This window comes from Brachybacterium halotolerans subsp. kimchii (genome assembly GCF_020792675.1).
In the GTDB taxonomy this organism is placed as follows: Bacteria; Actinomycetota; Actinomycetes; order Actinomycetales; family Dermabacteraceae; genus Brachybacterium; species Brachybacterium halotolerans.
Genome location: NZ_CP086254.1, coordinates 567,825 through 625,495 on the forward strand (window position 1 = coordinate 567,825; position 57,671 = coordinate 625,495).

Here is a 57,671-nt window from a genome sequence, read left to right on the forward strand (position 1 = left end):
TCGAGCGCGGAGAGCTCATCCGCGCCTCATCGCTTCGCGGCACTCTCCACTTCCTCGCCGCACGAGATCTGCACTGGTTGCTCGGCATCACCGCTCCACGGGAGATCGCTGCCGCCGGTCCGCGACTTCGCCAGTTCGAGCTCGACGCCTCGGCACTGCGCCGCGCGCGCTAGGTCACCGAGTCGCTTCTCGGCGACCGCACTGCGCTTCCCCGCGCCGAGTACCTCCGCGGGCTGGAGACTGCGGGGATCGCGACGGGCGGGGAGCGCGGATACCACATCATCCGGTGGCTGGCGCAGAGCGGCATCGTCTGCTGGGGGCCGGCACGCGGCACCGGGCAGGGGCTCGTCCTCGCAGAGGAGTGGATCGGCGACGCCGCCGAGCTCGCCGGCGACGATGCCCTCCGCGAGCTCGCCGGACGGTACCTCGCCGGACACGGTCCTGCCACGGACCGGGACCTCGCCTGGTGGGCGCGGATGCCGCTCTCCGAGGCACGCAGGGCCATCCGGCTGGCAGGCGCCGACCTCATCGAGCTCCAGCACCGGGGTGCGACCCACTGGGCCACCGCACGGACGATGGACGAGGCGGGAGACCGCGGCGTGGGACGACTGCGCCTGCCGAGGACCACGCACGCGCTGCCCGGGTACGACGAGTACCTGCTCGGATACGCGGACCGCTCCGCCGTGCTGCCGGACGAGTTCGCCGGCCGCGTCACCAGCGGCCCGAACGGCATCTTCCACCCCATGATGCTCGCCCGCGGCAGGGTGATCGGAACATGGCGAGGAACCGATCGCGAGGGGCGCACGACGGTCGCCTTCGAGCCGTTCCACGACCTCACCGCGTCCGACCGCCTGGCGTTCGCTCGCTCAGCAGCTGCCTTCGAGCGGTTCCGCAACGGCATCTGACGCCCGGGCCGATCCCGGTCGCGCGGAAGACCGCGTGGGCACGCAGGGGCGTCGAGGGACCGCGGGTCACGCCCCGGACTCGTCCTCGGAGTCCTCGAGGCGGCGCCCGCAGCGCCAGCACGTCATGCCCGGCTGCTCGGTGAGCGCGCCGCAGTCCGGGCACACGCGCTGGAGCCAGCAGGCGGCCTCGCCGCCCTCGATGCGCACAGGGTCGTCCTCGCTCATCGCGCCTCCCTCGCCGCCGGGACCTTCGTCGTCTCGAGACTACTGGCCGCGCGTAGGGTGCGGTCGTACCGCCTCCCCGGCGCCCCACCTCAGCGAAGGAGTCCCGCCGTGCCCTCTCCGTCGGCCGATCCACAGCCCCCGCAGTCCGCGCAGTTTGCACAGTCCGCGCAGTCCGCACCGTCAGAGGTCCTCGACGTCCGCGAGGTGCCGAAGCCCCAGCGGCACGGCCGGATCTTCGCCCGCTTCGAGGAGCTCGGGGTCGGCGAGTCGTTCGTGCTCGTCAACGACCACGATCCCCTGCACCTGCGGGACGACTTCGAGCGGGACCAGCCGGGCAGCTTCGGGTGGGAGTACGAGGGAACGGAGGACGGCGGCTGGCGCGTGCGGATCTCGCGGCTCGCCTCGACCGCGCTCCCCCGCGTGCTCGTGGACACCGCCGAGGCCGAGCTGCCCGAGGGGTCGGCCGGCGGGGCCGCCTGGTCGATCGGCGTGCATCCGCGCGACCTCGACTCGAACCTCGTGATCCTCCCCGCGGGAGGCGGCATCGGCGAGCACGTCGGGCCCGATCACGACGTGCTGGTCGTGGTCCTCGCCGGCAGCGGCACGATCACCACGGAACGCGGTCAGGTCGAGGTCGCGCCGGGTGAGCTGGTGCTGCTCCCCCGCAGCTCGCGCCGTGCCTTCACCGCGGGGCCCGAGGGACTGCGCCACCTCACCGTGCATCGCCGTCGGCCGACGCTCCAGATCACCGACGCCCCGCGCTGAGATCCGAGGCGCGCCCTGATCAGCTCTCGTCCTCCCAGGGCAGGGTGAGGTCCTCACCGTGGGACGCGAGCGGAACCACGACCACGGGCCGCTCCTGGTGGTGCGCGAGGTGCACGGCGACGGAGCCGCTGAGGAACTCGCGCAGCGAGGCGCGCAGGCCCGACTCCCGGGTGCCCACCACGATCATCGCCGCGTCCAGCTGATCGGCGAGCCGCATGAGCTCCTGCGCCGGCGGGCCCGCGAGGGCGACCGTGGACCAGTGCACGCCGCGGTCGGCCAGCGTCTCGGAGATCGCCTCGTGCAGGGCCGGGTCGAAGACCTCGACGATCTCCTCGAAGGCGTCCGGGTCGACGGGCAGGGCGGTGACAGTGCCGTCGGGCCGTCTCTCCAGGGTGTAGCTCGAGGCGTCGACGCTCGCGCACACGAGCTCGGCACCGAAGCGCTCGGCGAAGGTCGCCGCCTCGGCGACGACCCGGGAGTGCTGTCCAGGGATCACACCCACCACGACGGTGGGGGTCGCGTCCATCATCACTGACCTCCCTCCCCCGACCGCGCGGGAGCGCGGTGCACGGATACCGAGATCGTCCCCCGCCTCCCGGGAGAAGTCCAGCCCCTCGACCGGCCCATCCCGCGGTCCGACGCCCCGGGTCCGCCCCGCTCTTCCCTAGACTTCTCCCATGCCCGAGACCTTCGCCGAGAAGCCCGTCGCGCCCGTCGCGCCCGTCGGCCCTGCGCCCCGCTCCGAGAGCCCCGAGGAGCCGACCACCTCGCCGACCACCTGGGTGCTCACCCTCGCCTGCGAGGACCGGCCCGGGATCGTGCACGCGGTCAGCGGCGCCGTCGTCGCCGCCCGCGGGAACATCACCGAGTCCCAGCAGTTCGCCTCCCCCGACACGGGGCGCTTCTTCATGCGCCTGCAGATCGCCTCGGACACGGGGCGCGACGCGCTCGAGGGCGCACTCGCCCCGGTGATCGAGCGCTTCGACCTCGAGGCCTCGCTCGACGTCGCGTGCAGGCCCCGCCGCACCCTGATCCTCGCCTCGAAGGCCGCGCACTGCGTGAGCGACCTGCTGTTCCACCAGCGCTCCGGGCACCTCCCGATCGAGGTCCCTCTGGTGATGGCGAACCATGACACCCTGCGGGAGCTCGTGGAGTTCCACGGCGTCCCCTTCCGCTCCCTGCCCGTCGCGGGGCCCGAGCAGAAGGAGGCCTTCGAGAGCGCCGTGCTCGAGGCGGTCGACGCGCACGACATCGAGCTCGTGGTCCTCGCCCGGTACATGCAGATCCTCTCCCCCGAGCTCTGCGAGGCCCTCGCCGGTCGCTGCATCAACATCCACCATTCGTTCCTGCCCGGCTTCAAGGGCGCGAACCCCTATCGCCAGGCGCACGAGCGCGGCGTGAAGCTGATCGGCTCGACCGCCCACTTCGTCACCTCGGACCTCGACGAGGGCCCGATCATCGAGCAGAACGTGACCCGCGTGGAGCACTCGCACTCGGTCGCGCAGCTGCGGCAGATCGGCCAGGACCAGGAGTGCCTCGCGCTGCGCCGGGCGGTCACCTGGTTCGCGCAGTCCCGGGTGCTGCTCGACGGGATGCGCACGGTCATCTTCCGCTGACGCCGCTGCGCCGGCGCCCCTCCGCCGGCGCACAGCCCCGGCACAGGCGGGACCTGCCTCCGGCACGGGATCGCCCCGCAGGATCGTTCTCGCCCCAGAAGAACGACCGAAGGACCTGCGATGACCATGCACACCCCGCAGCCGGACGAGCCCCGCCGCCATCCCTCGCACGCCGAGGACTCCCGTGTGGAGGTGGCCGACGACGGCCGCGTGAGCTACCAGGGACGCGACCTCTCCCACCCCGAGGAGCCGCTGGCAGACCAGGGCCTGGGCTTCGACCTCGGCACGCTGCTCTCACGCCGCCGGACCCTCGCTGGCCTCGGGCTCGGGGCTGCGGCCGTGGGGCTCGCGGCCTGCACGTCCGGCGCCTCCGACGACGCCGCCTCGTCGTCGTCCGCCTCCGACGGGGGCGGCTCGGGCATGAGCGACGGGGAGATCCCCGAAGAGACCAACGGCCCCTACCCGGCCGACGGCACCAACGGCGCGAACGTGCTCACCGAGTCCGGGATCGTCCGCTCGGACATCACCTCGAGCTTCGGCGACGCGAGCGCGAAGGCCGACGGCGTCCCGATGACGCTCACGCTCACGCTCACGAACCTCGAGAAGGACAACGAGCCCTACGAGGGCGTCGCCGTCTACGTGTGGCACTGCGACGCGGCCGGGGAGTACTCGCTGTACTCCGAGGGCCTCGAGGAGGAGAACTACCTGCGGGGCGTCCAGGTGGCCGACGAGAAGGGGCAGGTGACCTTCACGAGCATCTTCCCCGCCTGCTACACCGGCCGCTGGCCGCACATCCACTTCGAGGTCTATCCCGATGCGGACTCCATCACCAGCACCGACAACCTGCTGGCCACCTCGCAGGTCGCCCTCCCCCAGGACGTCTGCGAGACCGTCTACGCGCTCGACGAGTACGACGGCTCGGCCGAGAACCTCGCGCAGGTCACCCTCGACTCCGACAACGTCTTCGGGGACGACGGCGGGGAGCTGCAGCTCGCCGACGTCGACGGCGACACCGACAGCGGGTTCACGGTGACACTGCCCGTCGCGATCGACCCGAGCACCGAGCCCGGGCAGTCCACCGATGCCTTCGGCGCGGGCGGCGGACAGGGCGGCACGCCGCCGTCCGACGGCGGGGGCGCGCCTCCCTCCGACGGCGGCGGTCAGGGCGGCATGCCTCCCGGTGGTGCGTCCGACGGCGGGTCGTCCGACGCCGGCGCGTCCGATGCCGGCGGGGCGAGCGGGACGCAGAACAGCTCCTCGACCACGTCGTCAGGCGGCTCGGGGAGCGCGGCCGCCGCGGAGGCTTCCCTCGTGGGCGGCGTCCTCGTCGCCTCGCGCTGAGGCCGTCGCACCGGGACGATGCCGGGAGCGGGGGCTCGTCGGACTTAGACGAGCCCCCGCTCCCACGCCGTCCGCACGGCCGAGGCCCTGTCGCCGACGTCGAGCTTCTCGTAGACGTGCGCGAGGTGGGTCTTGACCGTGGCCTCGCCGATGCGCAGGCGCCGAGCCACGGCCCGGTTCGTGCACCCCTCGGCAACGAGCCGCAGCACCTCGCTCTCGCGGACGCTGAGCGCGGGGCGCGTCCCGCGCTGCGCGGTGAGGGCCGCGAGCGCCGCGGGGACCAGCACGGGACGTCCGGCGGCCAGGTCGTGGACCGCCCGCGCGAGGTCCTCCCCGCGCGCGTCCTTGAGCAGGTAGCCGTCGGCCCCCGCCTCGAGCGCCCCGAGGATCTCGCGGTCCGTGTCGTAGGTGGTGAGGACGAGCAGCCGCGGCTGCTCTCCCCCGCGCCGGCGCTGCTCGCGGATGGCCTCGACGCCGCCCATCCCCGGCATGCGCAGGTCCATGAGCACGACGTCCGGGTGATCGCGGGCGATCGTCGCGAGCGCCTCGGCGCCGTCCTGCGCGGCGCCGATCACGTCGATCCCGGGGTCGGCGCCGAGCATCGCCACGAGTCCGTCGCGGACCACCGGATGGTCGTCGACCACGAGCACCCTCACCGTGCCGCTCCCCGCAGGGCTCTCCGCGGGGCTCACCGCGGGATCCTCGCGGTCAGCAGGGTGCCCGCGCCCGGCGCCGAGTCCACATCGAGGGTCCCGCCGATCTCACGGATCCGCGAGCGCATGCCCGGGATGCCGTGCCCGCATCCCTGCGCGGCGGCCCGCGCCGGGTCGAAGCCGCGGCCGTCGTCGCGGATCCGCAGCACGAGCACGTCGGGCTCTCCCACGAGCACGATCTCGATCGCGCCGGCCCGGGCGTGGCGGGCGGCGTTCGACAGCGCCTCCTGCGTCACGCGCACCACCGCATGGGGATGCGGGAGAGGACTCGGCGCCGCGTCGGCGTCGAAGGTCGCCACGATCCGGTGGGTCCGCGACCAGCGGGCGACGAGCTCCGCGAGGCTCTCGAGGGGGTCCTCCCCCTCGAGCTGCTGCGGGGCCAGCGCCTCCACCGCACGGCGCGCGTCCACGAGGCTCTCCCGCGCCGCCTCCTCCGCGGTCCGTATCCGCCGGCGCGCGGACTCGTCCAGGTCGTCCTGCGGCACGGCCTCGAGCTGGCGGATCACGCCGACCAGGCCCTGGGCCACCGTGTCGTGGATCTCCCGCGCCAGGCGCGTGCGCTCCTCGGTCACGCCGCGATCGCGCGCGCGGCGCACGAGCTCCTCGTGCAGCGCCGAGTTCTCGCGATACGCCACCGTCAGCTCGCGGGCGGCCGCCTCGCGCGCGACGACCTCCCTCTCGCGCTCCTTGTCCAGGTGCATCATGCCCAGGCTCAGCAGGACGTTGACCAGCACGAGCATCACGAACAGCGCAGGGGCGGCGGCCACGCCGGAGACTCCGCCCGTCTGACCGAAGGCGCAGATCAGCGCCGTCACCCCGACCGAGACCGGGATCGCCCGGCTCGCGAGGAAGCGGGGCGCATCGAGATAGCCCACGAAGGCGTAGATGCACGCGAGGGGATTCAGGACGACCACGAGCACGAGAAGAGCCTGATGGACGGCGAAGAGGATGACGAGCCGGGACTCCCCCGCTCCGCGAGTGCGCGCCCTGCGGTTGAGCTCCACGCGCAGCAGCAGCGTGGCGAGCGTGGGGGCGAGGGCCCAGAGGATCAGGTGCCGGAACCCGAGGGCGTCGGAGGCGAGCAGGCCCACGAGCCAGGAGACCGCGGCGAGCAGGGGCGGCAGCCAGACGATCAGCAGCCGCCCGAGCGGACCGGTCGGCGTCGCCGCCTCGCTGCCGGTCCCGCGGACGGGGATCGGCAGCGGGGCCGCGAGCCCCGTCGGGCGCGCGACCGGCGTCGGACGCGGAGTCGCCACAGGCATGCGCCCCAGTCTCCCCCGCGGCCGCACCCGGCGCCACCGTCGTGGCATCCCCCGATCGGCGGAGGGCGCGGACGCCGGTGAGGGGATCCACCGGACGTCGGGCCTGCCTAGCGTCGTGGTCATGGCCTCCTCCGCACATCCGCCCACGTCTCCGACGTCCGCAAAAGCCAAAGCCGCAGCGACCGCGACCTCCACCGCCGCCACGCGGCAGACTCCCTCCGCGCGACTGCACCACCTGGACGCCCTCCGCGCCGGCGCCCTGCTGCTGGGGGTCGTGCTGCACACCGTGCTCGGGTTCGTGCCCGGTGCGGCCTGGCTCTTCCAGGACACTCGGACCGCGTGGTGGGCGCTGCCCGTGATGGTGGTGATCCACCTGTTCCGGATGATCCTGTTCATGATGCTGGCGGGATACTTCGGCCGCATGGTGCTCATGCGCCGCGGCACGGGGGCGTACGTGCGCGACCGCCTGGTGCGCATCGGGGCGCCGCTGCTCGCCTTCTGGCCCCTCGCGGTGCTCTCGCTGCCCGTGGTGATCGTCGGGGGCAGTGCCCTGCTGGGTCGCTCGCTGCCCGGCGCCGTGCAGGGCGGGGCCGACGGCGGTGGAGCCCAGGGCGGGGCCGACGGAGGCGCGCCGGGGCTGCTCGATCTGCTCACGCCGGGCCAGCTGTGGTTCCTGCTCCTGCTGCTCGAGATCATCCTCGTGGTCGTGCTGGTCCGGGCGCTGCTGGTGAAGGTGCTGGGCGGCGAGCGCGCGGGCCGCGCCTCCCGCTTGATCGGCCGCGTGCTCTCGAGCCCTGCGGGACTGCTGCTGGCCGCGCTCCCCTACGCGGCGGGCCTCATCGTCCAGGGGACGATCATCGGCGGCATCCAGGAGCCGACCACGTTGATCCCTGTGCCGGGGGCGTCGCTCGCCTACGGCGGTGCGTTCCTCGTCGGCTGGTTCCTCCAGGCAGAGACCGGATCCCTCGAGCGGATGGCGCGGGGCTGGCCCCTGTGCCTCGCCCTCGCCGCCCTGCTCTCGGCCCTGATCCTGGTGGACGGATCGGGGACCTCCGATTCCTCGGCCCTCACCCTCGTGCTGGTTCCGGTGGCGGGATGGGCGTGGGTGCGCGGACTGCTCGGGCTCGCCGGGCGCGTGATGGACCGCGAGGTCTTCGCGATCCGCTATCTCGCCGACGCCTCCTACTGGATCTACCTGCTGCACCTGCCGATCGTCGTGGCCCTGGGCCTGGCGATGGCGGAGCTGCCGCTGCCCCCGCTCGTGAAGGTCGCGCTGAACCTGCTCCTCACCACCGGGATCCTCGTGCTCGCCTACGACCTCATGGTGCGCAGCACCTGGATCGGGCGGTGGCTGAACGGGCACCGCAGGCCGCGGGCGCTGCTGCCCGCGTCCCGGCGCGCGGCCCGTCGGCCGATCACCCCTTGACGCCGCCGGCGGCCGCGAAGCCCGTGCCCAGGCTCCGCCCCATGATCAGGTACAGGGCGACCACCGGCAGGGAGTAGAAGATCGAGAAGGCCGCGAGCTGGCCGTAGGCCACCTGTCCGTACTGCGAGGAGAACGTGTACAGGGTGACCGCCGCCGGCAGGTGATCGGGGCTCAGCAGCAGCATGAAGGGGACGAAGAAGTTGCCCCACATGCCCACGAAGGTGAAGATCGTCGCCACCGAGAGTCCCGAGCGCATGAGCGGCAGCACCACGGACCACAGGGTGCGCAGCACGCCCGCTCCCTCCGTCCATGCCGACTCCTCGATCTCCACGGGCACCGAGTCCATGAACCCCTTGGTGAGGAAGATGGCGTACGGCAGGGACGAGGCGCCCAGGAAGAGGATCGCGCCGAACATCGAGTCGATGAGGTTGACCTGCACGAACAGCGAGTAGACGGGGATCATGATCGCGGTGATCGGCAGGCCGGTCGCGAAGATGACGGTCAGCAGCAGCGGGCGCTTGGCCGCGAAGCGGTACCGCGAGAACGGGTAGGCGCAGAGGACCGCGGCGACCATGGTCACGATCGTCGCCCCGCCGCACAGCAGCAGCGAGTTCCCCAGCGGCCGGAACGTGGTCTCGGTGTTCCAGATCGCCCGGAAGTTGCCCAGGCTCCACTTCTCGGGCCAGCTGACCGAGAGCGTGGCGCTCTCGTTGAACGAGGCCAGCACGACCCACAGCAGCGGTATCAGGAACGCCACGCCGATGACGATCATCGCGAGGCTCGAGGCGAGCTCGGCGGTGCGCTCGCGCGGCCCCTTGCCGCCCTTGTGGCCGCGGCGGGTGCGCGCGGTCGACGGGCCGGGGACGGATGCGCCCGACGTGGAGGCGGGTGCGGAGGCGGCGTCGGCCGCTGCGGTGGAGGTCATCGCTTCTCCTCCTCGGGGAGCAGGCGGAGGTAGACGAGGGAGGCGGCGGCCCCGATCAGCAGCAGGAGCAGGGCGACCGCGGTGCCGTAGCCGAGCTGGCCGTAGGAGAAGGCCTGCTCGTACATGTACAGCGGCAGGGTCTGGCTCTTCCGGTCGGGACCGCCGCCGGTCATGATGAAGATCAGCCCGAAGACGGAGAGGGTCTGCAGGGTGATGAGCATGAGGTTCGTGGCGAGCGCCGGGCGCAGCAGCGGCAGGGTGATCGAGATGAAGCGGCGCATCGGCCCGGCCCCGTCCATCGCGGCGGACTCCTGGACATCGCCGGGGATCGCACCGAGCGCCGCCGAGTACACGAGCATCGAGAAGGCCGTGCCGCGCCAGACGTTCGCGAAGCTCACCGCCACGATCGGGGCGCTGAACAGCAGCGTCTGCGGCGGGATGCCCACCAGACCGAGGATGCCGTCGAGGCTGCCGCCCTCGGCGAAGAAGGTGTAGAGCAGGTAGCCGGCGACCACCTCGGGCAGGATCCAGGCGGCGATCACGATGGAGGTGATCGCGAAGCTGATCACCCGGTTCGCCCTCTCCATGAGCACCGCGAGCAGCAGCCCCAGGAGGTTCTGCCCGATCACGGCGGAGATCAGGGTGAACAGGATCGTGAGCACGACAGAGTTCCAGAAGTCGCCGTCGGTGAGGGCGTCGGTGAAGTTCGAGACGCCCACGAAGGAGGTCTTCGAGGCGCCGTCCCCGCGGATCGCCTTGTCGGTGAAGGCGAGGTAGAGCGAGTAGATGATGGGGCCGGCCATGAACAGCACCAGGAGCACGGCGGCGGGGATCATGGGCGCGGCGCGTCGCAGGGTGAGGCGGTCGCCGATGCCGGCGGGGCGCCGACGGCGGGGCCGCACGGGCCCGGTCGCGGGGCGCTCGGGGGCGAGAGTGCTCATCGGGACTCCTCCTGCACGTTCTCGGCGCCGACGATGTCCGTGACCGCGGCGTCGTAGTCCGCCGCGGCCTTCTTCGGATCCGCGGCGTCGGACATGACCGCCTCCATGGCCTCCTGGATCGCCGCCGAGACCTCGGGGTAGGCCGGCAGGGCCGGCCGGTAGTAGGCGGTCGCGAGGAGATCCGTGAAGAACTCGACGCTGGGCGCGTACTCCTGGTACTCCTTCTTCGCCGCGACGTCCTTGCGCACGGTGATGTGGTTGTCGGCGATCGCGAAGGCCAGCGAGTTCTCCGTCGAGGTCGCCGCCTCGATGAACGCCCAGGCGGCGTCCTCGTCCCGGCAGTGCTGGGGGATGGTGAGCCCCCACCCGCCGGCGAGGGTGAGGGTGCCCGGGTCCTGCCCGTCCTTCGTGGGCATCTTCGCCAGGCCGACCTTCTCGGTCCACTCCGGCCACTCCCCGGGCGACCCCTCGGCCCAGTTCCGGGTGATCCACGAGCCGTCCAGCAGGATGCCGAGCTTCCCCTCGGGGATCATCGTGAAGTAGATGCTCTCGCTGATGTTCGGGTCCAGGTGCTGGGAGACCGGAAGGGTCAGCTCCTCCTCGAACATGGTGCGCAGCAGGGCGAGGGCGTCGACGAAGCCCTGCGACCCCAGGACCCACTTCCGCGTGTCCTCGTCGTAGAGACGGGAGGTCGTGCCGTAGAGAAGCATCTCGAAGCCCTGCATCGAGGCCTTCTCGCCCTGCGCCTTCCCGCTGAAGATGAACAGCGGGGCGGCCTCGGAATCGGAGTCCTTGATCGCGCGGGCGGCCTCGAGGATGTCGTCCCAGGAGGTCGGCTCCCAGGTGCTGGGCAGCCCGGCCTCCTCGAAGACGTCTCGTTGGTAGAAGAGGGCGCGGGTGTCGGTGGTCTGCGGGGCGCCGTAGACGTGCCCGTCCTCCGCGGTGAAGGCTTCGCGGGAGGCCTTCACGACGTCGCCCCAGTGGTCCCAGGTCCTGATGTGCGCGTCGAGCGGCCGCAGGTATCCGGCGCCGACGTCGGAGAGCATGATGAAGGAGTCCTGGTAGACGACGTCGGCCGAGGTCCGCGGCGAGGACATGAGCAGCTCGTTCTTGGTGAAGTAGTCGTTCTCCGCGGCGACGATCGGCACCAGCTCGACGCTGAGGCCCGGACGGGCGGCGGTGAACGTCTTCGCGCTCGCGCTCAGCCAGTCCTTGAGGTTCGTGCCCGAGCCGAACTGCTGGTAGGCGATCCGCACGGTGTCCCCTCCCGCGTCCGAGGAGCAGGCGGCGAGCGGCAGGACGACGGCGGCGCCGGCGGTGATCCTGAGGAAGGTGCGTCTGTCGGGGCGGGTGGGTCCCGGGGTGATCATGGGGAAGGCTCCTCCACATCGAGGGGCGGCAGCCGCGGGGCGCGTGGTCCTCCCGCGGGGTGCGCGTGGCTGTGAGCCAGCCTACAGGCGCGGCGCCGCAGGCCGCGGAGGCCGAGCGCTGGCGTGTCCGGCGGTCAGTCGCGAGCGGCGACGAGCAGCCGCGCGGCCTCGACGCCCTGGCGGGCGGCGGCGTCGGCGTAGCGGGTCCCCGGCGGGATCTGCGCGATCTCGAACCACCAGGAGGCGTGCGGGACGAGTCGCACGTCGCGCCAGGGCACGTCGAAGCCGGGGTCCTGCCAGAGGGTCAGCGCGATCTCGGCGCGGCGGCCGGCCGCATGCAGGGCGAGCCGCCGCAGCTCCGGGAGCGAGTGGGGCCCGGGCCTGCACGAGGACGGGATCGCGACGGTCGCGTCCAGAGGCAGCGGCCAGCGGGTCTCGCCCCAGGCCAGGGAGGTCTGCCCGGTGCCGCCGACCACCGCCGCGGGCAGCCGCAGGTCCTCCTCGCGCACCGGCTCCCGCTCCCCCGTCGGCCGCAGGTCGAGCACGCTGCGCTCGACCCAGACGCCCGGCAGCGCGAGGCGCTCGCCGACCCTGACCTCGACCAGGACGCCGTCCCCGAAGACCGCCAGGTGCTCGGCGGCATCGGGCACGCGATCCGCGAGCGTGCGCTGGTCCAGGAGCATGCGCACGTGGGCCTCGTCCCCGGAGTGCTGGGTAAGCGCGAGGGCGAGCACGTCGCCGGGACGCGCGGCGCGGGCAGTGGCGCGGGCAGAGGCGCGGGCGGCGGCGCTCATGCCCGGAACACCGCCTCGGGTCGGTCCTCGAGGGCGAGCGCGATCTGGTCGCGGAACCCGCCGGGCATCGGCGGGAGGTCGTCGACGTCCGCCCAGCGCGCCTCGGTGTTCTCGCCATCAGCGGGCCGGGGCTCTCCATCGACGTGCTCGAGGACGAAGCAGAGATCGAGGTACTGCGCGCGGTCGCCGTTGGCGTAGGTGGTCTCCGGCAGCGTGCGCACCTCGATCAGCCGCAGCGGGCGCACCGAGAGCGCGGCCTCCTCGGCGACCTCGCGGACGGCGGCGCGAGCGGGCTGCTCGCCGGGATCGATGATGCCCGTGACCGGGGTCCAATCGCCGGTGTCGGCGCGGCGCACCACGAGGGTGCGCCGCCGCTCGGCGTCGAGCACGATCGCGGTGACGCCGGACATCCACAGCAGGTCGTGGCCGATGTGCTCGCGCAGCGCGAGGACGAAGTCGGGGGTCGCCATGTCTTCCCTCAGCTCGTCGACGCCGCGCCGACGGTGATCAGGGTGATGACCAGGGGCACCACGAGGGTCACCAGGAAGACGAGGACGATCAGCGCGGCGATGATGATCATCGAGATCCAACCCCACTTCACGAGGGCGCGCGCCGTGGTGGGCTCGTCGAGCTTCACGAGCGCGATGATGCCGAGGATCGACGGGATCATCGCCCCGCACATCGCCCCGATGACGATCTGCACGATCGCCTGCGTCTGCAGGGACTGGCGCTCCGGGTACTGCACCGGTGGCGTGGGGAGCGGAGCGCCCTGGCCCGGGGGCTGGGGCGGCGGCACCTGCTGCCAGGACTGGCTCATGGTCTGCTCCTCAGGGCGGGTCGGGCGGGTCGGGCGGGTCGGGCGTTCGGGCGGGTCGGGAGGGGACGACGGTCGACGCGGGCCGCGGTGCTCCCGTTCGGGTCAGCGGAAGCGCTTCTCGCGGATGCGCACGCCGATCTCGATCGGGGAGCCCGCGAAGCCGAAGTCCTCGCGCAGGCGGCGCTCGATGAAGCGCCGGTAGCCGTGCTCGAGGAATCCGGTCGCGAAGATGACGATCCGCGGCGGCCGGGTGCGGGCCTGCGTCGCGAAGAGGATGCGCGACTGCTTGCCGCCGCGCAGCGGGTGCGGATGCGCGGCAACGAGGGTGCCCAGGAAGGCGTTCAGGCGCGCGGTGGGGATGCGCGTGTCCCACGAGTCCAGGGCGGTGCGCAGGGCCGGCACGAGCTTCTCGGCATGGCGTCCGGTCAGTGCCGAGATGTTCACCCGCGGCGCCCAGGCGACGTGCGCGAGGTCCTTCTCGATCTCCCACTCGAGCTGGCGGCGCCGGTCCTCGTCGATGAGGTCCCACTTGTTGAAGGCGAGCACGAGGGCGCGCCCGGACTCGAGCACCATGTCGATGATCTTGAGGTCCTGCGTGGAGATCGGCTCCGAGGCCTCGAGCAGCACCACGGCGACCTCCGCCCGGTCGAGCGCCGAGCGGGTGCGCAGGGACGCGTAGAAGTCGGCGCCCTGGGACTGCAGCACGCGGCGGCGGATGCCCGCGGTGTCCACGAAGGTCCAGACCTGTCCGCCCAGCTCGATCTTCTCGTCGACGGGGTCGCGGGTGGTGCCCGCGAGATCGTCGACCACCACGCGGTTCTCCCCCGCCAGGCGGTTCAGCAGGGAGGACTTGCCGACGTTCGGGCGGCCCAGCAGGGCGACGCGCCGGGGGCCGTCGTCGGGAGCCGCCCCGCGGCCCTCCTCCGGGAGCGCTGCGAGGACGGCGTCGAGCAGATCGCCCGAGCCGCGGCCGTGGATCGCGGAGACCGGGTGCGGCTCCCCCAGGCCAAGGTTCCACAGGGCTGCGGCCTCGAGCTCGCCGCGCTCGTCGTCGACCTTGTTGGCCGCGAGGATCACGGGGCGGTCCGAGCGGCGCAGCACCTTGAGCAGCTGCTCGTCGGTGGTGGTGATGCCGACGGTCGCGTCGACCACGAAGAGGACGGCGTCGGCGAGCTCGATCGCGACCTCGGCCTGCTCGGCGACCCGGTAGGCGATGCCCTGGACCTTGTCCTCCCAGCCGCCGGTGTCGACGAGCCAGAAGTCGGTGCCCGCCCACTCGGCCGCGTAGAAGACGCGGTCGCGGGTCACGCCCGGGACGTCCTCGACCACGGCCTCGCGGCGGCCCAGGATGCGGTTCACGAGGGTCGACTTGCCGACGTTCGGGCGGCCGACCACGGCCAGGACCGGCAGGTTCTTCGCCGCGCGGCCGACGGGCGCGTCCTCGATCCCCTCGCTCAGGAGGGCGAGGTCCTCGTCGTCGAGGTCGTAGTCCTCGAGACCGGCGCGCCAGGCCTCGGCGATCTCCTCGTCGGTGGGCTCGTCCCCGAGGGAGGCGGCGGCGTCCGGGCCGCCCGTCCAGTGCACCTCGGGATCGTTCTGCGCGTCCTGAGGTTCGCCCTGGACGTCCTGCGGTCCGTCCTGGTCGTCCGCCGCCTGCTCGTGGCGCGCGCGGGCCTCGGCCACGAGGGCCAGGACGCGCTCGATGACCTGCTCGATCGTGAGGTCGGTGGTGTCGATCGGGGTGACGCCCTCGGCGGCGGTGAGGAACTCGGAGACCGTGGAGTCGTCGCGGTCGCGGCGCAGCACCTGGTCGCGCATGCGCTCGCGGCTCTCCTCGGAGTCGTCGAGGCCGAGCTCGGCGGCGCGCCGGGCCATGCGGGCCTCGTCGCTCGCGGTGAGCAGCACGCGCACGTCGGCGTCGGGAGCCACGACGGTGGTGATGTCGCGGCCCTCGGCGGCGCAGAGGCCGCGGAGATCGGCGGTCTCCCGCAGGATCTCGCGCTGGCGGCGCTGGAGGATCGGGCGCACGGCAGTGTTCGTGGCGATCGCGGAGACCTTGCCGCTGATGCCCTGGGTGCGGATCTCGGCGGTCACGTCCCGGCCGCCGACGGCGACGGTGGCCCCGGCGGGGTCGGTGCCGAGGTCGAGGTCGAGGGTCTCGGCGACGTGCGCGACGGCCTCGCGGTCCTCGAGGTCGATGTGGTCCTGGAGGCACTGCCAGGTCACGGCCCGGTACATGGCGCCGGTGTCGAGGAACCCGCCGCCGGTGACCTCGGCGACGCGACGGGCCACGGTCGACTTGCCCGAGCCGGCGGGACCGTCGATCGCGACGGTCACGCCGCGGGGCGCGCCGACGGGCGCTGCGTCCGACGGGACGGCGTGCTCGGATGCGGGCTGGGCTGCGGAGGACTCCATCGGATCAGGATACGGGCGCTCAGCCCTCGAGCACGCTCCATCCGCGCCGGGCGAGCTCCCTCGTGAGCAGATCCTCATGGCTCGGGATCACCGCGATGTGGGCGACGCCCACCCGCTGGCCGAGCGAGTGCTCGAGATGGAGGTCCTCGAGGTTGACCCCGATCTGGCCGGTCTCGGTGAGCAGACGCGCGAGCTCGCCGGGGCTGTCGGGGACCATCACCGAGACCGTCGCGAAGGCGTCGGTGCCACTGCCGTGCTTGCCGGGGATGCGGGCGACCCCGCGGTTGCCGTCGGCGATGAGGCGCGCGAGCTCGCGGCGCGAGCCGACGGACGGGTCCGGATCGCCCTGCATGGTGGACAGGGCGTCGGCGACGCCCGCGAGCCGCTCCTGCATGTCGCCGAGCACCGGGAGCAGGGCCCGGGCGTTCGCGCCCAGGATCTCGACCCACAGCCGCGGGTCAGAGGCGGCGATGCGCGTGGTGTCGCGCAGTCCCTGGCCGGAGAGCTCGAGGGCCTGCTCCTCGGCCTCCAGCAGGCCGGTCGCGAGCAGGCTCGCGAGCACCTGCGGGGCATGGGAGACACGGGCGACGGCCTCGTCGTGGCGGGCCGCCTCCATCACCACGGGCAGGGAGCCCAGCTCGGTCGCGATCTGGCGGAGCCGGGCGACCGCGCCGCGGCGCGTGCCCTCGTGCGGGCAGATCACGAAGGGGCGGCCCAGGAACAGGTCGGCGCGGGCGGCGATCACGCCGGAGACCTCGCGCCCGGCCATGGGATGGGTGCCGAGGTAGCGGGAGAGGTCGTCGGCGGTGAGCTCCCCGGCGGCGGCGCGAGCGCGCAGGTCCTCGAGGACCACGCGCTTGACGCTCGCGACGTCGACCACGAGGGCCTCGGGGTAGGCCTCGAGCGCCTGGGCGACGAGGGCTGCGGCGACGTCGGGCGGGGCGGCGACGACGACGAGCGCGGGGTCGGCGTCGTCCGCACGCCGGACGCGCCCCACGCCGAGCTCGACCGCGAGCGAGGTGGTGCCCGGGGAGACGTCCTGCACGTGGACCTCGACGCCCGCGCCGCCCAGGGCGAGGCCGAGGGACCCGCCGATCAGGCCGGTGCCGATGACGAGGACCGGGCTCGGCAGCACGGGCGCGTCGTGAGCAGCGGGCGCCTCGCTCACAGGCCGACCTCCGCCATCAGCGTGCCGAGCTCCTTCGGCTCGAGCTCTCGGGTCTGCCCGGGGGCGAGGTCCGCGAGCAGGATCGGGCCGATGCGGGTGCGCACGAGGGCCGTGAGCTCGTGGCCCTGGGAGGCGAACATGCGGCGCACGATGCGGTTGCGGCCCTCGTGGAGGGTGACCTCGACGACAGCCTCGCGCCCATCGTGGGCGACGAGCCGCGCACGATCGGCGCGGGCGGGGCCGTCCTCGAGCTCGACGCCCTCGCGCAGAGCCTTGAGCAGGCCGCGCGGGAAGGCCCCGGTGAGCGGGAAGCGGCACACGTACGTCTTCTCGACGTCGAAGCTCGGGTGGGTGAGGCGGTGGGCGAGCTCGCCGTCGTTGGTGAGCAGGAGCAGGCCCTCTGTCTCGAAGTCGAGGCGGCCCACGTGGTAGAGCCGCTCCGGGAAGCGCTCCGCGAACTCGGTGAGGTCGCGACGGCCCTCCGGGTCGGACATGGCGCTGACGACGTGGCGGGGCTTGTTCAGGGCGACGGTGCGCTTGCCCCCGTCGAGCTGGAGGCGGCGGCCGTCCACGTGCACGACCTGCCGCGCCGGGTCGATGCGCACGCCCTGCTCGAGCACGGTCTCGCCGTCGACGCTCACGCGCCCCTGCGCGATGATCGCCTCGCAGGCGCGCCGGGAGCCGAACCCCGCGCGGGCGAGGACCTTCTGCAGGCGCTCGCCGCTGGCCGGGGCGGACTCGGCGGCGGGCGCCGGCCGTCCGTCGCTGTCCCGCAGGCGGACGCTGCGCGGCGGGGTGAAGGCGCTGCGGCGGCGCTCGGCCATCAGGCGGCGCAGCCGCGCGCGACGAGCTCCCGCGCGAGCTGCCGGTAGGACTCCGCGCCCTTGGTGGAGGAGGCGAAGGAGGTGATCGGCTCCGCCGCCACGGACGCGTCGGGGAACTTCACCGTGCGATTGATGGTGGTGCGGAAGACCCGGTCCGGGAAGGCCTCGACGACCCGCTGGCTGACCTCGCGGGCGTGCAGCGTGCGCGGATCGAACATCGTGATGAGGATGCCGTCGATGTCGAGGCGGGGGTTGATGCGGTCCTGCACCTTCTCGATGGTCTCCACGAGCAGGGCGACGCCGCGCAGGGCGAAGTACTCGGCCTCGAGCGGGATGATCACCCCGTGGCTGGCCGCGAGCGCGTTCACGGTGAGCAGGCCCAGCGAGGGCTGGCAGTCGATGATGATCACGTCGTACTCGTCCATCACGGGGCGCAGCACGCGGGCGAGCGCCATCTCGCGGGCGACCTCGTTGACGAGCTGGACCTCGGCCGCGGAGAGGTCGATGTTCGCAGGGAGCACGTCGAGGTCGTCGGTGCTCGTGGACTGGATGACGTCGTGGACGTCGTGGCTGCGGTCCATGAGCAGGTTGTAGACGGTGATGTCGAGCTCGTAGGGGTTCACGCCGGTGCCGGCGGAGAGCGCGCCCTGCGGGTCGAGGTCCACGAGGAGCACCTTGCGGCCCATCTCCGCGAGGGCCGCGCCGAGGTTGATGACGCTCGTGGTCTTCCCGACGCCGCCCTTCTGGTTGACCATCGAGATCACGCGCGCGGGGCCGTGGCTCTCCAGCGCCGGGGGCTCGGGGAAATCGGGCCGCGGGAGACCCGTGGGTCCCAGGTCGATGTCCAGGGTCAACTTGGAGGAGTCGCTCACGTGGTGTTCCTGTCGTCTGCTCGTCCGGGCGTCGTACTGCTGCGCTGCTGCGCCGATCCTGCCGATCGGGACCCGCTGCTCGGGTCCCGCCGCGGTGCGCGCGGCGGACGCGGGGCGGCTCCGCCGCACGTGGCGGGGCCGCGGATCGCCCCGCAAGTCTAAGCCCCATGGGTTCCCCGGGCCCGCCGGTCCCGCCCGGCGGGGCCGCGACGCCGCTCCGGCGGGCGCTCGGCCCCGTCTCAGGTCCGGTCGCGGGAGCGCGGATGGGCGGCCGCGTGGGCCTCGCGCAGGGAGTCGACCGTCACCTGGGTGTAGAGCTGGGTGGTGGTGACCGAGGCGTGCCCCAGCAGCTCCTGGACCGCGCGGACGTCGGCGCCGCCGTGCAGGAGGTGGGTCGCGAAGGAGTGGCGCAGGGTGTGCGGGCCGATCGCGCCCTCGAGGTCCGCGTCGGCCGCGACGCGCTGCACGATCTGCCAGGCCGCCTGCCGGGTGAGACGGGTGCCGCGCGAGCCCAGGAAGATCGCCGGGGTGCCCCGTCCCCTGGAGGCGAGGGAGGGCCGGGCCCGGGTGAGATACGCCTCCAGCGCCTCGAGGGCGAAGCGCCCGACGGGCACCACGCGGTGCTTGTCCCCCTTGCCGCGCAGCACCGCCGCGCGCTCGAGCGGATCGACGTCGTCGACGTCCAGGCCGATCGCCTCGGAGATGCGTGCGCCGAGTCCGTAGAGCACCTCGAGCAGGGCACGGTCCCGCAGGGCGCGCTCGGCGGAGAGCGCACCGGTGCCGGGCCGGCCCGCGGCCTCGACGAGACGAGCGGCCTCGTCGATCGTGATCGGGTGCGGCAGCGTGCGCGGACGGCTCGGGGCGGGCAGCAGCCGCGTGGGGTCGCCGGTGCTCGAGGTGCGCTCGGCGTCGAGGAAGGCGTGCAGGCCGCGGACGGCGGCCAGCGCCCGCGCGGCGCTCGAGGCCGCGAGCGCCGATCCCCCGTCGGCCCCCGAGCGGACCGTGCGCAGCCAGGCCGAGACGTCCTCCGGGGTCATCGCGTGCAGCGCCCGGTCCTCCCGGGCGAGGTGGCGCAGGTAGCGGGTGAGGTCGCGGCGGTAGGCGGCCAGCGTGTTCTCGGACAGGCCGCGCTCGACGCGCAGATGGCTCAGGTACTGCTCGAGGTCGCGGGCGTCGCCCGAGCGCACCTCGGCGGGTTCGGCGTCGGCGGCGACCACGGGCTCGGCCCAGCTGCTCAGAAGCGGACGAACGGGTCGATCGCGAGCGCCACGAACAGCAGCGTCAGGTACGTGATCGAGCCGTGGAAGACGACCATCGGGCCGAGCTTCTTCCCGGTCAGACCCTTGTGCGTGCGCACCGCGTAGCGGATGACGAGGAAGAGGAACCAGGCGCCCGAGGCCACGGCGGCGACCGCGTAGACCCAGCCGGTGTGCCCCAGCGGGATGATCGCGAGGCTCGAGGCGACCATGAGCACGCTGTGCAGCACCATCTGGTGGGCGACGTTCGTGCGGGAGCTGACCACGGGGAGCATGGGCACGCCCGCGGTCTCGTAGTCCTTGGTGAACTTCTCGGCGAGCGGCCAGTAGTGCGGCGGCGTCCAGAAGAAGATGACCAGGAACAGCAGGAACGCGGTCCAGGAGACCGTCCCCGTGACGGCCGACCAGCCGATCAGCACGGGCATGCAGCCGGCGATCCCGCCCCAGACGATGTTCTGCGAGGTCCGGCGCTTGAGGAACATCGTGTAGAAGAGCACGTACAGCAGGATCGCGGCGATCGCGAGCGCGGCCGAGGCCCAGTTCACGAGCAGGCCCAGCCAGAGCGCGGAGGCGATCGACAGCACCACGCCGAAGACGACGGCCGCGCGCGGGGAGACCTCGCCGGTGACGATCGGACGGTTCTTCGTCCGCTTCATCTTCGCGTCGATATCGCGGTCCAGGTACATGTTCAGCGTGTTCGCGCCGCCGGCGGCGAGGTAGCCGCCGATCATCGTCGCGAGGATCAGCAGCGGGTGCGGGAAGCCCCCGGCCGCGAGGAACATGGTGGGGATCGTCGTGATCAGCAGCAGCTCGATGATCCGCGGCTTGGTGAGCGCGACGTAGGCGCGCACGGTGCGGCCGATGCCGCGGCGGTCCGCGGGCCCCGACGGGGCCGGCGCGGTCGAGGCGGCCGGGGCCGACTCCGACCCGGGGGTCTGCGACGTCTGCGGGGTGCGCCGGGCGGTCCCGGGAGCGGGGGTGCCGTGGGGAGCGGTCACCGTCCACCGTCCTTCCTGCTGCGACCGACGCGTCTGCGCCGAGGGGGCGAACGGGCCCGATACTACCCGGCGGCGGGCCCTGCGGACCGCCGCCGCGATGCTCGACGCGCCACACCGCGTGCCTCTCGTCACCTCGGGACATCTTCGCGGCCGCCCGATCCGTTGCTCGGGACGTGAGAGTCCTGACCTCGCATGACATGGCTCACCGGATGCGCGTCCCACGAGAAGTCGCGGCAACCCCTGGCCACGGGGCGGGGCGATAGGATCGAATGGTCGCTGAGCGGCGCGCCCCGGGACCCGGGCGACGCGGGCCGCTCCTGCAGCTCCTGACGGAAGGAAGAACAACTCGTGAGCGAATCGTTCAAGGGAATCGACGGCTGGACCGACGTGGACAAGCGCGCGATCGACACGGTGCGCACCCTCGCGGCGGACGCCGTCCAGAAGGTCGGGAACGGCCACCCGGGGACGGCGATCAGCCTCGCCCCGGCCGCCTACCTGCTGTACCAGGACATCATGCGCCACGACCCCTCGGACACCGGGTGGCTGGGACGCGATCGCTTCGTCCTCTCCGCGGGTCACTCGAGCCTCACCCAGTACATCCAGCTCTACCTCGGCGGCTTCGGCCTCGAGCTCGAGGACATCGAGTCCCTGCGCACCTGGGGCTCGAAGACCCCGGGTCACCCCGAGGTCGGCCACACCAAGGGCGTCGAGACCACCACCGGCCCGCTCGGCCAGGGCCTCGCGACCGCCGTCGGCATGGCCATGGCGCAGCGCCGCGAGCGCGGCCTGTTCGACCCCGAGGCCCCCGCGGGCGAGAGCCCCTTCGACCGCTTCACCTTCGCGATCGCCTCCGACGGCGACATGCAGGAGGGCGTCACCAACGAGGCCTCCTCGATCGCCGGCACCCAGGAGCTGGGCAACCTCATCGTCCTCTGGGACGACAACGACATCTCGATCGAGGGCCACACCGACATCGCCTTCACCGAGGACACGGCCGCCCGCTACGAGGCGCTGGGCTGGGACGTCCACCGCGTCGACTGGACCAACGGCGGCACGCAGTACGTCGAGGACGTCGCCGCCCTCAAGGCCGCGATCGAGGACGCCAAGAAGGTCACCGACAAGCCGTCCTTCATCGCCCTGCGCACCGTCATCGCCTGGCCCGCCCCCACCAAGCAGGGCACCGGCGCCTCCCACGGCTCCGCCCTGGGCGACGAGGAGGTCGCGGGCCTCAAGAAGGCGCTCGGGCTCGACCCCGAGAAGACCTTCGACGTCCCCGCCGAGGTCCTCGACCGCACCCGCGAGCTCGTGCAGCGCGGCAAGGAGGCGCACGCCGCCTGGGACGAGAAGCTCGCGAGCTGGCGCGAGGCCAACGCGGATCGCGCCGCGCTGCTGGACCGGCTCGTCGCCGGCGATCTCCCCGACGGCTGGGCCGACGCCCTGCCCGTCTTCGAGGCCGACGCCAAGGGCCTGGCCACCCGCGCCGCATCCGGCAAGGTGCTCAACGCCCTCGCCCCCGTGTTGCCCGAGCTCTGGGGCGGCTCGGCCGACCTCGCCGGCTCGAACAACACCACCATGGACGGCGAGCCCTCCTTCATCCCCGCCGAGCGCTCCACCAAGGAGTTCTCGGGCGACGAGTACGGTCGCACGCTGCACTTCGGCATCCGCGAGCACGCCATGGGCGCGATCCTCTCCGGGATCAACCTCGACGACCTCACCCGCGCCTACGGCGGCACGTTCCTGCAGTTCTCGGACTACATGCGCGGCGCCGTGCGCCTCTCGGCCCTGATGGGCGTGGACAACATCTACGTGTGGACCCACGATTCCATCGGCCTGGGCGAGGACGGCCCCACCCACCAGCCGGTCGAGCACCTCGCCGCACTGCGCGCCATCCCGGGCCTGGACGTCGTCCGGCCGGCCGACGCCAACGAGACGGCCGCCGCCTGGAAGGCGACGATCGAGCGCCGCGAGCGCCCGATCGGCCTGATCCTCTCCCGCCAGGCCCTGCCGACGCTGGACCGCGGCGAGTACGCGAGCGCCGACGGCGTCGCCCGGGGCGGCTACGTCCTCAAGGACGCCGGCAGCGGCGAGCCCGAGGTCATCCTCATCGCCACCGGCTCCGAGGTGCAGTACGCCGTCGAGGCGCAGAAGCAGCTCGAGGAATCCGGCACGCCGACCCGCGTGGTCTCCATGCCGTCCGTCGAGTGGTTCGAGGACCAGGACGAGGCCTACCGCGAGTCGGTCCTCCCCCGCGGCGTCCGCGCCCGGGTGAGCGTCGAGGCGGGCATCGCCCAGTCCTGGTTCAAGTACCTGGGCGACGCGGGCCGCGCCGTCAGCCTCGAGCACTACGGCGCCTCCGCGGACGCGGCCACGCTCTTCCGCGAGTACGGCTTCACGGCCGACGCGGTGGTGGCCGCCGCGAAGGAATCCATCGAGGCCGCACGCAGCTGATCCGCCGACGGGGGCGGGACCCCAGAGGTCCCGCCCCCTCTTCTCGCCGTGCCCGCGCGGGAGCCCGCCGTCGGCCCTCGGGCCCCGGACCTGCCCCGCGCATCCACGACGACCGTCCGTCTCCGACTCCCCATGATCTGATCGGCGCCGCGCGCGCCGAGGAAGGATTCCCCTCATGACCCAGAACACCCGCACCCAGGCCCTCTCCGACGCCGGCGTGTCGATCTGGCTGGACGACCTCTCCCGCGGCCGCCTGACCTCCGGCAACCTCCAGGAGCTCGTGGACACGAAGAACATCGTGGGCGTCACCACCAACCCCTCGATCTTCCAGGCCGCGATCTCCGGCGCCCAGGACTACGACGCCGACATCGCCGAGCTCGCGAAGGCCGGCAAGGACGTCGACGCGGTCGTCGAGAAGCTCACGACCGACGACGTGCGCGCCGCCTCGGACCTCTTCGCCCCGGTCGCCGAGGCCACCGAGGGCCAGGACGGCCGCGTCTCGATCGAGGTCGACCCGCGCCTGGCGCACGAGACCGAGAAGACGATCGCGCAGGCCCACCACCTCAGCGAGGTCGTGGACCGCAGCAACGTGATGATCAAGATCCCCGCCACCAAGGAGGGCCTGCCGGCCATCACCGAGGTGATCGGCGCGGGCATCAGCGTCAACGTGACGCTCATCTTCTCCGTGGACCGCTACCGCGAGGTCATCGACGCCTACCTGGCAGGCCTCGAGAAGGCCGACGCCGCCGGCATCGACCTCTCGACCATCCGCTCGGTCGGCTCCTTCTTCGTCTCGCGCTTCGACACCGAGATCGACGCGCGCCTCGAGAAGCTGGGCGGGGATGCCCTGGAGCTGCGCGGCAAGGCCGGCGTGGCGAACGCCCGCGTGGCCTTCGGCGTGTACCTCGAGAAGTTCTCCTCGGAGCGCTTCGAGAAGCTCGCCGCGAAGGGCGCCCACGTGCAGCGCGCGCTGTGGGCCTCCACCGGTGTGAAGAACTCCGAGTACGCCGACACCATGTACGTCGACCAGCTGGTCGCCTCCCCCACCGTGAACACGATGCCGGAGAAGACGCTCGACGCGGTCGCCGACCACTCCGAGCCCGGGAAGGCGCTGGACGCGGAGGCCGCGCAGGCCTCGGCCGCGGACCTCGAGAAGATCTCCGCCGCGGGCGTCGACCTCGACGACGTCTACGCCGTCCTCGAGCGCGAGGGCGTCGAGAAGTTCGAGAAGGCCTGGAACGAGCTGCTCGAGACCGTCGCGGCGCAGATCGCCTCGGCCTCGGCCTGACCCCACCCCGCCGCCTCCCCTCCCCCGTCCGCTCCTGAGCGCCGCTCGCGGCGCCGCGCGGAGAGGAGGGGCCGCGGCCCTCACTCCATCGAGCACACGGCGGAGCCGCCCCCGACGGGTCGGCTCCGCCACGTGCCGGAAGGATGATCGTGAACACGACCCCCACTCCGCGCAATCCGCTGCGCGATCCCCGTGATCGGCGTCTGCCGCTGATCGCGGGGCCGAGCTCGATGGTGATGTTCGGCGTCACCGGAGACCTCGCCCGCAAGAAGCTCCTTCCCGCGATCTACGACCTGGCCCACCGGGGTCTGCTGCCGCCGAGCTTCGGCCTTGTCGGCTACGGCCGCCGCGACTGGAGCCATGACGACTTCGCCGACTACGTGCGCACGTCCGTGACCGAGCACGCCCGCACCGAGTTCGACGAGTCGACCTTCGAGCAGCTGCGCGGCGGTCTGCGCTTCGTCACCGGCACCTTCGACGACACGGCCGCCTTCCAGAAGCTCACCGAGGTCGTCGAGGAGCTGGACCGCACTCGCGGCACGGGCGGCAACCACGCCTTCTACCTCTCGATCCCGCCGGACGCGTTCCCGCAGGTCTGCTCGCAGCTGGCGAACTCGGGACTGAACACCCCGCGCGACGGCTCCTGGCGGCGAGTGGTCATCGAGAAGCCCTTCGGCCACGACCTGGCCTCCGCGAAGGAGCTCAACGACGTCGTGGAGAAGGTCTTCCGCCCGGAGGACGTCTTCCGCATCGACCACTACCTGGGCAAGGAGACGGTCCAGAACATCCTCGCGTTCCGCTTCGCGAACCAGATGTTCGAGCCGATCTGGAACGCCAACTATGTGGACCACGTGCAGATCACGATGGCCGAGGACATCGGCATCGGCTCGCGTGCGGGCTACTACGACGGCATCGGCACCGCGCGCGACGTCATCCAAAACCACCTCCTGCAGCTGCTCGCGCTGACCGCGATGGAGGAGCCCATCTCCTTCGACGCGAAGGAGCTGCGCACGGAGAAGGAGAAGGTCCTGGAGGCCATCTCCCTGCCCGAGGACCTCTCCCTGCACACCGCCCGCGGACAGTACGTCGCGGGTCTGCAGGGCGGCGAGGAGGTGGGCGGCTACCTCGAGGAGGACGGCATCCCCGCCGACTCCACGACCGAGACGTTCGCCGCGATGCGCCTGGACGTGAACACCCGCCGCTGGGCGGGCGTCCCGTTCTACCTGCGCGCGGGCAAGCGCCTGGGCCGCCGCGTCACCGAGATCGCCGTGGTCTTCAAGTCCGCGCCGTTCCTGCCGTTCTCCTCCACGGACACCGCGGACCTCGGCCAGAACGCGATCGTGATCCGCGTCCAGCCCGACGAGGGCGTGACCATGCGGTTCGGCTCCAAGGTTCCCGGCACCCAGATGGAGGTGCGGGACGTGAACATGGACTTCCAGTACGGGTCCTCCTTCACCGAGGAATCGCCCGAGGCCTACGAGCGGCTGATCCTGGACATGCTCCTGGGAGACCCGCCGCTGTTCCCGCGCCAGCGGGAGGTCGAGCTGTCCTGGGAGATCCTCGACCCGATCACCGACTACTGGGCGAAGAACCTTCCGCCCGCTCCGTACCGCCCCGGCACCTGGGGCCCGGAGACCGCCAACGAGATGCTCACGCGCGACGGACGCGCCTGGAGGCGACCGTGATCACCACCCTGAACGACACCACCGCATCCGCCGTCGACAAGAAGATGACGCAGATGCGCGAGACCTTCGGCGCGACCACCGTGGGCAGCGTGCTCACGCTGATCATCGTCGCGACCGGGGAGGACATCGATCAGCCCCTGCAGGCCGCCGTGCAGGCCAGCCACGAGCACCCCTCGCGGGTCATCGTGGTCGATGCCGACACCGACGCCGAGACCGGACTGGACGCGGAGATCCGCGTGGGCCGCGACGCGGGAGCCGGCGAGATCGTCATCCTCCGCGCCCGCGGCGAGGTCATGTCCAGCCTGGACACGCTCATCACCCCGCTGCTGCTTCCCGACGCCCCGATCGTCACCTGGTGGCCCGAGGACGCTCCCTCGTCCCCGGTCCACGACGTCCTGGGGTCGATCTCCCAGCGCCGCATCACCGACGCAGCCTCCTCGAGCGACCCCGACGCGACGCTCAAGCGCCTGCGCCGCGGATACTCCAGCGGCGACTCCGACCTCTCCTGGGCCCGCATCACCCGCTGGCGCGGACTGGCCGCCACGGCCTACGAGACCCCGCCCATCTCCCTCCCGCGCAGCGTGAGCGTCGCCGGACCCGCGGGCGATCCCTCGGTGCGCCTGCTGGCCGCGTGGCTCGCCCTCGAGCTCGGGCTCGAGGTCGACATCGAGACCGTCGACGGCTGCCCCGCCGGCCCCCAGTCCCTCGTCTTCGAGCGCGAGGACGGGTCCGTGGCCCTGCGCCGCGGCGACGGCGACAGCGTCATCATCTCCCTGCCCGGCGACCAGGAGGACCAGCGCGTCCCCGTGCCCGCCAGCTCCCTCTACGAGCTGCTCGCCGAGGAGCTGCGCCGCCTCGACCCCGACGAGGTCTACGGCGAGGTCCTCGCCCACGCCTTCTCCAAGGTCGAGGACGCCTCCACCTTCGCGAAGGGCAAGCCGGAGCCGACGGACGCCGTCTCGGAGTCCCTCGAGGCCGCCGCCGTGCGCGCCGCCGACGACGTGGCCTCCCGCCTCGCCGAGGCGATCTCCGCACGCGGAGAGGCGCACCTCGTGGTCACCGGCGGCACCATCGGCACCGCCACCGCCGACGCCCTCCCCGTCGCCTTCGTCGAGCACGAGGTCGACCCGGCCGCCGTGCACGTGTGGTGGGGCGACGAGCGCTTCGTCGACGCCGACTCGGAGGACCGCAACGACCAGGCGGTGCGCGTCGGCTTCCTCGAGAAGATCGCCTTCGCGCCCGGCAAGGTGCATCCGGTCCCCTCGACCTCGAGCGGCATGTCGCTGGACGAGGCCGCCGCCTGGTACGGCCAGGAGCTGGACCGCGCGGGCGGCGACCGTCCGTTCCGCACCCGCGGCGAAGCGTTCTTCGACGTGCTGCTGCTGGGCGTCGGCCCCGACGGCCACGTGGCCTCGCTGTTCCCGCGCCATCCGGCGCAGCAGCTCGACGGCGCGAGCGCCGTGGCCGTGGTCGACTCCCCCAAGCCGCCGCCGCTGCGGGTGTCGCTGACCTGGCCCGTGCTGAACTCCTCCCGCCACGTGGGCCTGCTCGCGGCCGGCGAGGAGAAGGCCGAGGCGGTCGCGCGCGCCCACGAGGGCATCGACCCGTGGGAGGTCCCGGCCTCCTCGGTGCGCGGGCTCGAGTCCACCACCTGGTACCTCGACGAGTCCTCGGCGACGGGCCTGCGGAAGGGCTGACGAGCAGGCCGCACCGGGACGACCGCCCGGAGCACCGAGAGGGCCCGACCGCGCACGTGGCGCGGTCGGGCCCTCTCTCTGTGCGCTGTCCCGCTGTGCGACGCGCACTGCGATGCGCTGTCCGACGGCGCGCCTCGTCGCCTCGTCGGGCACCCTGGCCCTCCGGGAATGCGAGAGGCCGGGAAGATCGCATCCTCCCGGCCTCTCGGACGGCTGACTCACGCGCGCGCCGCGCGCCGGAGCATCACATGAAGCGCTCGAGCACTCCCAGGCCCACGGCCGCGGCGCCGAAGACGACGGCGAGGGTGACCGTGAGGCGGTCGAGGTTGCGCTCGGCGACGCCGGATGCGCTCGCGGACGAGGACACGCCGCCGCCGAACATGTCGGACAGGCCGCCGCCCTTGCCGCGGTGCAGCAGCACCAGCAGGATCACTGCGATACCGGTGATCGCCAGCACGATCTGCAGGATCAGCTTGAGCAGGTTGAGGTCCACGGACACTCCTCACGGGACGTTGGAACTGCGCCAGGATACGACACGGGGCGGATCCGTCGCCGGACCCGCCCCGCCGGATGTGAGCCGTTCGGCTCCTCGTCCGGTCGTGCCGCTCAGGCGTCCTGGTAGCGGACGATCTTCGCGAACTCGTCGGCCTTCAGCGAGGCCCCGCCCACGAGGGCGCCGTCGACATCGGGCTTCGTCATCAGCTCGGCGACGTTCGAGGACTTCACGGAGCCGCCGTAGAGGACGCGCACGGCGTCGGCCGCGGCCTCGCCGTGGGCGGTGCGCACCCAGTCGCGGATCGCTCCGCAGACCTCCTGGGCGTCGTCCGGGGTCGCGACCTCGCCGGTGCCGATCGCCCAGACCGGCTCGTAGGCGACGACGAGGGAGCCGACCTGTGCGGCGTCGACGCCCTCGAGGCCGCCCTCGAGCTGGGCGAGCGTGTACTCGACCTGCTTGCCCGCCTTCCGCTCCTCGAGCGGCTCGCCGACGCAGAGGATGGGGGTCAGACCGCCGCCGAGGGCCGCCTTCACCTTGGCGTTGGTGATCTGCTCGGTCTCACCGTGGTACTGGCGGCGCTCGGAGTGGCCGATGGTCGCGTAGGTCGCGCCGAGGGCCGTGAGCATGGAGGCCGAGACCTCTCCGGTGAAGGCGCCGGACTCGTGCTCCGACACGTCCTGGGACCCGTAGGAGATCGGGAGCTTCCCGGCGTCCACGGCCGTCTGCACGGTGCGCAGGTCCACGAACGGGGGCAGCACGGCCGCCTCGACGGCGGAGGTGTCCAGGCCCTTGAGGGCGTCGCCCAGATCCTCGACGAGGGACAGGCCCTGCTTCCAGTCGAGGTTCATCTTCCAGTTGCCCGCCATCAGCGGGGTGCGGGTGGTGCTCATGCGTGGTCCTCCTCCAGGACGGCGATGCCCGGCAGCTCCTTGCCCTCGATCAGCTCGAGGCTCGCACCGCCGCCGGTCGAGATGTGCGAGAACGCGGACTCGTCGAAGCCCAGGGTGCGGACGGCGGCCGCGGAGTCGCCGCCGCCGATCACGGTGAAGCCGTCGGCGTCGGCGAGGGCCGTCGCGACGTCCTTCGTGCCCCGTGCGAAGGTCTCGAACTCGAAGACCCCCATCGGGCCGTTCCAGAAGATCGTGCGCGCATCGGCGATCTTCTCCGCGAACAGCTCCGCGGTCCTCGGGCCGATGTCCATGCCCTCCTGGTCGGCGGGGATCTGGTCGGCGGGGACCGTCGTCGGCTCCGCGTCGGCCGAGAACTCCCGGGCGACGACCGTGTCCACGGGCAGCACGAGCTCGACGCCGTTGCGCTGCGCCGTCTCGAGGTACTCGCGCACGGTGTCGACGCGCTCGGCGTCCAGCAGGGACTTGCCGATCTCATGGCCCTGGGCCTTCAGGAAGGTGTACGCCATGCCGCCGCCGATGAGAATCCGATCGGCCTTGGTCAGCAGGTTCTCGATGACGCCGAGCTTGTCGGCGATCTTGGCGCCGCCGAGGATCACGACGAAGGGGCGCTCCGGGTCGTCGGTCACCTTGCGCAGGGCCTCGACCTCGCTGGTCACGAGCTCGCCCGCGGCCGAGGGCAGAATCTGCGCGAGCTCGTACACGGAGGCCTGCTTGCGATGGACGACGCCGAAGCCGTCGGAGACGAAGGCGTCGCCGAGCGCGGCGATCTGCTCGGCGAAGGCGCGGCGCTCGGCCTCGTCCTTCGCGGTCTCCCCCGGGTTGAAGCGGAGGTTCTCGAGGATCGCGACCTGGCCGACGCCGAGGGCATCCACGGTCTGCCGGGCGCTGTCGCCCACGGTGTCGGTCGCGAAGGCGACGTCGGCGCCGAGGAGCTCGGACAGCCGCCCGACGACGGGGCGCAGCGAGTACTTCTCCTCGGGCGCGCCCTTGGGACGGCCGAGGTGGGAGATCACGACGACGCGCGCACCTGCGCCTGTGAGCGTCGAGATCGTGGGCAGGGCGGCGCGGATGCGGCCGTCGTCGGTGATCGTGGTGCCGTCCAGCGGCACGTTGAGGTCGGCGCGGACGATGACCCGCTTGCCGCGCAGGTCGCCGAGCGACGCGATGGTCTTCAGCACGGGGTGGCTCCTAGTGTCGAGGGGTGCGTGCGACGGAGCCCGCCCGGGCCGCGCCTCGCAGGGGCGGCGCCGGACGGGCTCCGTCGGACCCGTTCTCCGTGAGGGAGAGGGTCAGAGGCTCTTGCCGACGAGCGAGGTGAGCTCGACGAGGCGGTTGGAGAAGCCCCACTCGTTGTCGTACCAGGTGAAGACCTTGACGAGGTTGCCGTTCACCTTGGTGAGCTGGCTGTCGAAGATCGAGGAGTGCGGATCGTGCTCGATGTCCTTGGAGACGATCGGGTCCTCGGTGTACCGCAGGATGCCCTTGAGCGGGCCCTCGGCGGCCTTCTTCACCGCGGCGTTGATCTCCTCGGCGGTGACCTCGCGCGAGGCCTCGAAGGTGAGGTCCGTGATCGAGCCGGTGGGGACCGGCACGCGCAGCGAGTAGCCGTCGAGCTTGCCCTTGAGCTCGGGCAGCACGAGCGCGACGGCCTTGGCGGCGCCGGTCGTGGTGGGCACGATGTTCAGGGCGGCGGCGCGGGCGCGGCGCGGATCCTTGTGGGGGCCGTCCTGCAGGACCTGGTCCGAGGTGTAGGCGTGGACCGTGGTCATGAGGCCCTTGACGATGCCGAACTCGTCGTTCAGCACCTTGGCCACCGGGGCGAGGCTGTTGGTGGTGCACGAGGCGTTCGAGACGATGTCGTGCTTCGCCGGGTCGTAGTCGCCCTCGTTCACGCCGATGACGAAGGTCGCGTCCTCGTTCTTCGCGGGAGCGGAGATGATGACCTTCTTCGCACCGCCCTCGAGGTGGGCCTTGGCCTTCTCGGCATCGGTGAAGATGCCGGTGGACTCGATGACGACGTCCGCGCCGATCTCGCCCCACGGGATGTTCTTCGGGTCGCGCTCGGCGAAGGCCTTGAAGGTGAGGTCGCCGACGGTGATGGAGTCGTCGTCGTGGCTGACCTCGTAGGGCAGCACGCCGCCGATGGAGTCGTACTTGATGAGGTTGGCGAGCGTCGCGTTGTCCGTCAGATCGTTGACGCCCACGACCTCGATGTCGGCACCCTGCTCGAGGGCGGCGCGCAGGAAGTTGCGCCCGATGCGACCGAATCCGTTGATTCCGACCTTAGTGGTCACGGTTCCTCCTTGGATCGCAGCCCAGGAGGCTGCGGGGATGTGTGTCGCGCACGCCCTCGTACGCTCGGACGACCGCGGCGCCTCCCGGGAACCCGAGACGACGATCACGACCGCGGATCAGTCTATCAATGCACTGGGTCACGTCGGAACGGGTCCGCTCCCTGGACCGCGGCGCGGCTCCCGGCTCAGGAGCGCGCGTCCTCGCCGCCCTCGTTGACCTCGTCGGTGCCGGGGACGCCGAGCTCCTCGGCGCGCTTGTCGGCCATCGCGAGCAGGCGGCGGATGCGACCGGCGACCGCGTCCTTGGTCATCGGCGGATCGGCGTGGCGGCCGAGCTCCTCGAGGCTCGCCTGACGGTGCTCGACGCGCAGGCGTCCGGCCTCGCGCAGGTGCTCGGGGACCTCGTCGCCCAGGATCTCCAGCGCCCGCTCCACGCGCTGCCCCGCGGCGACCGCGGCCCGCGCCGAGCGACGCAGGTTGGCGTCGTCGAAGTTCGCCAGGCGGTGGGCGGTCGCGCGGACCTCGCGGCGCGTGCGCCGCTCCTCCCACACCAGGACGGTCTGATGGGCTCCCATGCGCGTGAGCAGGGCGGCGATCGCGTCGCCGTCGCGCAGCACCACGCGGTCGCCGCCGCGGACCTCGCGGGCCTTCGAGGCGATGCCCAGGCGCCGGGCGGCGCCCACCATCGCGAGCGCGACCTCGGGCCCCGGGCAGCCGAGCTCGAGCGCGGAGCTGCGACCCGGCTCGGTGAGGGAGCCGCGGGCGAGGAACGCGCCGCGCCAAGCGGCCTCGGCGTCCACCGCGGCGCCGCCGACGACGGCCGGGGGCATCCCGCGCACGGGACGGCCGCGGGCGTCCAGCAGGCCCGTCTGGCGGGCGAGCACCGCGCCGTCGCCGTGCACGCGCACGATGTACGTCGTCGAGCGGCGGATCCCCGACGGTGCGAGCACCGCGATGTCGCTGCCGTGCCCGTAGACGTCGGCGATGATCGCGCGCAGCCGCCGCGCGGTCGCGGCGCTGTCCACCTCGGCCTCGATCACCACGCGCCCGCCCTGCAGATGCAGGCCGCCGGCGAAGCGCAGCATCGCCGCGGCCTCCGCCTTCCGGGCCGACGGGCGCGCCACGTCGATCCGCGACAGCTCCTCCTTGGCGTCAGCGGTCAATGCCATGCTGAGTCCCCTCTTCCTCGTCCTGCGTCCCCTCGACATCCCCGTACACGCCGTCGAACACGTCGCGGTAGGCGGCGGCGAGCCGCACGGGGTCGTGGACCGGCACCCCGCCGCCCACGCTCACCTGCCTCAGCAGGGTACGTATTCCTCGTGTGCGCGCGAACTCCGCGAGCTCCACCGCGTCCTCGAGGGCCGTCGGGTCGGCGATCACAGTGTCGAAGCTCGTCTCGGGCGCGCTGTCCAGCAGCACGCGCAGCAGGTCCGTGCTGCGCATCCCCTCGATCTCCTCGCCCCCCGAGGAGAGGTTCATGACCACGCAGCGGTGGGCGCGGGTGGTGCGCAGCGCCTCCGCGATCTCGGGGATCTGCAGGTGCGGCAGCACCGAGGTGTACCAGGAGCCGGGGCCGACGATCACCCAGTCGGCCTCCTCGATCGCGCGCAGCACCTCCTCGGGCACCCGGGGCCGCTCCGGGATCAGCCGCATCGACTCGACCCGCCCGGGGACCTTCGCGACCTGCGCCTGGCCGCGCACCGTGCCGCGGGTGCCGTCCGCGAAGGCCACCTGCGCCTCGATGTCCAGCGGGTCCAGCGCCATGGGCAGGACGCGCCCGCGGGCGCCGAGCAGCTCGCCGATCCGGTCCAGCCCCGCGATCGGGTCCTCGAGGATCTGCCACATGGCCACGATCATGAGGTTCCCGAGGGCGTGGCCGTCGAGGTCGCCGTCGGTGACGAAGCGGTGCTGGACGGCGTCGTGCCAGAAGGCGCCCCAGTCGGAGTCCTCGCACAGCGCCGCGAGCGCCATCCGCAGGTCCCCGGGGGGCAGCACGGGCAGCTCGGCGCGGATGCGCCCCGAGGAGCCGCCGTCGTCCGCGACCGTGACCACGGCCGTGATGTCGTCGACCAGCAGGCGCAGGGACCGCAGGTTCGCGGCGAGCCCGTGGCCGCCGCCGAGGGCGACCGCGCGGCGCGGCGAGGACAGGGCGCGGCGGGGGCCGCTGCGCGAACCGCGTCGCAGGTGCGGGGGCAGTCCGGCGGCGGTCACTCGCGCCCCAGATCCCGGTGGCGCACGCGCACCGCGAAGCCCGCCTGGCGCAGGTCCTCCCCGATCTTCTCCGCCATCGCGACCGAGCGGTGCTTGCCGCCCGTGCAGCCGATCGCGATCGTCGTGAAGTGCTTGTTCTCCGCCGAGTAGCCGCGCAGCACGGGACGGATCATGTCGAGGTAGCGGGCGGCGAACTCGGCGCCGTTGGGGTCGGCGAGCACGAACTCGGCGACCGCCGGATCGGTGCCGCGCTGGGAGCGCAGCTCGGGCACCCAGTACGGGTTGGGGATGAAGCGGACGTCGCTGACGTGATCGGCCTCGATCGGGATCCCGTACTTGAAGCCGAAGGACATGACGTTCACGGTGAGCGCCTGCTCGCTGTGCGAGCCGAAGGTGGTGCGCATCTTCATCGTCAGCTGGTGCACGTTCAGCGGGGACGTGTCGATCGCGACGTCGGCCAGGCGCCGGTAGGGCGCGAGCATCTCCCGCTCGCGGCGGATGCCCTCGAGCACGCCCTCCTCCCCCTGCAGCGGGTGGGGACGGCGCACGGAGTCGAAGCGGCGCACGAGCGTGTGCTCGTCGGCGGTGAGGAAGACCAGCCGCACCCGCATCTCGGAGGCGCGCATCTGCTCGATCACCTGGGACAGCTCGGAGAAGAACGGGCCGGAGCGGGGGTCGACGACCACGGCGAAGCGGGTCTCGCGGCCCTCGGCTTGCTGCTGGAGCTCGTAGAGGCGCGGGATCAGCTGCGGCGCGATGTTGTAGACGACGTACCAGCCCAGGTCCTCGAGGGCGTGGGCGGCCGTCTCGCGCCCCGCGCCCGCGAGGCCCGTGATGATCACGACGTCGCCGGGCGGCGCCGCCCGATCGGGCTCCGGCTCCGGCGCGCCCTCGGCGGGCGCGGACTCCGGGACGCTGCTGTCCTGCGACATGGATGCTGCTCCTTCGTCGAGGTCGGGGTCAGGGGTCGGGGTCGAGCTCGGGGTCGAGGGCCGTCGTCATCGTCCTCGTGCTGGTGAAGGGTACCGCCCGCGGATGGACGCCGAGGGATCCGTGGTGAGGATCGCCCCGGCGCCCCGCGGGTCACTCGAGGATCTCGCCCGTCGCCATGTCGACCGCCGGGCCGGGCTCCTCCCCGCGCAGGGTCGCGAGCACCTGCGCGGCGAGCTGCGGGCCGATGCCCTGGACCTCCTGGAGGGTCTCCGCATCGGCCTCACGGATGTTCGCGACCGTCGTGAAGCGGTCGAGCAGCGCCCGCCGACGGGCCGGCCCCAGGCCGGGCACGCCGTCCAGGGCGCTCGCCTGCATGGCGCGACCGCGCTTGGAGCGGTGGTAGGAGATCGCGAAGCGGTGGGCCTCGTCGCGCAGGCGCTGGACGAGGAACAGCGCCTCGCTGGTGCGGGGCAGGATCACCGGGTAGTCGTCCCCGGGCAGCCAGATCTCCTCGAGCCGCTTGGCGATGCCGGCCAGGGCGATGTCGGTGACGCCGAGGTCCTCGAAGGCCCGCTGCGCGGCCGCGACCTGCGGCTGCCCGCCGTCGACGAGGATCAGCGCGGGCGGGTAGGCGAAGCGGCGGGAGTCCTCGTCGTCGGCGGGGGCGGGATCGAGGTGCCGCTGGAGGCGCCGGCGGATCACGTCGTACATGGAGGCCGTGTCGTCGCGCGCGGCCTCCCCCGTCACGGAGTAGCGCCGGTACTCGCTCTTCTTGGGCAGCCCGTCCTCGAAGACCACCTGGGAGCCGACGACGTTCGTCCCCTGGGAGTGGGAGATGTCGAAGCACTCGATGCGCAGCGGGGGCTCCGCGAGGTCGAGCGCCTCCCCGAGGTCCTCGAGGGCCTTGGTGCGGGCCGTGAGGTCGCCCGTGCGGCGCAGCCGGTGCAGGCGCAGGGCCTCCTCCGCATTGGCGCCGACGGTCTCCAGCAGCTCCTTCTTCTCCCCGCGGCGGGGCACGCGCAGGTCGACGCGCCGGCCGACGAGCTCCTGCACCTGGTCCGCGTTGGTCGGCATCTCGCTCACGAGCACCTCGGCGGGGGCCTCCCCGTCGGTGTACAGGGTCGCCAGCGCCCGCTCCATGAGGTCGCCGGGGCCGGACTCGTCGAGGATCTCGGCGGTCCAGCCGCGCTGGCCGCGGATCCTCCCGCCGCGCACGTGGAAGACCTGGATGGAGGCCTCGAGCTCGTCCTGGACGAGGGCCACGAGGTCCGCGTCGGTCGCGTCGGAGAGCACCACGGAGTTCTTCTCCATGACCTTCTCGAGCGCCTGCAGGTCGTCGCGCAGCCCGGCGGCGGTCTCGTAGTCCTGGGCGGCGGCGGCCTCGCGCATGCGCTTCTCGATGCGCCGCAGATAGGCGCCGGTGTTGCCGGCCATGAAGTCGCTGAACTGCTCGGCGAGGCGGCGGTGGTCCTCCACCGAGATGTCGCCGACGCACGGCGCCGAGCACTTGCCGATGAAGCCGAGCAGGCAGGGCCGTCCGGACCGTTCGGCGCGCCGGTAGACGCCGGCGGTGCACGAGCGCACGGGGAACACGCGGAGCATCAGGTCGAGGGTCTCGCGGATCGCCCACACCTGCGTGTAGGGGCCGAAGACGCGGTCGCCCTTGGTGCGGGGCCGGCGCGTGATGTGGACGCGCGGCACCTCCTCCCCCATGGTCACGGCCAGGTAGGGGTAGGACTTGTCATCGCGGAACTTCACGTTGAACCGCGGATCGAACTCCTTGATCCACGTGTACTCGAGGGTCAGCGCCTCGACCTCGGTGCGCACCACCGTCCACTCGACGCCCGTCGCCGTGGTGACCATCCGCCGGGTGCGCTCGTGGAGGGCCGAGAGGTCCTGGAAGTAGTTCGACAGCCGCGCCCGCAGGTTCTTCGCCTTGCCGACGTAGATCACCCGGGAGTCGGCGTCGCGGAAGCGGTAGACGCCCGGGGAGGTCGGAATGGTCCCTGTCGCGGGACGGTAGGTCGACGGGTCAGCCATGGAGGACGGTCACTGCCTCCCCGCCTCGAGGATCGGCAGCAGGAACCGACCGGTGTGGGAGGCGCCCACGCGCGCGACGTCCTCGGGGGTGCCGGTGGCGACCACGCGGCCGCCGCCGTCCCCGCCCTCGGGACCGAGGTCGATGACGTGGTCGGCGCTCTTGATGACGTCGAGGTTGTGCTCGATGACGATCACGGTGTTGCCCTTGTCGACGAGGCCGCCGAGGACCTCGAGGAGCTTGCGGACGTCCTCGAAGTGGAGCCCCGTGGTGGGCTCGTCGAGCACGTAGATCGTGCGGCCGTTGGAGCGCTTGTGCAGCTCGGAGGCGAGCTTCACGCGCTGGGCCTCGCCGCCGGAGAGCGTGGTCGCGCTCTGGCCGAGGCGCACGTACCCCAGGCCCACGTCGTCGAGCGTCTGCAGCTGGCGGCGGATCGCGGGGACCGCGTCGAAGAACTCGACGGCCTCCTCGATCGGCATGTCGAGGACCTCGGCGACGTTCTTGCCCTTGAAGTGCACCTCGAGGGTCTCGCGGTTGTACCGCGCCCCGTGGCAGACCTCGCAGGTCACGTAGACGTCGGGCAGGAAGTTCATCTCGATCTTGATGGTGCCGTCGCCCGAGCAGGTCTCGCAGCGCCCGCCCTTGACGTTGAAGGAGAAGCGCCCGGCCTTGTAGCCGCGCACCTTCGCCTCGGAGGTCTGGGCGAACAGGGTGCGCACCCGGTCCCACACGCCCGTGTAGGTCGCCGGGTTCGAGCGCGGGGTGCGCCCGATGGGCGACTGGTCGACGTGCACGACCTTGTCGAGGCTCTCGAGACCCGTCACGCGCTTGTGGCGGCCGGCGACGGTGCGCGCGCCGTTGAGCTCGCGGGCGAGCACCGAGTAGAGGATGTCGTTCACGAGCGTCGACTTGCCCGAGCCGGAGACGCCGGTGACGGCGGTGAAGGTGCCCAGGGGGAAGGAGACGTCGACGTTCTTGAGGTTGTTCTCGCGGGCCCCGTGCACTGTGACCCGGCGCTCCTTGTCGATGGGCCGGCGGACGGGCGGCACCGGGATCGAGAGCTTCCCGCTGAGGTACTGGCCGGTGAGGGACTCGGGGTTGGACTTCAGACCCGCGAGATCGCCCGAGTGGATGACGTGGCCTCCCCGCTCGCCGGCGAGGGGGCCGATGTCCACGATCCAGTCGGCGGCGTTCAGGGTGTCCTCGTCGTGCTCGACGACGATCAGGGTGTTGCCGAGGTCGCGCAGGCGGGTGAGGGTCGCGATGAGGCGCTCGTTGTCCCGCTGGTGGAGCCCGATCGAGGGCTCGTCGAGCACGTAGAGAACGCCCACGAGCCCGGAGCCGATCTGGGTGGCCAGGCGGATGCGCTGGGCCTCCCCTCCCGAGAGGGTGCCGGCCGCGCGGGCCAGCGTCAGGTAGTCCAGGCCGACGTCGAGCAGGAAGCCCAGGCGGGCCTCGATCTCGCGCAGCACCTCGGAGGCGATCTGCGCCTCCTTGACGCCCAGCTCGAGGCCGCCGAGGAAGGCGTGGGCCTCGCGGATCGAGAGGTCGCAGACCTCGGCGATCGAGCGGTCGCCCACGGTCACCGCGAGCACCTCGGGCCGCAGGCGCGCGCCGCCGCACGCGGGGCAGGGCACCTCGCGCATGAACTGCTCGTAGCGGTCCTTCGCCCAGTCGGACTCGGTGTCCTCGTGGCGGCGCTCGAGGTAGTGGATGACGCCCTCGAAGCCCGTGGAGTACGTGCGCTCGCGGCCGAAGCGGTTGCGGTAGCGCACGTGGACCTTGAAGTCGTTGCCGTGCAGCAGCGCCTCCTTCGCGCGCTCGGGCAGCGCCCGCCACGGGGTGTCGAGGGAGAAGGCGAGCTCCTCGGCGAGGCCCGCCATCACTTGCTGGTGGTGGTCGGCGTGTCCCATGGTCCAGGGCGCGATCGCGCCGTCCGCGAGGCTGAGGTCCTCGTCGGGGATCACGAGCTCCGGATCGACCTCGAGGCGCATGCCCAGGCCGGTGCACTCGGGGCAGGCGCCGTAGGGAGCGTTGAACGAGAAGGAGCGCGGCTCGATGTCGTCCAGGGTGAGCGGGTGGTCGTTGGGGCACGCGCGCTTCTCGGAGAAGCGGCGGGAGCGGTCCTCGGCGTCGGCCTCGCGGTCCACGAAGTCCACGACGAGCAGGCCGTCGGCCAGGCGCAGCGCGGTCTCCACGGAGTCGGTGAGGCGGCGGCGCGCGTCGGGCTTCGCGGCCAGGCGGTCGACGACCACTTCGATCGTGTGCTTGTACTTCTTGTCGAGGGAGATCTCCTCGTCGAGGCGGCGCACCTCGCCGTCGACGCGGGCGCGCGCATAGCCCTCCGAGCGCAGGGAGCTCAGCAGGTCGGCGTGCTCCCCCTTGCGCCCGCGCACCACGGGCGCGAGCAGCTGGAAGCGGGTGCCGGACTCCTCGCCGAGCAGCACGTCCACGATCTGCTCGGCGCTCGAGCTGGTCACGCGCGCCCCGCACACGGGGCAGTGCTGCACGCCGGTGCGGGAGAACAGCAGGCGCAGGTAGTCGTAGACCTCGGTGATCGTGCCCACCGTGGAGCGCGGGTTGCGGTTGGTGGACTTCTGGTCGATCGAGACCGCCGGGGAGAGGCCCTCGATGAGGTCCACGCGGGGCTTGTCCATCTGCCCCAGGAACTGGCGGGCGTAGGCCGAGAGCGATTCGACGTAGCGCCGCTGGCCCTCGGCGAAGATCGTGTCGAAGGCCAGGGAGCTCTTGCCGGACCCCGAGAGGCCGGAGAAGACGATCAGGTGATCGCGCGGGATCTCGATGTCGACGTTCTTGAGGTTGTGCTCGCGTGCGCCGCGGACCAGGAGGGTGTCACTCACACGTCCCATCCTACGAGCGGGGACCGACGCGCGAGGGCACGGTGAGTCCGCTGCCACCCCGATTCCGCGCTCCGCGGACACGCGCATGTCCGCTGACGCCGTCGGCCGATTCTCACGTGGCGAGGCGCGCGATGGGAGCGGCGCGCGCGGCGCGCCATACTGAGGAGCATGAGCGAGCACCCCGCGCCCGAGAACCGCACCCCGACGCAGGACGAGGACGTCGTCTCCGCGACCGGGGGCCACGCCGGCACCGCCTACGACGGCCACGTCGAGGTCGACGGCCCCACGGCCACCCGCCGCATGACGACCCTCGTGATCCGCAAGGCGTCCGTGGGCACGATGGACAACAACAGCTACCTCCTGACCTGCCGGGTCTCCGGCGCGCAGCTCCTCGTGGACGCCGCGGCCGACCTCCCGCGTCTGCTGCGCCTGGTGCGCGAGGGCTCCCCCTCGAGCCGCCTCGACTCGATCGTCACCACCCACAGCCACCACGACCACGTGGGCGCGCTCGCCCAGCTCGTGGCGGCCACCGGCGCCCGCACCTTCGCGGGGGCGGCCGATGCGCCCGAGATCGCGACGCCGACGGACGAGCCCCTCGAGGACGGCGCGCTGATCCGCGTGGGCGTCAACGACCTGCACGTGATCGGTCTGCGCGGCCACACCCCCGGCTCGATCGCGCTGCTGTGGCGCGGCGGCGAGGACGGCGACCACCTGTTCACGGGCGACTCCCTGTTCCCCGGCGGCGTCGGCGCGACCCAGGGCGACGCCCAGCGCTTCACCTCTCTGCTCGACGACGTCGAGCACCGCATCTTCGACGTGCTGCCGGACAGCACCTGGGTCTACCCCGGCCACGGTGACGACACCACCCTGGGCGCGGAACGCCCGCAGCTCGGCGACTGGCGCGAGCGGGGCTGGTGAGCGCGCCGGTCCCCGAGGGAGCCCCGCCTGCGTCGATCCTCGTCGCGCGCGGGGCCGACGGCCGGATCGCGCTCGTCGCGCTCGACGCGAAGGGCGAGCAGACGGGCCTCGAGACGGTCGCCGCCGAGGACTGGCCGCGCCGCGCGCGCGGGATCGAGATCGGCGGGACCGGGGACGACCACGCCGCCCTGGGACCTCCGTCGTCCCCGCGCTGGGTCGTGCCGGATGCCGCGACCTGGTGCCCCGCGCTGCTCCGCGCCGGGGTGCGCCTGCGTCGCTGCCACGACCTGCGCCTCGCCCACACGATCCTCTCCCGCTCGGCGCTCGTGCGCGAGGCGGACGCGGCGCCGCTGACCGAGGCCCGTGCCTGGGAGACCCCCGAGGACCTCGTCGAGGCGGAGCGGGAGGGCCGCGGCTCCGGGGCGACCCTGTTCGATCTCGACGCGGCGGGCCGCACGGGCGGCGTCCCCCAGGGCGTGGACGAGGTGCTCGCCGAGCACGACCGCCAGCGCGCGGCGGTCGCGGGCAGCGCCGACCCCTCGCGGCTCCGGCTCCTCCTCGCCTCCGAGTCCGCGGGCGCGCTCGTGGCCGCGGAGATGCACGCCGCGGGCATCCCCTGGGACGTCGTCGAGCACGACCGCATCCTCGCCGAGGCCCTGGGACCGCGCCCGCGACGCGACCAGGTGCCCGTGCGGATGGCGGAGGCCGCCGCCGAGGTCCGCACCGCACTGGGCGACCCGCTGCTGAGCATCGACTCCCCGCCGCGCCTGCTGCGCGCGCTGAGACGCGCCGGCATCGACGTCTCCTCGACATCCCAGTGGGAACTCCAGGAGATCGATCATCCGGTGATCGAGCCGCTGCTGCGGTACAAGAAGATGTCGCGGCTGCTCACGGCCAACGGCTGGCACTGGCTCGAGGAGTGGGTGCACGAGGGGCGCTACCGGCCCGTGTACGTGCCCGGCGGAGTGGTCACCGGGCGCTGGGCGAGCAGCGGCGGCGGGGCCCTGCAGATCCCGCGGCGCCTGCGCCCGTCCCTCCGAGCCGACCCGGGGTGGCGGCTGGTCAGCGCCGACGTCTCCCAGCTCGAGCCGCGCGTGCTCGCCGCCATGTCCGACGACCGGGCGATGACCGCGGCCGGCGCGGGGAAGGACCTCTACTCGGGCATCGTCGACGCCGGGATCGTCGCCACCCGCCAGGAGGCGAAGATCGGCGTGCTCGGCGCCCTGTACGGCGGCACCACCGGGGACAGTGCCCGGGTGGTGCCGCGCCTGCGCGAGCGCTTCCCCCGCGCCATGCGGCTGGTCGACGACGCCGCCGCGACCGGGGAGCGCGGCGGCACCGTCACCACCTGGCTGGGACGCTCCTCTCCACCTCCCGACCCGGCCTGGTCCGAGGCCCAGCTCCGGGCGAACTCGCCCGATGCGCAGGAGGGCGAGCAGGAGCGCTCGCGCCGCGCGGCCCGCGATCGGGGACGGTTCACCCGGAACTTCGTCGTGCAGGGCACGGCGGCCGAATGGGCGCTCGCCTGGATGGCGGGGCTGCGGCTCGCCCTCGCCTCGCTCGACCCGGTGGAGCCCGAGCAGGCGGCGACGCCGTCGGGCCCGGCCTTCGCGCGCCGAGCGCACCTCGCCTACTTCCTGCACGACGAGGTCATCGTCCACGCCCCCGCCGCGCAGGCGGAGGCGGCGGCGCGGGCCGTGCAGGAGGCGGCCGACACGGCGGGCCGACTGCTCTTCCCCGCGAGCGACGTCGACTTCCTGCTGGACCTGCAGATCGTCGAGCGCTCCGCGGAGAAGTGACGCCCCACGGTCCGGCCGACGGTCCGGTCATCGCGTCCTGCTCCCCCGCGTGAACGCGCAGAGCACGAGGACGGCCCCGAGCAGCCACCACGTGCCCGCCGCGCCGCCCACGCGCGCGAGCATCCCCGCTCCGGCGCTGTGCGCCGCGATCGCGCCGCCGACGGCGACGCCGAGGCTCGTGCCCGCCTGCCGCAGCGCATTGTTGAGCCCGCCTGCGAGCCCAGGACGGGAGGGCCACGCGGCCATCGTCTCCCCCACGATCGCCGAGGTCATCAGCCCCAGGCCGACGCCGATGCCGAGCAGTGCGGGCACGAGCGAGACCACGTCCGCACCGGTGCCGAGGTGACCGAGGGTCAGCAGGCCACAGCCTCCCAGGACCAGTCCGGCGGCGGCCGTCGCCCGTCGGCCCCGCGCGGCGACGAGACGACCCGAGAGCGGACCGAGCACGACGAACGGGGCGGTCGCGAGCAGGAGCACCGCTCCGGCCGGGGCGGCCGCCAGCCGCAGCGAATGCTGGAGATGCACGGTGATCGCCTGCAGCGTGCCGTTCGCGCCGCTCGTCATCATCGCCGCGACCAGGATCGAGACCAGCAGCGGCCGGAGGGCCGGGGGTGCGCCGGAGGCGGAGGCCGGAGCGTCGGCCTCTCCTCCGACGTCCCAGCTTCCGCTCCCGGCCCCGGAGCGGAAGCCGGGGAGCAGGCGAGCGGTGCCCACGAGGGCGAGCAGCAGGAGGGGCACGTTCACCCAGAACACGGCTCGCCACCCCACCGCGCCCACGAGCAGTCCGCCCACGCCCGGTCCGATCGCCGTCGCGATCGCGCTCACGGCGGACCACAGGCCCAGCGCATGGGCGCGCGGGGCGGGCTCGGTCCAGGTGAGGGTGAGCGCGGCGAGACCGGCGGGGAGCATGACGGCCGCGGAGATTCCCTGGACGAGGCGCGCGAGCAGCACCGTCCCCCAGCTGCCCGCGATGCCGCCGAGCACGCAGGCCAGCAGGCAGACCAGCAGGCCCGCGAGCAGGGAGCGCCGGGGCCCGAGTCGGTCGACGAGCAGGCCCGCCGGCACGAGCGCGAGGGCGAGCGGGACCGTATAGGCGTCGACGACCTGCGGCCAGGAGGCGGGGCCGACGCCGAGGGCGCGGCCGAGGGACGGCATCGCGACGTTCATGGCCATCACGTCCAGCAGGACGAGGAACATCGGGGTGCACAGCGTGGGCAGCAGCAGCCGGGACGGGCCCGTGCGGTCATGGATCGGGATGTCGGGGGCGGGCGGTCGCGGCTCTCCGGTCATGGGGCGAGTCTGCGTGCGGGACGCTTCGACGGCCGGCGAAGCGTCCTCGGGGCACACTGTCTCCATGGACCCGCTGCCCGACATCGCCGCCGTCGCCGAGCTCGTCGCCGACGCGTCGCGCGCCGCCATGCTCATGGAGCTCGTGGACGGCAGCGAGAGGCCGGCGAGCCGTCTCGCCGAGGCGGCGTCCGTCTCCGCCTCGACCGCGAGCGCGCATCTCGCGCGGCTGCAGGATGCGGGCTTCGTCGAGGTGCGCCGCGAGGGGCGGCACCGCCGGTTCCGGATCGCCGATCCGCAGGTGGTCGTCCTCCTCGAGGCGCTGCTGGCGCTGTCCGAGACACCCTCCGCCGTGGGCCTGCGCTCCTCGATGCGGTGGCAGAGGCTGCGGGTCGCGCGCACCTGCTACGACCATCTCGCGGGGACCCTGGGCACCGACGTGCTCGCGGGCCTCGTCGAGGGCGGTGCGCTCGTGCGGACCGACGGCCACGAGGGCTCCGGCCGGTCCGACGGGGATCCTCTGAGCGCTCCGGTCCCCCGCGCCCCCTATGCGCTCGGACCGCGCGCCGACGATGCCTTCGGTGCCCTGGGCATCGACCTCGCGGACCTCGAGCGGCGGCGTCGCCCGCTGCTGCGGGTGTGCTCGGACTGGACCGAGCAGCGCCACCACCTCGCCGGCGGACTGGGCGCCGCGGTCGCGGAGGCCTTCGTCGATCGCGGCTGGGTGGCGCGCCGCGCCGACGCCCGGGATCTCGCGGTGCGCGAGCCCGGGCGCATCGCCGCCTGGCTGCAGGGCGTCTGAGTCTGCAGGACCGCTGAGCCCGCGGGACGTCCGAGCCCGCGGCACAGCTGCCATCACGCGGTGCCCGCCGCGCGGCCCACGTCCCGGCCCCGGCGGACGGGTCCGGGCTCAGGACGCGCTGCGCTGGACCTGCTTGAGCTCCTTCTTGAGCTCCTGGACCTCGTCGCGCAGGCGTGCCGCGACCTCGAACTGCAGGGTCTCCGCGGCCTGGTGCATCTGGGCCGTCATCTCGTCGATCATCTCGCTGAGCGCGCCCACCGGGTCGTCGCCCAGGTCCACCGTGCGCGCGGAGACCGCGTCCACGACGTTCGCCCGGGCGCGGTCGCGATTCACGCGCTCCTTGCCGGAGCGGTAGTCGGTCGCGAGCAGCGTGTCGGTGTCGATGTCCTCGCGGGCGAGCATGTCGGTGACGTCGGCGATCTTCTTGCGCAGCGGCGTCGGGTCGATGCCGTGCTCGGTGTTGTACGCGATCTGCTTCTCGCGTCGGCGGTTGGTCTCGTCGATCGCCTCGCGCATGGAGTCCGTGACGGTGTCGGCGTACATGTGCACCTGACCGGAGACGTTGCGGGCCGCGCGGCCGATGGTCTGGATGAGGGAGGTGCGCGAGCGCAGGAACCCCTCCTTGTCGGCGTCGAGGATCGAGACCAGGGAGACCTCGGGGAGGTCCAGGCCCTCGCGCAGCAGGTTGATGCCCACCAGCACGTCGTACTCGCCCTGGCGCAGGGAGCGCAGCAGCTCGACGCGTCGCAGGGTGTCGACGTCGGAGTGCAGGTACTGCACGCGCACGCCGTTCTCCAGCAGGTAGTCGGTGAGGTCCTCGGCCATGCGCTTGGTGAGCGTGGTGACGAGCACGCGCTCGTCGCGCTCGACGCGCTTCTCGATCTCGGCGCGCAGGTCGTCGATCTGGCCCTTGACGGGCTTGACGATGACCTCGGGGTCGACGAGGCCCGTCGGCCGGATGATCTGCTCGACCACCCCGTCGCTGCGGCCCAGCTCGTAGTCGGCGGGCGTCGCCGAGAGGTAGACGGTCTGGCCGGTGCGCTCTGTGAACTCGCCGAAGGTCAGGGGGCGGTTGTCGAGGGCGCTGGGAAGACGGAAGCCGAAGTCCACGAGGGTGCGCTTGCGCGAGCGGTCCCCCTCGTACATCGCCCCGATCTGCGGGACGGTCACGTGGGACTCGTCGATGACCAGCAGGAAGTCCTCGGGGAAGTAGTCCATGAGGGTGTTCGGCGGGGTGCCGGGGCCGCGGCCGTCGAGGTGGCGCGAGTAGTTCTCGACGCCGTTGGTGGTGCCCACCTGGCGCAGCATCTCGAGGTCGTGGGCGGTGCGCATGCGCAGGCGCTGCGCCTCGAGCAGCTTGTTCTGCCCCTCGAGCTCCGTGAGCCGCTCCCCCAGCTCGCTCTCGATCGAGTCGATCGCCTTCGCGAGCCTCTCGGGACCGGCGACGTAGTGGGAGGCGGGGAAGATGTGGATGTCCTCCTCCTCGCGGATCACCTCGCCGGTGACGGGGTGCAGGGTGTAGATCGCGTCGATCTCGTCGCCGAAGAACTCGATGCGGATCGCGAGCTCCTCGTACATCGGGATGATCTCGACGGTGTCCCCGCGCACCCGGAAGGTGCCGCGCACGAACTCGACGTCGTTGCGGTCGTACTGCATGTCCACGAAGCGCCGCAGCAGGTCGTCGCGATCGACCTCGTCCCCGCGCTTCAGCCGCACCATGCGGTCCACGTACTCCTGCGGCGTGCCCAGGCCGTAGATGCAGGACACGGAGGAGACCACGACCACGTCACGCCGGGTCAGCAGGGAGTTCGTGGCGCTGTGGCGCAGGCGCTCGACCTCCGCGTTGATCGAGGAGTCCTTCTCGATGTAGGTGTCCGACTGCGGGACGTACGCCTCCGGCTGGTAGTAGTCGTAGTAGGAGACGAAGTACTCGACGGCGTTGTGCGGCAGCAGGTCGCGGAACTCGCTCGCGAGCTGCGCGGCCAGGGTCTTGTTGTGCGCCATGACGAGGGTCGGCCGCTGCAGCTTCTCGATCAGCCAGGCCGTGGTCGCGCTCTTGCCGGTGCCGGTCGCGCCCAGCAGCACGACGTCCTGCTCTCCCCCGTTGATCCGGCGCGCGAGCTCGTCGATCGCCTGCGGCTGGTCGCCCGACGGCCGGTACTCGGAGACCACCTCGAAGGGGTTGACGGAGCGGGTGAGGTCGGTGACGGGGCGCATGGGACGAGCCTACGTCCCGGGCCGGACATCCCGCGTGTGAGAGCGGACGCGTGCTGTCCGTGAAGCGGCGCCGGCGGGCCCGATGGGTTCGGCGGGTCCGGCGGGTCCGCCGAGCAGCTCCCGACGCAGGTCCTCGAGGAGGGTGAGCGCGCGCGTGCGCAGGGTGCCCGCGTCGGCGTTGTTCAGCAGCAGGCGGTCCGCCCGCCGGATCCGCTCGAGGTCCGTGGCCTGCGCCGCCATCACGGACTCGACGTAGGCGCGGTCGCGACCTCGGTCGCGCACGACGCGGGCGATCCGCTCCTCGCGAGGGGCGAGCACCGCGACCACGCGCGCGTACTCGTCCTCGTGGTGCTTCTCGAGCAGCAGCGGGCTGTCGTGCACGACGAGGCGCTCCCCCGCCGCGGCCGCCTCGCGCTCCGCCTCCTCGACGGCGGCGTCGACCCTCGTCAGCACGATCTCCTCGAGGTCGGCGCGGGCCGCCGCGTCGGCGAAGACGAGACGGGCGAGGGCCGCCCGGTCGATCGTGCCCGAGGCCGCGCGGTACTCCTCGCCGAAGCGGGCCACGGCCTCCTCGACGCCCTCGCCGGGCACGTCGAGCACGGCGCGGGAGTGCGCGTCGAGATCGATGACGGCGGTCCCGGCATCGCGCCAGATCCCCGCGACGCTCGACTTCCCGGCGCCGATGCCGCCGGTCAGGCCGAGGCGGACGAGCCCGGGAGCGGCATCGCGGCAGGTGTCGGCGGCAGCGGTGCCGGTGGCGCCGGCCGCGGCGTCGGTGCGCGCGGAGGCCGTGCCGGTGGTCGGGCTGTCCATGCTCCCGATCGTACGGTGCGCGGCACGAGGCCGGTCATCGCCGTCACATCCCGTCCGCGACCCATCGCCCCGGGCGCCCGCGCATACTACGGTCGTGCCCGTGGATCCCCTCGAACTGCTGGTCACCAACGACCTCCTCCGCGGGCTGGACCTCGCAGGCGTGTTCATCATGGGTGTCGCGGCGGGGGCGCTGGCCTCGCGGTTGAACTTCGACGCCGTGGGCTTCGCGATCATCGGCATCGTCGCCGGTCTCGGCGGAGGCATCGTCCGCGACCTCATCATCGGCGTCGACCCGCCCGCGGCGTTCGACGGCCCCCTCTATCTCGCGTGCGCCCTCGCCGGCTCCGCCTTCTCCTACCTGATCGCGGCAGAGGCCACCTGGTGGCGACGCGCCGTCACCGGTCTGGACATCCTGGCGATGGCGCTGTGGGCGGCGACCGGGACCGCGAAGTCGATCGGATACGGCCTCGAGCCGCTGCCGGCGGTCCTGCTGGGCGTCACCAGCGCCGTGGGCGGCGGCGTGATCCGCGACGTGCTCGTGGGGCGCGTCCCGGCGATCTTCGGCGGAGGCCCTCTGTACGCGACAGGCGCGCTGGTAACGGCCGTCGCGACCTGGGGCGTCGTGGCGCTGGGGCTGCCCTCCGCCTGGGTGCTGGCTGCCGTCGCGCTGGGTGCTCTCCTCGCGGGACTGGCGGCCTGGCGCCGCTGGCACCTGCCCTCCCACGGCGAGTGGCAGGTGACGCTCTCGGCCTCGCAGATGAAGTCGCTCGTGCGCCGCGTGCGCAAGGACGAGCGGCATCGCGTGGCTCTCGAGACGGGCGCGATCCCGGTGGTGGACGAGACGAACGACGACTTCGCGGACGACTCCACGATCCCGGACGACGACGCCGCGGAGTTCCAGCGCCGCGCTCTCGGCGACGAGGAGAGCGCCGGAACCACCCTCCCGCCGGAGGACCCGATCGCCACCGCGGGCGGAGAGCCGACCCCGACGCCCGCGGACCACTCGACCCCGGAGTCAACCGGGCCTCCAGTGCCGCCCGCGTCGCAGGAGACGCCCGCGGACGACGACCGTGCGCCCGGGGACCCCGAGGACGACGAGCGCCGCTGAGGGCCCTCAGGGGCGCAGCGCCGCGAGCATGCGGCAGACCTCGTCGGCCCCGAGCTGACCGGGCGCGGAGGCCTCGCCCGCCGTCGCGAAGGTCGCGCAGGAGCCGAATACCTCGGCCGCGACGCGGCTGACCGCCCCCAGGGATCCCATCGAGATCGCCAGATGGGGACCTGCCCCGTCGCGGGCGGCCTCGAGGCTCGCCGCGAGCAGGACGAGCACATCCTCCGCGGTGCGCGGGGTGACGGCGATCTTTGCGACGTCGGCTCCGAGGCCCCGCTGCGCGCGCAGCGTCGCGAGGATGTCCTCCCGCGGGGGCGTCGCGAAGAAATCGTGGAAGGAGCCGACCACCGCGAGGCCCGCCTCGTGCGCCGCGCGGATCACGGCGCCGACGGCCTCCGGTGCGCGAGCGGTCTCCACGTCCACCAGGTCGACGAGCGGGCCGCCGTCCGCGCCGCGCAGGGCGATCCCGGCGCGCAGCAGCTCAGCGAGGTCCGTGTCCGGGAGGTCCCGCCCTCCGCCCTCGGCGGCGGTGCGGACCGTGAGCAGGAGCGCCTGCTCGGGGGCGAGGGCCTCGCGCAGGGCGGGCAGGGCGCCGAGCACGCGCTCGCGGTGCTCGGCGCCAGGGGCCGACGGGGCGAGGAGATCGGCGCGCCATTCGATGATCCGCGCCGGCGCCGTGCGCGCGCGCTCGGCCTGGGCGAGCACGCTGCGCTCGTCCGCTCCGGTGAGCGGGACGATGATCTCCGGGCGGCCGGCGCCGAGCTCGATCCCCCGCACGCGCACGACGCCGCCGGACCGGTCGCCGTCGGCGCGCGCGGCGTCCCCCGTCGGCCCCATCCCTCTCAGTCCTCGGCGATCGCGGAGTAGGCGGAGAGCAGCAGGGCCGGGTCAGGCCCCTCGAGGCGCGAGACCTTGCCGATGCGGTCCAGGACGACGAAGCGCAGCAGGCCGGCGCGCGACTTCTTGTCGCGCTTCATGGCCTCCTCGAGCTTGGGCCACTGGCGGCCGCGGTAGGTCGTGGGCAGTCCCAGGGAGACGAGGAGGTCGCGATGACGGTCCACGTCGGCCTCGGAGAGCTTGCCGGCGAGGTGCGCGAGCTCGGCCGCGAACATCATGCCCACGGACACCGCGGCGCCGTGGCGCCACTGGTAGCGCTCGTTGTGCTCGATGGCGTGGCCCAGCGTGTGGCCGTAGTTGAGGATCTCGCGCTCACCGGTCTCGGTGAGGTCGGCGGAGACCACTCGGGCCTTCACGCGGATCGCGCGCTCCATGATCTCGCGGAAGGCGGGGGTGGAGATGTCGAGCACGGCGGCGGGGTCGGCCTCGACGACCTCGAGGATGCGCGTGTCCTCGATGAAGCCTGCCTTGACGACCTCGGCGAGGCCCGCGGCGACGTCGTGCGCGCCGAGCCCGGCGAGCACGTCGAGGTCCTCGATCACGGCGATCGGCGGGTGGAAGGAGCCCACGAGGTTCTTGCCCTCGGCGGTGTTGATGCCGGTCTTCCCGCCGACGGCCGCATCGACCATCGCGGCGACCGTGGTGGGCACCTGCAGCACGTCGATGCCGCGCAGCCACGTCGCCGCGATGAAGCCCGCGACGTCGGTCGCGGCGCCGCCGCCGAGTCCGATCACGAGGTCGCTCCGGGAGATCTCCGCCTGTCCGCACACCTGCCAGAGGAAGCCCGCGACCTGCACGGTCTTCGCCTCCTCGCCGTCGGGGATCTCCGCGAGGAACGCGGAGCGGTCGGTCGCGGCGACGGCCTCGCGCAGCTCCTCGGCGACGGTGCGGAGACTGGGCTGGTGGACGATGACGACGCGGCGGGCGTTCGCGGGGATGCGCTGCGGCAGGCCCGCCAGCAGACCGCGGCCCACGACGACGTCGTAGCCGCCCGTGGGTGTGCCCACGGGGATGACGGTGGTGTCCGGGGCGTCGGTGCCGGCGGGTTCTGTGTCGGCAGGGTTCTCGGGGCTCATGCGTGCTCCTTCGGTGCGGGCGGCTCGGCGCCCTCCAGGGTCTCGATGATGCGGCGGGCGATCTGGTCGATCCCGCCGTGGGTCGCGTCGATGCTCCAGCGCGCAGCCTCGCGGTACAGCGGCATGCGCGCGTCGGTGAGGGTGCGCCAGCGGCCCAGCGGGTCCTCGCCGCCGAGCATCGGCCGGCCCCGGCCCCGTCCCACGCGGGACCGGGCCGTCTCCTCGTCGATCTCGAGCAGCACGGCGGGGCGGGCGGCGACGAGCGCGCGCGAGCCCTCGGCGACGACGGCGCCGCCGCCCAGGGCGAGCACTCCCGTGTGCGCCTCGAGCGCGAGGGCTAGCACTCTCGCCTCGAGGTCGCGGAAGGCGCTCTCGCCCTGGGCGGCGAAGATCTCGGGGATGCTACGACCGGCGGCCTCGATGATCAGCTCGTCGAGATCGGCGAAGGGCACGCCGAGCCGGCGCGCGACCTCGCGGCCGATGGTGGTCTTCCCCGCGCCCATGGGGCCGATGAGCACCAGGCGCGGGCCGCCGCCCGAGGGCGTCGGGGCGGGATCCTCTGCGCCGGGTGCGGGGGTCGACGGGCTCGGGTCCGTGGACACCGTGCTCACGCCGACGGGGCGCCGCCGAGGCGCGACTGCTGGGCGACGGTCTCGGCGAGGTGGGCGCGGATCTCCTCGACGCTGTCGCCGCCGGTCTTCTCGAGCAGGGCGTCGGCGAGGACGAGTGCGACCATGGCCTCGGCGATCACCGCGGCGGGGGCGACGGCGCAGACGTCGGAGCGCTGGTGGTTCGCGGTGGCCTCGCCGCCCGTGGTGACGTCCACGGTGCGCAGGGCGCGCGGGACCGTCGAGATCGGCTTGAGGGCCCCGCGCACGCGGATGACCTGGCCGTTGCTCATGCCGCCCTCGAGGCCGCCGGCCCGGTTGGTCACGCGCGGGTACTCGCGGTCCTCCCCTGCGTCCTGCGCGGGAAGGATCTCGTCGTGCGCGCGGGAGCCGCGACGGGCGGCGGTCGTGAAGCCGTCGCCGATCTCGACGCCCTTCATGGCCTGGATCGACATGATCGCCTGCGCGAGGCGGCCGTCGAGCTTGCGGTCCCACTGGGTGTGGGAGCCCAGGCCCACAGGCACCCCGTAGGCGAGGACCTCGACGACCCCGCCCAGGGTGTCGCCGTCGGCCTTCGCGGCGTCGACCTCGGCGACCATGGCCCCCGATGTGGCGGGATCGAAGCAGCGCAGGGGGTCCTCGTCCAGGCGCGAGGAGTCGGCCGGCTGGGGGAGCTCGGCGTCCTCGGGGGCGCGCACCGCGCCCACGGCCAGGGTGTGGGAGACCAGGCGGATGCCGGCGGCCTGCTCGAGCAGGGCCGCGGCGACGCGCCCGGCGGCGACCCGTGCGGCGGTCTCGCGGGCGCTCGCGCGCTCGAGCACCGGGCGGGCGTCCTCGAAGCCGTACTTGAGCATGCCGGAGAGGTCGGCGTGGCCCGGGCGCGGCCGCGTGAGCGGACGGTTGCGCGCGATCTCGCGCTCGTCGCCCGTGCCGGCGTCGATCAGCAGGTCCTCGCGCGGCACGGGGTCGGCCGACATGACCTTCTCCCACTTGGGCCATTCGGAGTTCGCGATCTCGATCGCGAGCGGGGAGCCCAGGGTGAGGCCGTGGCGGAGGCCGCTGTGGATCGCGACCACGTCCTGCTCGAACTTCTGGCGGCTGCCGCGGCCGTGGCCGAGGCGGCGGCGCGCGAGAGCGGAGCGCAGATCGTCACTGGTCAGCTCGATCCCGGCGGGGACGCCGTCGAGCAGGGAGATGAGGGAGGGGCCGTGGGATTCCCCGGCCGTGAGCCAGCGCAGCATGACCCCGATCCTCTCACGCGCAGGAGGGCGCGGGTCGCGCCGTCCCAGAGGGGCAGCCCCGAGGGATCCGTCCCCTTCAGTCCTCGTCGAGCTCGACGGCCTCGTGCGGCGTGAGCTGCTCGATGAGCGGGACCAGGTCGGAGATGCCGGGCAGCACGGTCGTCGGCCGGTACGGGTACTTCGCGATGTCGCGCTGCGCCGTCGAGCCCGTGAGCACGAGCACGGAGCGCATGCCCGCCTCGAGGCCGGACTTCACATCGGTGTCCATGCGGTCGCCGATCATCACGGAGGTCTCTGAGTGGGCGCCGATGCGGTTCAGGGCCGTGCGCATCATGAGCGGGTTGGGCTTGCCCACGTAGTACGGGTGGATGCCCGTGGCGGCGGTGATCATGGCGGCGACCGAGCCGGTGGCCGGCAGCGGGCCCTCGGCGCTCGGCCCGGAGACGTCCGGGTTGGTGGCGATGAACTTCGCGCCCTTGTCGATGAGGCGGATCGCCCGGGTGATCGACTCGAAGGAGTACGTGCGGGTCTCCCCCAGCACCACGAACTCGACGTCCGTGTCGGCGAGGATGAAGCCCTCCTCGTGCATGGCGCTCGTGAGTCCCGCTTCTCCGATCACGTACGCGGAGGAGCCGGGTGCCTGCTCGGCGAGGAAGCGCGCGGTGGCCAGCGCGCTCGTCCAGATCGCCTCCTCGGGGATCTCGATGCCGCTGCGCGAGAGCCGTGCCCGCAGGTCCCGTGGCGTGAAGATCGAGTTGTTCGTGAGCACCAGGAAGGGCCGGTCGAACTGCTGGAGGGCGGCGATGAAGTCCGCGGCTCCCGGCAGGGCCGACTGCTCGTGGACGAGGACGCCGTCCATGTCGGTGAGCCAGGTGTGGACGGGATGGTCTTCGAGAGCGGTGGTCATGCCCCTAGTGTGCCCTGTCCTGCGGCTCCCCCGCAGGGGCCGGCGTGCCCCGGCATGCGACGACGGGCGCCACCCGTGGGGGTGACGCCCGTCGTGGGCTTCCGGGATCCGGGAGCGGCGAGGCGGTGCCCTGCCGGCCCGTGCCGGTCATCAGCCGATCAGTTGCCGGTGAGCTTCGCGCGCAGCGCGGCCAGCGCCTCGTCCGAGGCCAGCGTGCCCTCGTCCGAGGACGCCGACTGGTAGGACTGCGCAGCGGCGGCGGGAGCCGGCGAGGAGGTGCTGGTGGTGGCCTGCTGGCCGCCGCCCTGGCTCGCGGACTCCTCGTCGGCCTTGATGGCCTCGGCGACCTGGGCCTTGTGGGCGGTCCAGCGCTCGTAGGCGGCCGCGTACTGGCCCTCCCACTCCTCGCGCTGGGACTCGTAGCCCTCGAGCCACTCGTTGGTCTCCGGGTCGAAGCCCTCGGGGTACTTGTACTCGCCGTTCTCGTCGTAGTCGGCGGCCATGCCGTACAGCGCCGGGTCGAAGGTGGTGTCGTCGCCCTCGGGGTCGACGCCCTCGTTGGCCTGCTTGAGCGAGAGCGAGATGCGGCGACGCTCGAGGTCGATGTCGATGACCTTGACGAAGACGTCCTGGTCGACCGACACGACCTGCTCGGGCAGGTCGACGTGGCGCTGGGCCAGCTCGGAGATGTGGACGAGGCCCTCGATGCCGTCCTCGACGCGGACGAACGCGCCGAAGGGGACGAGCTTGGTGACCTTGCCCGGCACGACCTCGCCGATGGCGTGGGTGCGGGCGAACAGCTGCCACGGGTCCTCCTGGGTCGCCTTCAGCGACAGGGAGACGCGCTCGCGGTCCATGTCGACATCCAGGACCTCGACCTTGACCTTCTGACCGACCTCGACGACCTCGCTCGGGTGGTCGATGTGCTTCCAGGACAGCTCGGAGACGTGCACGAGGCCGTCCACGCCGCCCAGGTCGACGAAGGCGCCGAAGTTGACGATCGAGGAGACGACGCCCTCGCGGACCTGGCCCTTCTGCAGGGTCTGCAGGAAGTCCGAGCGGACCGCGGACTGGGTCTCCTCGAGGTAGGCGCGACGGGAGAGGACCACGTTGTTGCGGTTCTTGTCGAGCTCGATGATCTTCGCCTCGATCTCCTGGCCGACGTACGGCTGCAGGTCGCGCACGCGGCGCATCTCGACGAGGGAGGCCGGGAGGAAGCCGCGCAGGCCGATGTCGACGATGAGACCGCCCTTGACGACCTCGATGACGTGACCGGTGACGACGCCCTCGTCCTCCTTGATCTGCTCGATCGTGCCCCAGGCGCGCTCGTACTGGGCGCGCTTCTTGGACAGGATCAGGCGACCCTCCTTGTCCTCCTTCTGGAGGACGAGTGCCTCGATCTCGTCGCCGACCTCGACGACCTCGCCGGGGTCGACGTCGTGCTTGATCGAGAGCTCGCGCGAGGGGATGACGCCCTCGGTCTTATAGCCGATGTCGAGCAGGACCTCGTCGTGATCGACCTTCACCACGGTGCCCTCGACGATGTCGCCATCGTTGAAGTACTTGATGGTCGAGTCGATGGCGGCCATGAGCTCATCGGCATCGCCGATGTCGTTGATGGCGATCTGGGGGGTCGTGGTGTCGGTCATGTAGGTCGGAACTCCGTAGGGACAGATATGAGTGGGTGGACGATCTGGTGCCCGGGCGCAGGTGCGCACAGACCCGTCCAGAGTACCAGCACGCAGCCTCGGGCGCGACCCGGGATCCGGGCCGTCGGGAGTGTTCTGCGCGACGCCCGACGGTCCGGGCGCGGTCCGGACGAGAGCGGGTCGCGCCGGGTCCGGTTCGGGGCGAGACGGATCAGGGAGGATCGATCAGGATCGAATCGGGCCGGGGTCAGTGCGCGGCGTCGAGCCAGGTGCGTCCGACGCCGACGCCGACCTCGAGGGGCACCGAGATCTCGTAGGCGTCGCCCATCCTGGTGACGACGAGATCCCGCACCTGCTCGAGCTCGCCCGGGGCGATCTCGAGGACGAGCTCGTCGTGGACCTGGAGCAGGACGCGGCTGTGCAGCCCGGCCTCCCGCAGGTCGGCGGCGACGCGCAGCATGGCGAGCTTGATGATGTCGGCCGCGCTCCCCTGGATCGGCGAGTTCAGGGCGACGCGCTCGGCGTTCTCGCGGCGCTGGCGGTTGTCGCTCGTGAGGTCGGGGAGGTAGCGGCGGCGGCCCAGGATGGTCTCGGTGTACCCGGTGCTCCTCGCCTGCTCGACGCTCTCGCGCAGGAAGTCGCGCACGCCGCCGAAGCGCTCGAAGTACCCGTCGCGCAGACCTGTGGCCTCCGCCTGCGAGATGTGCAGCTGGCGGGCGAGGCCGAAGGCGCTGAGCCCGTAGGCGAGTCCGTAGGAGACGGCCTTGGTCTTCGAGCGCATCGCCGCGCTCACGTCCTCGGGGGCGACGTCGAAGACGCGGGAGGCGACGAAGCGGTGCAGGTCCTCGCCCGAGCGGAAGGCCTCGATGAGGCCCTCGTCCTCGGAGAGGTGCGCCATGATCCGCATCTCGATCTGCGAGTAGTCCGCGGTGAGCAGCTGCTCGTACCCCTCGGAGACCACGAAGGCGCTGCGGATCCGCCGCCCCTCCTCGGTGCGCATGGGGATGTTCTGCAGGTTCGGGTTGTTCGAGGAGAGCCGGCCCGTCGCGGCGATGTTCTGGTGGAAGGTCGTATGGATGCGGCCGTCCTCGGCGATGAACCGCCGCAGGGTCTCGATGATCTGCCGCATCTTGGTGACATCGCGGTGGGCGAGCAGATGCGCGAGGAAGGGGTGCTGGGTCTTCTCGAAGAGGTCCGTGAGGGTCTCGGCGTTGGTGCTGTAGCCGGTCTTGGTGCGCCGGCCCTTGGGCATGCCGAGCCTCTCGTAGAGGACCTCCTGGAGCTGCTTGGGAGAGCCCAGGTTGATGCGCTCCCCGTCGATCTCCGAGAACGCGGCCTCGGCGACCTCGGTCTGCCGGCGCTCGTGCTCGGCGTCGAGATCCGCGAGCACCTCGTCCTCGACCTGGATGCCCACGGCCTCCATCTCCCCGAGGACCGTCGCGAGCGGCAGCTCGAGATCGTCGTGGAGGGCGGTCGCCTCGTGCTCCTCGAGATCCGTGCGCAGCAGCGGGACGAGGCGACGTACGGCGTCGGCCGCGCGGGCGAGGCTCTCGTCGGCCGCGCCGTCGTCCCCCTCGAGGTCCAGGGTCTGCTGAGGCGCGGCCTGCTCGGCCTCGAGCTCCTCCTGGAGATGGCGCATGACCAGGCCCGCAAGGTCCGTCGGCCTCTGGTCCGGGCGGCACAGGAACTCGGCGAGCGAGAGGTCGGTGCCCCAGCCCTCGACGTCGAGCCCGCGGGCGGAGAGCTCGTGCACCGCGAGCTTCGCGTCGTGCGCGTCCTTGCGGACGGAGGCGTCGGAGAGCCAGGCCGCGAGGGCCTGCTCCCCGTCGGTGTCGAGGCGCTCGAGATCGATGACGGCCAGAGCCGACTCGGTGGAGAGGGCGATCCGGCGGGCCTCCCCGAGTCCGAGCTCCCAGGTGCCGTCGATCGCGAGCGCCGCGCCGCCCGCGAAGGGCCCCCGCAGCGCCGCCGCGAGGTCCTTGCCCTCGGGACGGGTGATCTCGGGCAGCTCGGCCGCCTGCTCGTCGGCCGCCGCGTCCGCCCCCTCCTCCCCCTCGGGGAGGAAGACGGCGGGGAGGTCACGGCGGATGGTCGCGCCGAAGGCCAGGTCGTCGAAGACCTCATGGACGGCGGCGCGGTCGCCGCGGCCCAGCGTGAAGACGACCTCGTCGTCCGGCAGCTCCAGATCGGTGACGGCGGCGTTCATCACCCGGTTGCGGCGCACGTCCTCGACGTGGTCGCGCAGGGACTGACCTGCCTTGCCGGTGATCTCCTCCGCGTGCTCCAGGAGGCTCTCGAGGTCGCCGTACTTCCCGATCCACTTGGCGGCGGTCTTGGGGCCGACGCCGGGAACGCCCGGGAGGTTGTCGGCGCTCTCCCCCACGAGCGCCGCCAGATCCGGATAGTGCTCGGGGGTGACCTGGTACTTCTCCTCGACGGCCGCGGGGTCCATGCGCCGCATCTCGGTGACGCCCTTGACGGGCTGCAGCAGGGTGACCCCGGGGCCGACGAGCTGGATGGCGTCGCGGTCGCTGGAGACGATCAGCGCCTCCTGCTCGCGGGTGCGCATGCGGGTCGCGAGGGTCGCGATGATGTCGTCGGCCTCGAAGTCGGGCACCTCGAGCCAGGTCACGCCGAGGGCGTCGAGCGTCTTCTGGATGAGCGCGATCTGCCCGATGAACTGCGCGGGGGTCTCGTCGCGACCGGCTTTGTACTGGTCGTAGATGCGATCGCGGAAGGTGCCGCCCGCCATGTCGAAGGCGACGGCGACGTGGGTGGGCCGCTCGGAGGCGACCACGTTGAACAGCATCCGCGCGAAGCCGTAGACGGCGTTCGTCGACTGGCCGCGTCCGTC

At 72.6% G+C, this 57,671-nt stretch carries 47 protein-coding genes and 1 pseudogene (2 of these 48 cut by a window edge); 13 read left to right on the forward strand and 35 right to left on the reverse strand.

What is annotated here, in order from left to right:
* Window positions 1–905, forward strand: a pseudogene (locus Bra3105_RS02600) (winged helix DNA-binding domain-containing protein); it begins 94 nt to the left of the window's first position.
* Window positions 906–971: 66 nt separating this feature from the next.
* On the opposite strand, the gene Bra3105_RS02605 reads toward Bra3105_RS02600, so the two are convergent.
* Window positions 972–1,130, reverse strand: a complete 159-nt coding sequence (locus Bra3105_RS02605) for a hypothetical protein (protein WP_228358489.1) — start codon at window positions 1,128–1,130, stop codon at window positions 972–974.
* A gap of 108 nt (window positions 1,131–1,238) precedes the next feature.
* Here Bra3105_RS02605 and Bra3105_RS02610 point away from each other — a divergent pair, with 108 nt between their 5' ends.
* On the forward strand, window positions 1,239–1,895 hold the full coding sequence (locus Bra3105_RS02610) for a DUF2249 domain-containing protein (RefSeq protein WP_228358490.1): 657 nt from the start codon (window positions 1,239–1,241) through the stop codon (window positions 1,893–1,895).
* Window positions 1,896–1,914: 19 nt separating this feature from the next.
* Here Bra3105_RS02610 and Bra3105_RS02615 read toward each other — a convergent pair whose 3' ends face one another.
* Complete coding sequence (locus Bra3105_RS02615; protein WP_228358491.1) at window positions 1,915–2,424, reverse strand: universal stress protein; 510 nt, start codon at window positions 2,422–2,424, stop codon at window positions 1,915–1,917.
* 148 nt (window positions 2,425–2,572) lie between these two features.
* Between Bra3105_RS02615 and purU the strand changes: the two genes are divergently transcribed.
* Window positions 2,573–3,511, forward strand: coding sequence for a formyltetrahydrofolate deformylase (purU, locus tag Bra3105_RS02620; protein ID WP_228358492.1), 939 nt, complete (start codon window positions 2,573–2,575; stop codon window positions 3,509–3,511).
* 120 nt (window positions 3,512–3,631) lie between these two features.
* Window positions 3,632–4,852, forward strand: coding sequence for a dioxygenase family protein (locus tag Bra3105_RS02625; protein ID WP_323188841.1), 1,221 nt, complete (start codon window positions 3,632–3,634; stop codon window positions 4,850–4,852).
* 44 nt (window positions 4,853–4,896) lie between these two features.
* Here Bra3105_RS02625 and Bra3105_RS02630 read toward each other — a convergent pair whose 3' ends face one another.
* Together Bra3105_RS02630 and Bra3105_RS02635 are read right to left on the reverse strand one after the other, a co-directional pair.
* Window positions 4,897–5,544 carry a response regulator gene (locus Bra3105_RS02630; protein ID WP_228358493.1) on the reverse strand — a complete coding sequence of 216 codons (648 nt, stop codon included), beginning with the start codon at window positions 5,542–5,544 and terminating at the stop codon, window positions 4,897–4,899.
* Window positions 5,541–6,827, reverse strand: coding sequence for a sensor histidine kinase (locus tag Bra3105_RS02635; protein WP_228358494.1), 1,287 nt, complete (start codon window positions 6,825–6,827; stop codon window positions 5,541–5,543). The genes Bra3105_RS02630 and Bra3105_RS02635 overlap by 4 nt, the downstream gene beginning before the upstream one ends.
* A gap of 121 nt (window positions 6,828–6,948) precedes the next feature.
* Here Bra3105_RS02635 and Bra3105_RS02640 point away from each other — a divergent pair, with 121 nt between their 5' ends.
* Window positions 6,949–8,253 carry an acyltransferase family protein gene (locus Bra3105_RS02640; protein WP_228358495.1) on the forward strand — a complete coding sequence of 435 codons (1,305 nt, stop codon included), beginning with the start codon at window positions 6,949–6,951 and terminating at the stop codon, window positions 8,251–8,253.
* On the opposite strand, the gene Bra3105_RS02645 is transcribed toward Bra3105_RS02640, so the two are convergent.
* The 12 genes from Bra3105_RS02645 to Bra3105_RS02700 form a co-directional block, all read right to left on the reverse strand.
* Complete coding sequence (locus Bra3105_RS02645; protein ID WP_228358496.1) at window positions 8,243–9,178, reverse strand: carbohydrate ABC transporter permease; 936 nt, start codon at window positions 9,176–9,178, stop codon at window positions 8,243–8,245. The genes Bra3105_RS02640 and Bra3105_RS02645 overlap by 11 nt on opposite strands.
* Entirely contained in the window at window positions 9,175–10,119 is a 945-nt protein-coding gene (locus Bra3105_RS02650; RefSeq protein ID WP_228358497.1) for a carbohydrate ABC transporter permease, read from the reverse strand. The genes Bra3105_RS02645 and Bra3105_RS02650 overlap by 4 nt, the downstream gene beginning before the upstream one ends.
* Entirely contained in the window at window positions 10,116–11,489 is a 1,374-nt protein-coding gene (locus Bra3105_RS02655) for an extracellular solute-binding protein (protein ID WP_228358498.1), read from the reverse strand. The genes Bra3105_RS02650 and Bra3105_RS02655 overlap by 4 nt, the downstream gene beginning before the upstream one ends.
* Window positions 11,490–11,623: 134 nt before the next feature.
* Complete coding sequence (locus tag Bra3105_RS02660; protein ID WP_228358499.1) at window positions 11,624–12,283, reverse strand: hypothetical protein; 660 nt, start codon at window positions 12,281–12,283, stop codon at window positions 11,624–11,626.
* Window positions 12,280–12,753, reverse strand: coding sequence for an NUDIX hydrolase (locus Bra3105_RS02665; protein WP_228358500.1), 474 nt, complete (start codon window positions 12,751–12,753; stop codon window positions 12,280–12,282). Before Bra3105_RS02665 ends, Bra3105_RS02660 begins: the two co-directional genes overlap by 4 nt.
* Window positions 12,754–12,761: 8 nt before the next feature.
* A complete protein-coding gene (locus tag Bra3105_RS02670) occupies window positions 12,762–13,100 on the reverse strand; it encodes a hypothetical protein (protein ID WP_228358501.1) in 339 nt (112 codons plus the stop codon).
* Between the two features lie 102 nt (window positions 13,101–13,202).
* Window positions 13,203–15,515, reverse strand: coding sequence for a bifunctional cytidylate kinase/GTPase Der (der, locus tag Bra3105_RS02675; RefSeq protein WP_228358502.1), 2,313 nt, complete (start codon window positions 15,513–15,515; stop codon window positions 13,203–13,205).
* A 19-nt stretch (window positions 15,516–15,534) separates the two neighbouring features.
* Window positions 15,535–16,683, reverse strand: coding sequence for a prephenate dehydrogenase (locus Bra3105_RS02680; protein ID WP_228358503.1), 1,149 nt, complete (start codon window positions 16,681–16,683; stop codon window positions 15,535–15,537).
* Window positions 16,680–17,507, reverse strand: coding sequence for a pseudouridine synthase (locus Bra3105_RS02685; protein WP_200500642.1), 828 nt, complete (start codon window positions 17,505–17,507; stop codon window positions 16,680–16,682). Before Bra3105_RS02685 ends, Bra3105_RS02680 begins: the two co-directional genes overlap by 4 nt.
* A complete protein-coding gene (locus Bra3105_RS02690) occupies window positions 17,507–18,379 on the reverse strand; it encodes a ParA family protein (RefSeq protein ID WP_152353016.1) in 873 nt (290 codons plus the stop codon). Before Bra3105_RS02690 ends, Bra3105_RS02685 begins: the two co-directional genes overlap by 1 nt.
* Window positions 18,380–18,618: 239 nt before the next feature.
* Window positions 18,619–19,596, reverse strand: a complete 978-nt coding sequence (locus Bra3105_RS02695) for a tyrosine recombinase (protein WP_228358504.1) — start codon at window positions 19,594–19,596, stop codon at window positions 18,619–18,621.
* A 17-nt stretch (window positions 19,597–19,613) separates the two neighbouring features.
* Window positions 19,614–20,633, reverse strand: coding sequence for a heme o synthase (locus Bra3105_RS02700; RefSeq protein WP_407650890.1), 1,020 nt, complete (start codon window positions 20,631–20,633; stop codon window positions 19,614–19,616).
* Window positions 20,634–20,981: 348 nt separating this feature from the next.
* Between Bra3105_RS02700 and tkt the strand changes: the two genes are divergently transcribed.
* The 4 genes from tkt (at window position 20,982) to pgl (ending at window position 27,751) form a co-directional block, all read left to right on the forward strand.
* Window positions 20,982–23,081 carry a transketolase gene (gene tkt, locus Bra3105_RS02705; protein ID WP_228358505.1) on the forward strand — a complete coding sequence of 700 codons (2,100 nt, stop codon included), beginning with the start codon at window positions 20,982–20,984 and terminating at the stop codon, window positions 23,079–23,081.
* A gap of 175 nt (window positions 23,082–23,256) precedes the next feature.
* A complete protein-coding gene (gene tal, locus Bra3105_RS02710; protein ID WP_228358506.1) occupies window positions 23,257–24,369 on the forward strand; it encodes a transaldolase in 1,113 nt (370 codons plus the stop codon).
* 143 nt (window positions 24,370–24,512) lie between these two features.
* The gene (zwf, locus tag Bra3105_RS02715) at window positions 24,513–26,054 is read left to right on the forward strand and encodes a glucose-6-phosphate dehydrogenase (protein WP_407650891.1); all 1,542 of its coding nucleotides are present in this window, start codon (window positions 24,513–24,515) and stop codon (window positions 26,052–26,054) included.
* Entirely contained in the window at window positions 26,051–27,751 is a 1,701-nt protein-coding gene (gene pgl / locus Bra3105_RS02720; RefSeq protein ID WP_228358508.1) for a 6-phosphogluconolactonase, read from the forward strand. Before zwf ends, pgl begins: the two co-directional genes overlap by 4 nt.
* Window positions 27,752–27,995: 244 nt before the next feature.
* Here pgl and secG read toward each other — a convergent pair whose 3' ends face one another.
* From secG to uvrA, 9 genes are all read right to left on the reverse strand, one after another.
* Entirely contained in the window at window positions 27,996–28,244 is a 249-nt protein-coding gene (gene secG / locus Bra3105_RS02725) for a preprotein translocase subunit SecG (RefSeq protein WP_200500637.1), read from the reverse strand.
* A gap of 113 nt (window positions 28,245–28,357) precedes the next feature.
* Window positions 28,358–29,137, reverse strand: coding sequence for a triose-phosphate isomerase (tpiA, locus tag Bra3105_RS02730; RefSeq protein ID WP_228358509.1), 780 nt, complete (start codon window positions 29,135–29,137; stop codon window positions 28,358–28,360).
* A complete protein-coding gene (locus Bra3105_RS02735; protein ID WP_228358510.1) occupies window positions 29,134–30,336 on the reverse strand; it encodes a phosphoglycerate kinase in 1,203 nt (400 codons plus the stop codon). The genes tpiA and Bra3105_RS02735 overlap by 4 nt, the downstream gene beginning before the upstream one ends.
* Window positions 30,337–30,447: 111 nt before the next feature.
* Window positions 30,448–31,452, reverse strand: a complete 1,005-nt coding sequence (gap, locus tag Bra3105_RS02740) for a type I glyceraldehyde-3-phosphate dehydrogenase (RefSeq protein ID WP_200500634.1) — start codon at window positions 31,450–31,452, stop codon at window positions 30,448–30,450.
* Between the two features lie 185 nt (window positions 31,453–31,637).
* A complete protein-coding gene (gene whiA / locus Bra3105_RS02745) occupies window positions 31,638–32,621 on the reverse strand; it encodes a DNA-binding protein WhiA (protein ID WP_228358511.1) in 984 nt (327 codons plus the stop codon).
* Entirely contained in the window at window positions 32,605–33,663 is a 1,059-nt protein-coding gene (locus Bra3105_RS02750) for a gluconeogenesis factor YvcK family protein (RefSeq protein ID WP_456151306.1), read from the reverse strand. The genes whiA and Bra3105_RS02750 overlap by 17 nt, the downstream gene beginning before the upstream one ends.
* Window positions 33,660–34,595, reverse strand: coding sequence for an RNase adapter RapZ (gene rapZ / locus Bra3105_RS02755; RefSeq protein WP_200500632.1), 936 nt, complete (start codon window positions 34,593–34,595; stop codon window positions 33,660–33,662). Before rapZ ends, Bra3105_RS02750 begins: the two co-directional genes overlap by 4 nt.
* A gap of 151 nt (window positions 34,596–34,746) precedes the next feature.
* The gene (gene uvrC / locus Bra3105_RS02760) at window positions 34,747–36,636 is read right to left on the reverse strand and encodes an excinuclease ABC subunit UvrC (RefSeq protein WP_200500631.1); all 1,890 of its coding nucleotides are present in this window, start codon (window positions 36,634–36,636) and stop codon (window positions 34,747–34,749) included.
* Between the two features lie 9 nt (window positions 36,637–36,645).
* Window positions 36,646–39,495, reverse strand: a complete 2,850-nt coding sequence (uvrA, locus tag Bra3105_RS02765; RefSeq protein WP_228358512.1) for an excinuclease ABC subunit UvrA — start codon at window positions 39,493–39,495, stop codon at window positions 36,646–36,648.
* 300 nt (window positions 39,496–39,795) lie between these two features.
* On the opposite strand from uvrA, the gene Bra3105_RS02770 reads away from it, so the two are divergent.
* Both Bra3105_RS02770 and Bra3105_RS02775 read left to right on the forward strand, forming a co-directional pair.
* The gene (locus tag Bra3105_RS02770) at window positions 39,796–40,413 is read left to right on the forward strand and encodes an MBL fold metallo-hydrolase (RefSeq protein ID WP_200501218.1); all 618 of its coding nucleotides are present in this window, start codon (window positions 39,796–39,798) and stop codon (window positions 40,411–40,413) included.
* Complete coding sequence (locus Bra3105_RS02775) at window positions 40,410–42,212, forward strand: bifunctional 3'-5' exonuclease/DNA polymerase (protein ID WP_228358513.1); 1,803 nt, start codon at window positions 40,410–40,412, stop codon at window positions 42,210–42,212. Before Bra3105_RS02770 ends, Bra3105_RS02775 begins: the two co-directional genes overlap by 4 nt.
* 27 nt (window positions 42,213–42,239) lie before the next feature.
* Here the strand turns inward: Bra3105_RS02775 and Bra3105_RS02780 are convergent, their stop codons facing one another.
* Window positions 42,240–43,502, reverse strand: coding sequence for an MFS transporter (locus Bra3105_RS02780; RefSeq protein ID WP_228358514.1), 1,263 nt, complete (start codon window positions 43,500–43,502; stop codon window positions 42,240–42,242).
* Between the two features lie 64 nt (window positions 43,503–43,566).
* Between Bra3105_RS02780 and Bra3105_RS02785 the strand changes: the two genes are divergently transcribed.
* Window positions 43,567–44,301 (forward strand): metalloregulator ArsR/SmtB family transcription factor, encoded by a 735-nt coding sequence (locus Bra3105_RS02785; protein ID WP_228358515.1) that lies wholly within the window; start codon window positions 43,567–43,569, stop codon window positions 44,299–44,301.
* A 108-nt stretch (window positions 44,302–44,409) separates the two neighbouring features.
* Here the strand turns inward: Bra3105_RS02785 and uvrB are convergent, their stop codons facing one another.
* Both uvrB and coaE read right to left on the reverse strand, forming a co-directional pair.
* Complete coding sequence (uvrB, locus tag Bra3105_RS02790; protein WP_200500627.1) at window positions 44,410–46,518, reverse strand: excinuclease ABC subunit UvrB; 2,109 nt, start codon at window positions 46,516–46,518, stop codon at window positions 44,410–44,412.
* A gap of 9 nt (window positions 46,519–46,527) precedes the next feature.
* Complete coding sequence (gene coaE, locus Bra3105_RS02795; RefSeq protein ID WP_228358516.1) at window positions 46,528–47,331, reverse strand: dephospho-CoA kinase; 804 nt, start codon at window positions 47,329–47,331, stop codon at window positions 46,528–46,530.
* Between the two features lie 100 nt (window positions 47,332–47,431).
* On the opposite strand from coaE, the gene Bra3105_RS02800 reads away from it, so the two are divergent.
* Complete coding sequence (locus tag Bra3105_RS02800) at window positions 47,432–48,439, forward strand: trimeric intracellular cation channel family protein (protein ID WP_228358517.1); 1,008 nt, start codon at window positions 47,432–47,434, stop codon at window positions 48,437–48,439.
* A 6-nt stretch (window positions 48,440–48,445) separates the two neighbouring features.
* Here Bra3105_RS02800 and aroD read toward each other — a convergent pair whose 3' ends face one another.
* From aroD to polA, 7 genes are all read right to left on the reverse strand, one after another.
* Window positions 48,446–49,276, reverse strand: a complete 831-nt coding sequence (aroD, locus tag Bra3105_RS02805; RefSeq protein WP_228358518.1) for a type I 3-dehydroquinate dehydratase — start codon at window positions 49,274–49,276, stop codon at window positions 48,446–48,448.
* A 5-nt stretch (window positions 49,277–49,281) separates the two neighbouring features.
* Entirely contained in the window at window positions 49,282–50,412 is a 1,131-nt protein-coding gene (gene aroB, locus Bra3105_RS02810; RefSeq protein WP_200500623.1) for a 3-dehydroquinate synthase, read from the reverse strand.
* Complete coding sequence (locus Bra3105_RS02815; RefSeq protein WP_228358519.1) at window positions 50,409–51,023, reverse strand: shikimate kinase; 615 nt, start codon at window positions 51,021–51,023, stop codon at window positions 50,409–50,411. The genes aroB and Bra3105_RS02815 overlap by 4 nt, the downstream gene beginning before the upstream one ends.
* Window positions 51,020–52,261 carry a chorismate synthase gene (aroC, locus tag Bra3105_RS02820; protein ID WP_323188842.1) on the reverse strand — a complete coding sequence of 414 codons (1,242 nt, stop codon included), beginning with the start codon at window positions 52,259–52,261 and terminating at the stop codon, window positions 51,020–51,022. The genes Bra3105_RS02815 and aroC overlap by 4 nt, the downstream gene beginning before the upstream one ends.
* Window positions 52,262–52,337: 76 nt before the next feature.
* Complete coding sequence (locus Bra3105_RS02825) at window positions 52,338–53,168, reverse strand: HAD-IIA family hydrolase (protein ID WP_200500622.1); 831 nt, start codon at window positions 53,166–53,168, stop codon at window positions 52,338–52,340.
* Between the two features lie 158 nt (window positions 53,169–53,326).
* Window positions 53,327–54,817: a 30S ribosomal protein S1 gene (gene rpsA, locus Bra3105_RS02830; RefSeq protein ID WP_200500621.1), complete on the reverse strand. Its 1,491-nt coding sequence runs from the start codon at window positions 54,815–54,817 to the stop codon at window positions 53,327–53,329.
* Window positions 54,818–55,064: 247 nt separating this feature from the next.
* A protein-coding gene (polA, locus tag Bra3105_RS02835; RefSeq protein ID WP_228358520.1) for a DNA polymerase I crosses the window boundary here: on the reverse strand, window positions 55,065–57,671 show its 3' portion. 114 nt of this gene lie beyond the right edge of the window; only the last 2,607 of its 2,721 coding nucleotides appear in the window; the start codon falls outside the window, past its right edge; it ends in the stop codon at window positions 55,065–55,067.

Bases quoted from the DNA above. Each gene is read 5' to 3' on its own strand.
- Bra3105_RS02605 (WP_228358489.1), bottom strand. From the start codon at position 1,130: ATGAGCGAGGACGACCCTGTGCGCATCGAGGGCGGCGAGGCCGCCTGC.
- Bra3105_RS02615 (WP_228358491.1), bottom strand. From the start codon at position 2,424: ATGATGGACGCGACCCCCACCGTCGTGGTGGGTGTGATCCCTGGACAG.
- purU (WP_228358492.1), top strand. From the start codon at position 2,573: ATGCCCGAGACCTTCGCCGAGAAGCCCGTCGCGCCCGTCGCGCCCGTC.
- Bra3105_RS02625 (WP_323188841.1), top strand. From the start codon at position 3,632: ATGACCATGCACACCCCGCAGCCGGACGAGCCCCGCCGCCATCCCTCG.
- Bra3105_RS02635 (WP_228358494.1), bottom strand. From the start codon at position 6,827: ATGCCTGTGGCGACTCCGCGTCCGACGCCGGTCGCGCGCCCGACGGGG.
- Bra3105_RS02640 (WP_228358495.1), top strand. From the start codon at position 6,949: ATGGCCTCCTCCGCACATCCGCCCACGTCTCCGACGTCCGCAAAAGCC.
- Bra3105_RS02645 (WP_228358496.1), bottom strand. From the start codon at position 9,178: ATGACCTCCACCGCAGCGGCCGACGCCGCCTCCGCACCCGCCTCCACG.
- Bra3105_RS02650 (WP_228358497.1), bottom strand. From the start codon at position 10,119: ATGAGCACTCTCGCCCCCGAGCGCCCCGCGACCGGGCCCGTGCGGCCC.
- Bra3105_RS02655 (WP_228358498.1), bottom strand. From the start codon at position 11,489: ATGATCACCCCGGGACCCACCCGCCCCGACAGACGCACCTTCCTCAGG.
- Bra3105_RS02660 (WP_228358499.1), bottom strand. From the start codon at position 12,283: ATGAGCGCCGCCGCCCGCGCCTCTGCCCGCGCCACTGCCCGCGCCGCG.
- Bra3105_RS02665 (WP_228358500.1), bottom strand. From the start codon at position 12,753: ATGGCGACCCCCGACTTCGTCCTCGCGCTGCGCGAGCACATCGGCCAC.
- Bra3105_RS02670 (WP_228358501.1), bottom strand. From the start codon at position 13,100: ATGAGCCAGTCCTGGCAGCAGGTGCCGCCGCCCCAGCCCCCGGGCCAG.
- der (WP_228358502.1), bottom strand. From the start codon at position 15,515: ATGGAGTCCTCCGCAGCCCAGCCCGCATCCGAGCACGCCGTCCCGTCG.
- Bra3105_RS02685 (WP_200500642.1), bottom strand. From the start codon at position 17,507: ATGGCCGAGCGCCGCCGCAGCGCCTTCACCCCGCCGCGCAGCGTCCGC.
- tal (WP_228358506.1), top strand. From the start codon at position 23,257: ATGACCCAGAACACCCGCACCCAGGCCCTCTCCGACGCCGGCGTGTCG.
- zwf (WP_407650891.1), top strand. From the start codon at position 24,513: ATGATCGTGAACACGACCCCCACTCCGCGCAATCCGCTGCGCGATCCC.
- tpiA (WP_228358509.1), bottom strand. From the start codon at position 29,137: ATGAGCACCACCCGCACCCCGCTGATGGCGGGCAACTGGAAGATGAAC.
- whiA (WP_228358511.1), bottom strand. From the start codon at position 32,621: ATGGCATTGACCGCTGACGCCAAGGAGGAGCTGTCGCGGATCGACGTG.
- rapZ (WP_200500632.1), bottom strand. From the start codon at position 34,595: ATGTCGCAGGACAGCAGCGTCCCGGAGTCCGCGCCCGCCGAGGGCGCG.
- uvrC (WP_200500631.1), bottom strand. From the start codon at position 36,636: ATGGCTGACCCGTCGACCTACCGTCCCGCGACAGGGACCATTCCGACC.
- Bra3105_RS02770 (WP_200501218.1), top strand. From the start codon at position 39,796: ATGACGACCCTCGTGATCCGCAAGGCGTCCGTGGGCACGATGGACAAC.
- Bra3105_RS02780 (WP_228358514.1), bottom strand. From the start codon at position 43,502: ATGACCGGAGAGCCGCGACCGCCCGCCCCCGACATCCCGATCCATGAC.
- Bra3105_RS02785 (WP_228358515.1), top strand. From the start codon at position 43,567: ATGGACCCGCTGCCCGACATCGCCGCCGTCGCCGAGCTCGTCGCCGAC.
- uvrB (WP_200500627.1), bottom strand. From the start codon at position 46,518: ATGCGCCCCGTCACCGACCTCACCCGCTCCGTCAACCCCTTCGAGGTG.
- coaE (WP_228358516.1), bottom strand. From the start codon at position 47,331: ATGGACAGCCCGACCACCGGCACGGCCTCCGCGCGCACCGACGCCGCG.
- aroD (WP_228358518.1), bottom strand. From the start codon at position 49,276: ATGGGGCCGACGGGGGACGCCGCGCGCGCCGACGGCGACCGGTCCGGC.
- aroB (WP_200500623.1), bottom strand. From the start codon at position 50,412: ATGAGCCCCGAGAACCCTGCCGACACAGAACCCGCCGGCACCGACGCC.
- aroC (WP_323188842.1), bottom strand. From the start codon at position 52,261: ATGCTGCGCTGGCTCACGGCCGGGGAATCCCACGGCCCCTCCCTCATC.
- Bra3105_RS02825 (WP_200500622.1), bottom strand. From the start codon at position 53,168: ATGACCACCGCTCTCGAAGACCATCCCGTCCACACCTGGCTCACCGAC.
- rpsA (WP_200500621.1), bottom strand. From the start codon at position 54,817: ATGACCGACACCACGACCCCCCAGATCGCCATCAACGACATCGGCGAT.